Source organism: Acinetobacter sp. YH16040_T, from assembly GCF_024605785.1.
GTDB classification, from domain to species: domain Bacteria; phylum Pseudomonadota; class Gammaproteobacteria; order Pseudomonadales; family Moraxellaceae; genus Acinetobacter; species Acinetobacter amyesii.
The window spans coordinates 1,441,790-1,498,879 of sequence record NZ_CP094541.1 but is presented as its reverse complement, the minus strand read 5'-3'; the positions used below and the strand labels follow the sequence as shown (position 1 = coordinate 1,498,879).

63 protein-coding genes, 2 tRNA genes, 3 rRNA genes, 2 pseudogenes and 1 riboswitch (2 of these 71 only partly in view) are annotated in these 57,090 nt (G+C 39.6%); of the genes and pseudogenes, 32 read left to right on the top strand and 38 right to left on the bottom strand.

The genetic code is table 11. The annotated features are described in order from the left end of the window. On the bottom strand, positions 1–19 hold the 5' portion of the coding sequence (gene lpxB / locus MST16_RS07305) for a lipid-A-disaccharide synthase (protein WP_180011888.1). 1,154 nt of this gene lie to the left of the window's left edge; the window shows 19 of its 1,173 coding nt (coding positions 1–19); it begins with the start codon at positions 17–19; its stop codon lies beyond the left edge, outside the window. Positions 20–125: 106 nt separating this feature from the next. Next, entirely contained in the window at positions 126–386 is a 261-nt protein-coding gene (locus MST16_RS17515) for a helix-turn-helix domain-containing protein (RefSeq protein ID WP_180011890.1), read from the bottom strand. A gap of 387 nt (positions 387–773) precedes the next feature. Here MST16_RS17515 and MST16_RS07300 point away from each other — a divergent pair, with 387 nt between their 5' ends. The 3 genes from MST16_RS07300 to MST16_RS07290 all read left to right on the top strand — a co-directional run bounded on the left by MST16_RS07300 (position 774) and on the right by MST16_RS07290 (position 3,471). Next, entirely contained in the window at positions 774–1,670 is an 897-nt protein-coding gene (locus tag MST16_RS07300; protein ID WP_078193863.1) for a sulfite exporter TauE/SafE family protein, read from the top strand. A 127-nt stretch (positions 1,671–1,797) separates the two neighbouring features. After that, on the top strand, positions 1,798–2,889 hold the full coding sequence (locus tag MST16_RS07295; protein WP_143221612.1) for a 3-deoxy-7-phosphoheptulonate synthase: 1,092 nt from the start codon (positions 1,798–1,800) through the stop codon (positions 2,887–2,889). A 57-nt stretch (positions 2,890–2,946) separates the two neighbouring features. Next, entirely contained in the window at positions 2,947–3,471 is a 525-nt protein-coding gene (locus MST16_RS07290; RefSeq protein ID WP_180011892.1) for a protein tyrosine phosphatase family protein, read from the top strand. On the opposite strand, the gene ispF is transcribed toward MST16_RS07290, so the two are convergent. Next, positions 3,459–3,947 carry a 2-C-methyl-D-erythritol 2,4-cyclodiphosphate synthase gene (gene ispF / locus MST16_RS07285; protein ID WP_168378679.1) on the bottom strand — a complete coding sequence of 163 codons (489 nt, stop codon included), beginning with the start codon at positions 3,945–3,947 and terminating at the stop codon, positions 3,459–3,461. The two genes, MST16_RS07290 and ispF, sit on opposite strands and share 13 nt — an antisense overlap. Before the next feature lie 100 nt (positions 3,948–4,047). On the opposite strand from ispF, the gene MST16_RS07280 reads away from it, so the two are divergent. After that, positions 4,048–4,698: a hypothetical protein gene (locus MST16_RS07280; protein ID WP_180011894.1), complete on the top strand. Its 651-nt coding sequence runs from the start codon at positions 4,048–4,050 to the stop codon at positions 4,696–4,698. Positions 4,699–4,767: 69 nt separating this feature from the next. On the opposite strand, the gene MST16_RS07275 is transcribed toward MST16_RS07280, so the two are convergent. Then, positions 4,768–6,009, bottom strand: coding sequence for a D-amino acid dehydrogenase (locus MST16_RS07275; protein ID WP_180011897.1), 1,242 nt, complete (start codon positions 6,007–6,009; stop codon positions 4,768–4,770). A 134-nt stretch (positions 6,010–6,143) separates the two neighbouring features. Further along, positions 6,144–6,234, bottom strand: a riboswitch (glycine riboswitch). A 231-nt stretch (positions 6,235–6,465) separates the two neighbouring features. On the opposite strand from MST16_RS07275, the gene MST16_RS07270 reads away from it, so the two are divergent. The 3 genes from MST16_RS07270 (at position 6,466) to MST16_RS07260 (ending at position 7,942) form a co-directional block, all read left to right on the top strand. Then, entirely contained in the window at positions 6,466–7,239 is a 774-nt protein-coding gene (locus MST16_RS07270) for a hypothetical protein (protein ID WP_180011899.1), read from the top strand. A gap of 175 nt (positions 7,240–7,414) precedes the next feature. Then, complete coding sequence (locus tag MST16_RS07265) at positions 7,415–7,618, top strand: hypothetical protein (RefSeq protein WP_257222271.1); 204 nt, start codon at positions 7,415–7,417, stop codon at positions 7,616–7,618. Positions 7,619–7,678: 60 nt separating this feature from the next. Continuing rightward, positions 7,679–7,942 carry a hypothetical protein gene (locus tag MST16_RS07260; protein ID WP_257222623.1) on the top strand — a complete coding sequence of 88 codons (264 nt, stop codon included), beginning with the start codon at positions 7,679–7,681 and terminating at the stop codon, positions 7,940–7,942. 104 nt (positions 7,943–8,046) lie between these two features. On the opposite strand, the gene MST16_RS07255 is transcribed toward MST16_RS07260, so the two are convergent. The 3 genes from MST16_RS07255 to prmB all read right to left on the bottom strand — a co-directional run bounded on the left by MST16_RS07255 (position 8,047) and on the right by prmB (position 11,155). Next, entirely contained in the window at positions 8,047–8,382 is a 336-nt protein-coding gene (locus tag MST16_RS07255) for an N-acetyltransferase (RefSeq protein WP_257245705.1), read from the bottom strand. A 654-nt stretch (positions 8,383–9,036) separates the two neighbouring features. After that, positions 9,037–10,131 (bottom strand): chorismate synthase, encoded by a 1,095-nt coding sequence (gene aroC, locus MST16_RS07250; RefSeq protein WP_180011903.1) that lies wholly within the window; start codon positions 10,129–10,131, stop codon positions 9,037–9,039. 13 nt (positions 10,132–10,144) lie between these two features. Next, positions 10,145–11,155 carry a 50S ribosomal protein L3 N(5)-glutamine methyltransferase gene (gene prmB, locus MST16_RS07245; RefSeq protein ID WP_180011905.1) on the bottom strand — a complete coding sequence of 337 codons (1,011 nt, stop codon included), beginning with the start codon at positions 11,153–11,155 and terminating at the stop codon, positions 10,145–10,147. 311 nt (positions 11,156–11,466) lie between these two features. On the opposite strand from prmB, the gene MST16_RS07240 reads away from it, so the two are divergent. The 6 genes from MST16_RS07240 (at position 11,467) to MST16_RS07215 (ending at position 17,553) form a co-directional block, all read left to right on the top strand. Beyond that, positions 11,467–11,772, top strand: coding sequence for a hypothetical protein (locus MST16_RS07240; protein WP_078191029.1), 306 nt, complete (start codon positions 11,467–11,469; stop codon positions 11,770–11,772). Between the two features lie 157 nt (positions 11,773–11,929). Beyond that, on the top strand, positions 11,930–13,303 hold the full coding sequence (locus MST16_RS07235; RefSeq protein WP_180005577.1) for an AarF/ABC1/UbiB kinase family protein: 1,374 nt from the start codon (positions 11,930–11,932) through the stop codon (positions 13,301–13,303). 241 nt (positions 13,304–13,544) lie between these two features. Next, positions 13,545–14,831 carry an acyl-CoA dehydrogenase family protein gene (locus MST16_RS07230; protein ID WP_180011911.1) on the top strand — a complete coding sequence of 429 codons (1,287 nt, stop codon included), beginning with the start codon at positions 13,545–13,547 and terminating at the stop codon, positions 14,829–14,831. Positions 14,832–14,860: 29 nt separating this feature from the next. Next, positions 14,861–16,060, top strand: coding sequence for an acyl-CoA dehydrogenase family protein (locus MST16_RS07225; RefSeq protein WP_180009497.1), 1,200 nt, complete (start codon positions 14,861–14,863; stop codon positions 16,058–16,060). A gap of 88 nt (positions 16,061–16,148) precedes the next feature. Then, positions 16,149–16,634: a GNAT family N-acetyltransferase gene (locus MST16_RS07220; protein ID WP_180009505.1), complete on the top strand. Its 486-nt coding sequence runs from the start codon at positions 16,149–16,151 to the stop codon at positions 16,632–16,634. Between the two features lie 334 nt (positions 16,635–16,968). After that, on the top strand, positions 16,969–17,553 hold the full coding sequence (locus tag MST16_RS07215; RefSeq protein WP_180011907.1) for a lytic transglycosylase domain-containing protein: 585 nt from the start codon (positions 16,969–16,971) through the stop codon (positions 17,551–17,553). A 470-nt stretch (positions 17,554–18,023) separates the two neighbouring features. On the opposite strand, the gene MST16_RS07210 is transcribed toward MST16_RS07215, so the two are convergent. The 6 genes from MST16_RS07210 to MST16_RS07185 all read right to left on the bottom strand — a co-directional run bounded on the left by MST16_RS07210 (position 18,024) and on the right by MST16_RS07185 (position 21,128). After that, positions 18,024–18,563, bottom strand: coding sequence for an IS630 family transposase (locus MST16_RS07210; RefSeq protein ID WP_257245703.1), 540 nt, complete (start codon positions 18,561–18,563; stop codon positions 18,024–18,026). A 16-nt stretch (positions 18,564–18,579) separates the two neighbouring features. After that, the gene (locus tag MST16_RS07205) at positions 18,580–19,035 is read right to left on the bottom strand and encodes a helix-turn-helix domain-containing protein (RefSeq protein ID WP_004973749.1); all 456 of its coding nucleotides are present in this window, start codon (positions 19,033–19,035) and stop codon (positions 18,580–18,582) included. Between the two features lie 174 nt (positions 19,036–19,209). Continuing rightward, positions 19,210–19,746 carry an ATP/GTP-binding protein gene (locus MST16_RS07200; RefSeq protein ID WP_180012489.1) on the bottom strand — a complete coding sequence of 179 codons (537 nt, stop codon included), beginning with the start codon at positions 19,744–19,746 and terminating at the stop codon, positions 19,210–19,212. 9 nt (positions 19,747–19,755) lie between these two features. Next, on the bottom strand, positions 19,756–20,367 hold the full coding sequence (locus tag MST16_RS07195) for a hypothetical protein (RefSeq protein WP_180012491.1): 612 nt from the start codon (positions 20,365–20,367) through the stop codon (positions 19,756–19,758). A gap of 105 nt (positions 20,368–20,472) precedes the next feature. Then, a complete protein-coding gene (locus tag MST16_RS07190; RefSeq protein ID WP_180012493.1) occupies positions 20,473–20,715 on the bottom strand; it encodes a hypothetical protein in 243 nt (80 codons plus the stop codon). Positions 20,716–20,768: 53 nt separating this feature from the next. Further along, on the bottom strand, positions 20,769–21,128 hold the full coding sequence (locus MST16_RS07185) for a roadblock/LC7 domain-containing protein (RefSeq protein ID WP_078191034.1): 360 nt from the start codon (positions 21,126–21,128) through the stop codon (positions 20,769–20,771). A 77-nt stretch (positions 21,129–21,205) separates the two neighbouring features. Here MST16_RS07185 and MST16_RS07180 point away from each other — a divergent pair, with 77 nt between their 5' ends. The 3 genes and pseudogenes from MST16_RS07180 to MST16_RS07170 form a co-directional block, all read left to right on the top strand. Continuing rightward, a complete protein-coding gene (locus MST16_RS07180) occupies positions 21,206–21,661 on the top strand; it encodes a helix-turn-helix domain-containing protein (RefSeq protein ID WP_004973749.1) in 456 nt (151 codons plus the stop codon). Then, the gene (locus MST16_RS07175) at positions 21,651–22,217 is read left to right on the top strand and encodes an IS630 family transposase (RefSeq protein ID WP_111886146.1); all 567 of its coding nucleotides are present in this window, start codon (positions 21,651–21,653) and stop codon (positions 22,215–22,217) included. The genes MST16_RS07180 and MST16_RS07175 overlap by 11 nt, the downstream gene beginning before the upstream one ends. 9 nt (positions 22,218–22,226) lie before the next feature. Beyond that, positions 22,227–22,553, top strand: a pseudogene (locus MST16_RS07170) (roadblock/LC7 domain-containing protein); the annotation flags it as partial. Between the two features lie 11 nt (positions 22,554–22,564). Here the strand turns inward: MST16_RS07170 and MST16_RS07165 are convergent. From MST16_RS07165 to ftsY, 10 genes are all read right to left on the bottom strand, one after another. Continuing rightward, positions 22,565–23,005 carry a hypothetical protein gene (locus MST16_RS07165; RefSeq protein ID WP_078191038.1) on the bottom strand — a complete coding sequence of 147 codons (441 nt, stop codon included), beginning with the start codon at positions 23,003–23,005 and terminating at the stop codon, positions 22,565–22,567. A 251-nt stretch (positions 23,006–23,256) separates the two neighbouring features. Next, positions 23,257–23,371 (bottom strand): 5S ribosomal RNA (rrf, locus tag MST16_RS07160). Positions 23,372–23,547: 176 nt separating this feature from the next. Beyond that, a 23S ribosomal RNA gene (locus MST16_RS07155) occupies positions 23,548–26,441 on the bottom strand. Between the two features lie 441 nt (positions 26,442–26,882). Next, positions 26,883–26,958: transfer RNA gene (locus MST16_RS07150), tRNA-Ala, on the bottom strand. 74 nt (positions 26,959–27,032) lie between these two features. Further along, positions 27,033–27,109, bottom strand: a tRNA-Ile gene (locus MST16_RS07145). Positions 27,110–27,170: 61 nt separating this feature from the next. Beyond that, positions 27,171–28,708, bottom strand: a 16S ribosomal RNA gene (locus MST16_RS07140). Together the 16S, 23S and 5S rRNA genes with 2 tRNA genes alongside form the textbook arrangement of a ribosomal RNA operon. Positions 28,709–29,218: 510 nt before the next feature. After that, positions 29,219–29,896: a DUF2057 domain-containing protein gene (locus tag MST16_RS07135; RefSeq protein ID WP_180011294.1), complete on the bottom strand. Its 678-nt coding sequence runs from the start codon at positions 29,894–29,896 to the stop codon at positions 29,219–29,221. 182 nt (positions 29,897–30,078) lie between these two features. After that, positions 30,079–30,672, bottom strand: a complete 594-nt coding sequence (locus MST16_RS07130) for a nitroreductase family protein (RefSeq protein WP_180011229.1) — start codon at positions 30,670–30,672, stop codon at positions 30,079–30,081. 214 nt (positions 30,673–30,886) lie between these two features. After that, complete coding sequence (locus MST16_RS07125) at positions 30,887–31,573, bottom strand: nitroreductase family protein (RefSeq protein WP_180011231.1); 687 nt, start codon at positions 31,571–31,573, stop codon at positions 30,887–30,889. A gap of 174 nt (positions 31,574–31,747) precedes the next feature. Further along, positions 31,748–32,854 (bottom strand): signal recognition particle-docking protein FtsY, encoded by a 1,107-nt coding sequence (ftsY, locus tag MST16_RS07120; protein WP_180011233.1) that lies wholly within the window; start codon positions 32,852–32,854, stop codon positions 31,748–31,750. Positions 32,855–33,104: 250 nt separating this feature from the next. On the opposite strand from ftsY, the pseudogene MST16_RS07115 reads away from it, so the two are divergent. Further along, positions 33,105–34,418, top strand: a pseudogene (locus MST16_RS07115) (M16 family metallopeptidase); the annotation flags it as partial. Positions 34,419–34,544: 126 nt separating this feature from the next. Further along, positions 34,545–36,113 (top strand): pitrilysin family protein, encoded by a 1,569-nt coding sequence (locus tag MST16_RS07110; RefSeq protein WP_180011237.1) that lies wholly within the window; start codon positions 34,545–34,547, stop codon positions 36,111–36,113. Here the strand turns inward: MST16_RS07110 and MST16_RS07105 are convergent. Both MST16_RS07105 and MST16_RS07100 read right to left on the bottom strand, forming a co-directional pair. Further along, the gene (locus MST16_RS07105) at positions 36,037–36,360 is read right to left on the bottom strand and encodes a hypothetical protein (RefSeq protein ID WP_180011239.1); all 324 of its coding nucleotides are present in this window, start codon (positions 36,358–36,360) and stop codon (positions 36,037–36,039) included. The two genes, MST16_RS07110 and MST16_RS07105, sit on opposite strands and share 77 nt — an antisense overlap. Before the next feature lie 109 nt (positions 36,361–36,469). Continuing rightward, complete coding sequence (locus tag MST16_RS07100; RefSeq protein WP_180011241.1) at positions 36,470–36,829, bottom strand: hypothetical protein; 360 nt, start codon at positions 36,827–36,829, stop codon at positions 36,470–36,472. A 222-nt stretch (positions 36,830–37,051) separates the two neighbouring features. On the opposite strand from MST16_RS07100, the gene MST16_RS07095 reads away from it, so the two are divergent. The 4 genes from MST16_RS07095 to MST16_RS07080 all read left to right on the top strand — a co-directional run bounded on the left by MST16_RS07095 (position 37,052) and on the right by MST16_RS07080 (position 38,745). Further along, positions 37,052–37,285, top strand: a complete 234-nt coding sequence (locus tag MST16_RS07095) for a hypothetical protein (protein ID WP_078188494.1) — start codon at positions 37,052–37,054, stop codon at positions 37,283–37,285. Positions 37,286–37,425: 140 nt separating this feature from the next. Then, positions 37,426–37,803, top strand: coding sequence for a DUF2750 domain-containing protein (locus MST16_RS07090; protein ID WP_180007275.1), 378 nt, complete (start codon positions 37,426–37,428; stop codon positions 37,801–37,803). 106 nt (positions 37,804–37,909) lie between these two features. After that, positions 37,910–38,341 carry a CBS domain-containing protein gene (locus MST16_RS07085; protein WP_078193901.1) on the top strand — a complete coding sequence of 144 codons (432 nt, stop codon included), beginning with the start codon at positions 37,910–37,912 and terminating at the stop codon, positions 38,339–38,341. A 125-nt stretch (positions 38,342–38,466) separates the two neighbouring features. Further along, positions 38,467–38,745: a hypothetical protein gene (locus MST16_RS07080; RefSeq protein ID WP_180007276.1), complete on the top strand. Its 279-nt coding sequence runs from the start codon at positions 38,467–38,469 to the stop codon at positions 38,743–38,745. Positions 38,746–38,822: 77 nt separating this feature from the next. On the opposite strand, the gene trpB is transcribed toward MST16_RS07080, so the two are convergent. The 10 genes from trpB to MST16_RS07030 form a co-directional block, all read right to left on the bottom strand. Further along, on the bottom strand, positions 38,823–40,031 hold the full coding sequence (trpB, locus tag MST16_RS07075; RefSeq protein ID WP_180007277.1) for a tryptophan synthase subunit beta: 1,209 nt from the start codon (positions 40,029–40,031) through the stop codon (positions 38,823–38,825). A gap of 131 nt (positions 40,032–40,162) precedes the next feature. Beyond that, positions 40,163–41,350: a VWA domain-containing protein gene (locus MST16_RS07070; RefSeq protein WP_180011244.1), complete on the bottom strand. Its 1,188-nt coding sequence runs from the start codon at positions 41,348–41,350 to the stop codon at positions 40,163–40,165. 203 nt (positions 41,351–41,553) lie between these two features. Continuing rightward, on the bottom strand, positions 41,554–42,006 hold the full coding sequence (locus tag MST16_RS07065) for a hypothetical protein (protein WP_180011246.1): 453 nt from the start codon (positions 42,004–42,006) through the stop codon (positions 41,554–41,556). Between the two features lie 79 nt (positions 42,007–42,085). Next, positions 42,086–42,937, bottom strand: a complete 852-nt coding sequence (locus MST16_RS07060; RefSeq protein ID WP_180011248.1) for a MoxR family ATPase — start codon at positions 42,935–42,937, stop codon at positions 42,086–42,088. A gap of 21 nt (positions 42,938–42,958) precedes the next feature. Continuing rightward, complete coding sequence (locus MST16_RS07055) at positions 42,959–43,342, bottom strand: hypothetical protein (RefSeq protein ID WP_078193907.1); 384 nt, start codon at positions 43,340–43,342, stop codon at positions 42,959–42,961. A gap of 21 nt (positions 43,343–43,363) precedes the next feature. Further along, complete coding sequence (locus tag MST16_RS07050; RefSeq protein WP_180011296.1) at positions 43,364–43,672, bottom strand: YcgL domain-containing protein; 309 nt, start codon at positions 43,670–43,672, stop codon at positions 43,364–43,366. 124 nt (positions 43,673–43,796) lie between these two features. Beyond that, positions 43,797–44,939 (bottom strand): HRDC domain-containing protein, encoded by a 1,143-nt coding sequence (locus MST16_RS07045; RefSeq protein WP_180011250.1) that lies wholly within the window; start codon positions 44,937–44,939, stop codon positions 43,797–43,799. Positions 44,940–45,140: 201 nt separating this feature from the next. Beyond that, complete coding sequence (recR, locus tag MST16_RS07040; protein WP_180005090.1) at positions 45,141–45,737, bottom strand: recombination mediator RecR; 597 nt, start codon at positions 45,735–45,737, stop codon at positions 45,141–45,143. A 12-nt stretch (positions 45,738–45,749) separates the two neighbouring features. Further along, the gene (locus tag MST16_RS07035; RefSeq protein ID WP_078188506.1) at positions 45,750–46,079 is read right to left on the bottom strand and encodes a YbaB/EbfC family nucleoid-associated protein; all 330 of its coding nucleotides are present in this window, start codon (positions 46,077–46,079) and stop codon (positions 45,750–45,752) included. A gap of 32 nt (positions 46,080–46,111) precedes the next feature. Next, on the bottom strand, positions 46,112–47,299 hold the full coding sequence (locus MST16_RS07030) for an O-succinylhomoserine sulfhydrylase (protein ID WP_180005091.1): 1,188 nt from the start codon (positions 47,297–47,299) through the stop codon (positions 46,112–46,114). Positions 47,300–47,441: 142 nt separating this feature from the next. Between MST16_RS07030 and MST16_RS07025 the strand changes: the two genes are divergently transcribed. From MST16_RS07025 to MST16_RS06980, 10 genes are all read left to right on the top strand, one after another. Further along, the gene (locus MST16_RS07025) at positions 47,442–48,536 is read left to right on the top strand and encodes an alpha/beta fold hydrolase (RefSeq protein WP_180011252.1); all 1,095 of its coding nucleotides are present in this window, start codon (positions 47,442–47,444) and stop codon (positions 48,534–48,536) included. 22 nt (positions 48,537–48,558) lie between these two features. Beyond that, positions 48,559–49,431 (top strand): NAD(P)-dependent oxidoreductase, encoded by an 873-nt coding sequence (locus tag MST16_RS07020; RefSeq protein ID WP_180011254.1) that lies wholly within the window; start codon positions 48,559–48,561, stop codon positions 49,429–49,431. Positions 49,432–49,519: 88 nt separating this feature from the next. After that, positions 49,520–49,789 carry a YARHG domain-containing protein gene (locus MST16_RS07015; protein WP_078188510.1) on the top strand — a complete coding sequence of 90 codons (270 nt, stop codon included), beginning with the start codon at positions 49,520–49,522 and terminating at the stop codon, positions 49,787–49,789. A gap of 31 nt (positions 49,790–49,820) precedes the next feature. Then, positions 49,821–50,234, top strand: a complete 414-nt coding sequence (locus tag MST16_RS07010) for an HIT family protein (protein ID WP_180011256.1) — start codon at positions 49,821–49,823, stop codon at positions 50,232–50,234. A 312-nt stretch (positions 50,235–50,546) separates the two neighbouring features. Then, positions 50,547–51,626 (top strand): porin, encoded by a 1,080-nt coding sequence (locus MST16_RS07005; protein ID WP_180011258.1) that lies wholly within the window; start codon positions 50,547–50,549, stop codon positions 51,624–51,626. Between the two features lie 524 nt (positions 51,627–52,150). Next, positions 52,151–52,342: a cytochrome oxidase putative small subunit CydP gene (cydP, locus tag MST16_RS07000; RefSeq protein ID WP_078188513.1), complete on the top strand. Its 192-nt coding sequence runs from the start codon at positions 52,151–52,153 to the stop codon at positions 52,340–52,342. Next, positions 52,342–53,928 (top strand): cytochrome ubiquinol oxidase subunit I, encoded by a 1,587-nt coding sequence (locus MST16_RS06995; protein ID WP_168378621.1) that lies wholly within the window; start codon positions 52,342–52,344, stop codon positions 53,926–53,928. Before cydP ends, MST16_RS06995 begins: the two co-directional genes overlap by 1 nt. Continuing rightward, positions 53,925–55,070 (top strand): cytochrome d ubiquinol oxidase subunit II, encoded by a 1,146-nt coding sequence (gene cydB, locus MST16_RS06990; RefSeq protein WP_180005097.1) that lies wholly within the window; start codon positions 53,925–53,927, stop codon positions 55,068–55,070. Before MST16_RS06995 ends, cydB begins: the two co-directional genes overlap by 4 nt. Positions 55,071–55,094: 24 nt before the next feature. Beyond that, on the top strand, positions 55,095–55,196 hold the full coding sequence (gene cydX / locus MST16_RS06985; protein ID WP_002120988.1) for a cytochrome bd-I oxidase subunit CydX: 102 nt from the start codon (positions 55,095–55,097) through the stop codon (positions 55,194–55,196). Between the two features lie 3 nt (positions 55,197–55,199). After that, a complete protein-coding gene (locus MST16_RS06980) occupies positions 55,200–55,502 on the top strand; it encodes a cyd operon YbgE family protein (protein WP_078188516.1) in 303 nt (100 codons plus the stop codon). A 7-nt stretch (positions 55,503–55,509) separates the two neighbouring features. On the opposite strand, the gene MST16_RS06975 is transcribed toward MST16_RS06980, so the two are convergent. From MST16_RS06975 to rodA, 3 genes are all read right to left on the bottom strand, one after another. Then, positions 55,510–55,674: a hypothetical protein gene (locus tag MST16_RS06975; protein WP_257224638.1), complete on the bottom strand. Its 165-nt coding sequence runs from the start codon at positions 55,672–55,674 to the stop codon at positions 55,510–55,512. Between the two features lie 247 nt (positions 55,675–55,921). Then, entirely contained in the window at positions 55,922–56,182 is a 261-nt protein-coding gene (locus tag MST16_RS06970) for a hypothetical protein (protein ID WP_257224639.1), read from the bottom strand. Positions 56,183–56,251: 69 nt separating this feature from the next. Next, positions 56,252–57,090 carry the 3' portion of a rod shape-determining protein RodA gene (rodA, locus tag MST16_RS06965; protein WP_111884954.1) on the bottom strand. It continues 298 nt past the right edge of the window, so the window shows 839 of its 1,137 coding nt (coding positions 299–1,137); its start codon lies beyond the right edge, outside the window; the stop codon is at positions 56,252–56,254.

Below are 57,090 nucleotides of genomic sequence, written 5' to 3'. Positions count from 1 at the left end.
TAAGTTTCCGATTTTGCAAAAGTCTGTCCTTTTAACTCAATGTTCTTTAGCTATAGATTCTATACGAGTCCTTCGCAAAGTTAATAGATTTCCAAAAAAAAGCTGCACGTCTTTAATTCAACATTTTAAGAATAATCTTCACTGCTACTTAGCTGCTGATTAAAATTTTTCCGCCAATGGTTCGGATTTGTGCCGTATTTATTCTTAAACATTTTACGAAATAGTACTGCGGTTTTAAAACCCGTGCTTTCCGCAAGTTTATCAACTGAATAATCTGTCAATTCGAGCAATTCAGCCCCACATCGCAGTCTTTCATTATTTGACCAAGTGACAATAGGTAGTTCTGACGCATGTTTAAAATGTCTAGTTAGTGTCCTTCTACTCATATTCGAATAATGGCGAAACCTTATCTTTTTAAGGAGTATAGATTTTGCAGGAATGGACTTTAAGTTCACAGTCGCATATATCGATAAATAACTAATTAAAGACTAGGAAAATAAACCTACGGTGCGTTTTTTGGTATTAGAGATGCATTTCAGATAGTCATCACCTTATATTCTAAATACATGATTTCACTGCAGCATAATCTCCATTTGAGCTATCAACCACTTGCAAAAACTACAATCAATAACTTAGCTTATTTAAAATCCATTATTTTCCAAATTAAAACCACTCTTTATCTATTTTTTTCACAAGCAAATCACTAATCGAGACAACGACTTATATCAATTAGTCATAAGATATGCACGTTTTTTGATATTTGGCATTCAGCGATGGTCGGTCCTTTAGAGTTCATTCTGGCAGGTGTAATTGTAGGTTTCTGCGTAGGTATTACCGGCGTTGGCGGTGGTTCATTGATGACCCCGATCCTGATCAGCCTGTATAAAATTGAACCCCATATTGCGATCGGCACAGACCTACTATATGCCGCAATTTCAAAATTTTGTGGTTCTTTAGTTCATGCACGTAAAATGAATATTGTATGGACCATTGTTATTTGGCTTGCAGTCGGCAGTATCCCTGCGTCTTTTGCGACCCATTGGGTACTGGAAAACTATCTGAGCCAATCGACACATTACAAAACGGTATTAACCATGTTTTTGGGTTTTATGCTGACGATTACTGGGATCTCAATTATTTTCCGTGGTCATATCGAAAAATTCTTTAATAAATTTCGAAAAACTGATCAGTTGGATGATATGAGTGCGGATCTTGAACGTATCAATTTCCAAGCTAAAAATAAGCGTGCATATATCATCATCATGGGGATTATTTTAGGCGTATTCGTTACCCTATCGTCTGTTGGTGCAGGTGCCTTCGGTATTATGGCTTTGGTGCTTATGTTCCCGAACTTACCGATGATTCGTATTATCGGCTCTGACGTCGTACATGCCGTGCTTCTTACACTGGTTGCAGGCTTGGGTCATATGAGCTCAGGTAATGTCGATTTTCATTTATTGGGTTGGTTATTGGTTGGTTCTATTCCCGCGATTGTTGTCGGAACTTTGATCAGCTCACGTTTACCAGAAAAAGTGATTCGTAAAGTCTTAGGCATTACCTTGTTTGTTTTAGGCATGAATTTCATCATTAATCCAGTAAAATCAAAACCTGTTGAAAAACCAACAACTGCAATGTTGATCGCACCGACGGTGAATAGTCAGCAGGTTTAAATTAACTGCCCGATTCATCACTTTTTTTTCAGAGACTTATTGATCTTTTTTATAACATTTGAATGCTATATTCATGTTATATTCGGCTCACGAAACAACCTTTTGTATAATCAAACCAGTGACGGCAATGAATACTTTACAGTCAAATTCTATTACCCAAAACGACATTGATGACGTGAATGTAAAAAGCATTCAGCCTCTTGTTACTCCTGCAGAACTAAAAAAAGAGCTACCTCTGACTGAAACTGCCTATCAAACAGTCCTTAAGGGCCGTGAAACTGTACGTAATATTTTAGATGGAAATGACAAACGTCTTTTTGTTGTCATTGGTCCATGTTCAATTCACGACACAGTCGCTGCACATGATTATGCTGACCGTTTAAAAGTTTTAAGCGACAAAATCCAAGATACGATTTATGTCGTGATGCGTGTGTATTTTGAAAAACCACGTACCACTGTGGGTTGGAAAGGTCTAATTAATGACCCTGACATGAACGATTCTTTCAACATCGAAAAAGGCTTACGTATTGGTCGTAAACTTTTACTTGAATTGAATGAAAAAGGTTTGCCTTGTGCAACCGAAGCACTCGATCCAAACTCACCACAGTACTACCAAGATCTTATCTCTTGGTCAGCAATTGGTGCGCGCACCACTGAAAGCCAAACACATCGTGAAATGTCTTCTGGCCTGTCTTCACCTGTGGGCTTTAAAAATGGTACAGATGGCGGTTTAACCGTTGCGACCAATGCCATGCAATCTGTTAAACATGGTCATAGCTTCTTGGGCTTAAGCGACCAAGGTCAAGTTTCTGTTATTCGTACCAGTGGTAACCCATATGCACACGTTGTACTTCGTGGCGGTAACGGTAAACCAAACTACGACGCAGGTTCAGTTGCAGATGCCGAAGCGGCATTAGCCAAAGCAAAAGTTAGTGGCAAAATCATGATTGATACCAGTCATGCAAACTCAAACAAAGACCCGTACCTACAACCCCTTGTTCTGAAAAATATTACTGAACAAATCCTTGACGGAAACAAGTCAATCGTGGGTATTATGGTAGAAAGTCACTTAAAAGGTGGTCGTCAGGATATTCCTGCCAACCTATGTGACCTCGAATATGGTAAATCAGTGACTGATGGCTGTATCGATTGGGATACGACTGAAAAAGTCTTGTTAGAGATGCATGAAGCACTTAAAGACGTGTTACCGACACGCTAAGTGAATGAAAAACGCCATCTTCGAGATGGCGTTTTACTTTGAAGGATTATTTGTCAGATGAATGAAATCGAAAATGCGTTAAGTCACATTGAAAACTTCCAATATATACATGAACACTTATTAACGTCAGGACAACCATCTCCTTCTGAGCTTCAAACGATTAAAGAATATGGTGTTTCAACAGTTATCAATTTAGCATTGACTGATGCATCCAATCATATCGAGCATGAAGACCGCATTTGCCTAGATCTAGGCCTGAACTACATCCAAGTTCCGATCTCTTGGGATACCCCTTCAGATGATCAATGCCTTTTAGTACTCGATATGATTGACCATTTGGTTCAAGGTCAAACTGTTTGGCTACACTGTGCGAAAAACTTCCGTGTCAGCAGTTTGATGTATTTATATCGTCAATACTATATGGATGTTGATGTGCCAAAGGCTCAAGATTTGATGCATCAAATTTGGGAACCCAATGAAACATGGACAGGTTTAATCCATGCGGTTGCCTTACAACTCCAAGGCCGTAAAGCAACTCAAGATTTACAACATGCGCTGATCCATCCAGATCATTTTGCGTGAGAAATCAGTACTGTTGCAGTAGAAAGAATACCTTCTTGGCGACCAGTAAACCCTAATTTTTCGGTGGTGGTCGCTTTGATGCTAATTTGTGTGACTTCAACATCCATAACATCTGCGATGCTTTGACGCATTTCTAAATTATGTTTTGCTAGTTTAGGACGCTCACAAGCCACAGTAATATCAGCATTATTAAGTACGTATCCACGGTCTAAAATCAGTTGATAAACGTGTTTTAAAAGTACTCGACTATCGGCACCTTTAAATTTTGGATCTGTATCTGGAAAATGCTGACCAATATCTCCAAGTGCCAAAGCACCTAATAATGCATCACAAAGCGCATGTAGTACTACATCACCGTCTGAATGTGCTTTGAGTCCATGTGTATGTGGAATTTGAACACCAGCAAGCGTTACAAAGTCACCTTCTTCAAATGCATGCACATCCATGCCCTGACCGATACGAATTTGAGCTATCATGCTTGAGTTCCTTGAGAAAATAATGATTGAAATCTTGTATTCACGCTTTCTATTTCGCTATAGTGTGGGCAAGCGCAACATAGTGAAAGTATAAGCGATCATGCTGTTGAAAACTGAAATAAATATCATCAAAAAATTCGGATTTGTTCTGCTAATAGGTTCTGGCCTAGCGACGTTTACGCATGCAGAAAAGATAGACTGTGATCATGCCAATACTCTGGCAAAAAAAAATTACTGTTCTGACGGTTTTGAAGAACAGCGTGAAAAGCTAGATGGGCTATTTTTAACAGCGCAGTTGATTACTGATGCCCCTGTACGCTTACTGATAGATACACAAAAATTATGGTACAGTCGTGTTCAGCAATGCAAAAATTTGGATTGTTTCAAACAACAATTTGAGCTTCGCCACGAAGATTTGAATATCTACACCTCGATGAACCAAAGTTTAACGCAGCATTATCTGAAATTTGAAAATGGTCATTTTGCGACATCACCTGTACATTTAAAGGTGCATCAACTGGGCAAAGACAGCATCAAAATTGAAGGCATTGCCTATCGTAATCCGAACAATCGAGTTGAAACACAAACCATTCCCTTTTTAGCTTACACAACACCCGAACAAAAAAATCAAATCACCGATAATGAACACGACTGCAAATATCAGTTCAATTACAGTAAAGCCTTACTCTCAGTAAAAACTGAACAAAAAGGCTGTGAACGGTTTGCAGGGATTTATCGTTTATATGATTAAGATCAAATTCGAATGACTTAGAAAAAAAAGCCTCAAGGTTGAGGCTTTTTTATGTCTACAATATGTCTATTAAATTGGATGTGTTTGCCGCACTTGCTGGCTAATCATTGCAGCTGTTGCCGCAGATAAGGTCCATCCAAGATGACCATGCCCTGTATTATAAAAAATATGATCACGCTTACCTGCATGCACCACAGGCATCATATTGGGCATCATTGGTCGTAAACCCGCCCACGGCACCACATATTCTGTTGATAGATTAAAGTTACGATTTGACCAATCAATTAAGGGCTGAATGCGATCTGCACGAATATCTCGGTTATAGCCATTAAACTCTGCCGTGCCTGCAACACGGAGTCGATTTGCACCTAAGCGTGAAGTCACAATTTTGGCACTTTCATCCAACAGACTCACCCAAGGCGCATTGGCCTGACTTTGTTCATCATTTAAATTAATGGTGATTGAATATCCTTTGACTGGATAGACATTTACGCGGTCACCGAGTTTATGTGCAAGTTCATAACTACCTACACCACCACAGACCACCACAGCATCTGCTTCAAGTATGGTATCAGCATCAGGATGTTCCATATTTTCATCACTGGCTTTTAACTGAACATTGACACCTTTTGCATGATGTTCAAAGTCAGTCACCTCAAAACCCCACATATATTTCACATCAAAGCGTTCTGTTGCTTTAGCAAGCTGCGTCGTAAATTTGTGGATGTCGCCCGTGGCATCCCCCGGACAATAAAAGCCACCATAGTATTCACCTCTCAAACTAGGTTCAATATCACGGATTTCAGCTAATGTCACAGGATGACGTTCTAAGCCCCCCTCACAGAGCATATTATTAACTTGAGTCGCCACCTCATAATCATGTTGATTATGAAAAAAATGTAAAATGCCGCGTTTTTCTAAATCAAACTGCAAGTTTTCATGCTCAGCTATTTCAAATAAACGCTGACGTGCCATCAAGGCGAGACGAACGGTCTCGTGAGTATTTTCACGATAATCTTTAATATGCCCCATAAACTCAAAGAGCCATGAATATTTGTGTAGATTAAAACTTGGATTTAATAATAATGGCGCGGTTTTTTGTGACATCCATTTGATGCCTTTCACCACCGTTGCTTTTTGGTTCCAGACTTCAGCATTACACGCTGATAATTGTCCACCATTGGCAAACGACGTTTCCATCGCAGGATAAAGATGTTTATCGACCACAGTGACACGATAACCGAGTAATCCGAGTTCGTAAGCTGTCGTTACCCCAGTAATACCTGCACCAATCACAACAATATGACACATATAGGCTCCTTGGAAATTATATTTCCTATGTTCGCCCCATCTGTCATTGTTACCTGAGAGCTTTGGTTCCTTGCGAAGCAACGTGAACCTTCCCCTTCGGTGAGTAGGTCCAGCCTACTTCTCTCCAGATTTTTTATATGATTACAGTCCTTTTGCCTGAGAGTTTCCTGGGGGAACTTGCTCCTTCGGCGAGCACGATCTGTGCTTCTCTCCTGCAATCATCCATTCGTTTTTTTATTCGGCATTCATCTTGGTATTGCCTTAGTTAGATATGAGCAATATTTGTACCAAATCTCAAGTCCTATTTGGGTCAATATTGTTAAATAATATTTTTATATCGATTTAAGTTGTTAGGTTATAAATTTAAAATCAATTTTTTTATACCTAAATACTTCATCTTTAAAATAAAGGTTTAAAATACTGAATGAAATTTATATCTAGAAAGATTGAAGTTTTATGTCGGATTCTACCCTTTTCTCTTGCTTTGCATCTGTGATCAAAACACATTCTATTGAAGAATTAACTCAAAGTGATTTACTCCGTCTTAAAACTCTGGGAACTATTCAAAGCTTTTATGCACCATTCGAGGCCATAAATCATGATGCAAAAGTGGTCATCGTCGGCATCTGCCCAGGCCAACAACAATGGCGTAATGCATTAATTGCAGCGAAGGACGGCGTAGAGCAGCAATTATCTGAGGAAAACATACTTAAACTTGCCAAGAATAGTGGTGCTTTTAGTGGTCCTATTCGTAAAAATTTAACTCAACTGCTAGATCATATTGGATTACAGAATCAATTAGGCATACAGACCACTGCAGAGCTATTTAGCAATCATCAAGATATGGTGCAAATGTGTTCGGTCTTACAGCAATGTATTTTGGTCAATGGAAAAAATTATGCAGGCTCAATGCCCGCAATGTTGAAAAATGAATTATTAAAACAACATATTGATGATTATTTTATTCCTATGATTCAACAGCTTCCGAACGCAATTTATATTCCGCTAGGCAAAGGTGTAGATGAGGTTTTAAATTATGTAAGCAGCTTAGGCTATTTAAAAGATCAGCAGATTTTAGCAGGACTTCCCCATCCATCGGGTGCGAATGCTGAACGGATCAAATATTTTTTAGGCGAAAAACCACGTGACCAATTGTCTCGACAAACCAATCCCGAGCAGATTGATAGCGCAAAATCACAGATCTTACTTAAGTTATCTAAATTTCAATGAAATAAGATTTACATCACTTAATAATATTTTTTATTTGAATATCGACCACTTATATCAAAGCAGTGCTCAAACAAAACTAGAAAAGTGTGATGTATTTTACTTTTTTGTTTTTTCTGTGTGAATATGCGCCAAAATAAATATTGCTTATAAAAATAACGCTAACATGGAAAAACACATGAAAAATTATTTAGTTCTAGGATTTACACTCCTACTACTCACAGGTTGTATTACCGTACCTAAAAATAAACCTGAAACCAGAACATTAAAGCTGAATGGTGTGAATACCGTTGAAAACAGTAACGTAATCCAACGAACCATTACTCGAGGTCAATTACTGTGTGAAACTGGACAAAAATGTCCTGAACTTGCAATTGATTAGCAAAAGAATAAAGGTGAGTATGCACTTTCACTGCATTCTTATGATCAACAGCAGCTTGATATGAATGAAATATCTTTTGTGATCGACGGCAAAGTATTGTCTTATCCTGCAATAGGTCAAACAAATTATCGTCGCTTAGATAATTCAAATGTGATTGATTCTTCTAATACCGTGATGATCCCAGATGCTGTGCTTAAACAATTTCGGGACGCAAAAAATATTGCTGTGATTATGATTACCAACCAAGGTGAAATCGCACACTATATGTTAAAAAATCAAAAATCTTCAGATGCCTACCGACTATTTTTACGTGCTTACTCTTAAGCCCAAATAGTCTAAAATAAAAATCCCAAATGTTAGTGTATGTTTTCTTTTGGGATTTTTTATTCATCTCGCTTTATAAATTGATCAAATACATCACATGGTCTTTATTTTATTCGTTTAATTAATTGTTTAATTGTGAGTTCACAAATCGGTTGACCCACCTCTAAATGAAGTGGATAAGCTTGATTTTCATCTGTTAGCTTATAGCCACGTCGTTGATAATATTTTATTAATTCTAAACGCTGATCAATCACATACATGACAAATTCTTCAACATTGGGTTCAATCAACATCGCTTGCTGTTCTGCAAATTGCAATAATTTTTTTCCTAAGCCCTGAGCTTGCTCATTTGGATGAATTGCAAAATGACCAATTTCACAGCTCATCCCCTGCATTTGAATACCAATACACCCCTTGATCTGTGTATTTTCTGACTCCATCACATATAGATGAAAATCCTTTTTTTTGTAAGATTTGACTGAGTTGAGATACATTTATTCGATTTCCTCGAACAATATGATGTTCCGTGGTCCAACTCTTGGGATGATTTTCCCGATAGGCTATATTCATTAAGCTTTCAAGCTACTGAATATCGTCAAGTAAAGCTTTTCGTATATTCATATTTTTAGCTATTTATTTTCATGGGTCTATTTTACTGAAATAAAAAAACCAGACAATTGTCTGGTTTTTTTATGCAATTTGCTCATCAGTGTAGCTCGCTAGCGCTATTCACCAACCGCATCGGAACAAAAAGCAGCGCTTTGTTATTTATCCACTGTGACTTGCTAAAGCTATTCACTAACCGCGTTCGAAAAAAAGCAACGCTTTGTTATTTATACACTGTGACTTGCTAAAGCTATTCACTAACCGCGTTCGGAACAAAGCAACGCTTTGTTATTTATCTACTGTGACTCGCTAACGCTACTCACCAACCGCGTTCGGAACAAAGCAGCGCTTTGTTATTTATCTACTGTGACTCGCTAACGCTACTCACCAACCGCGTTCGGAACAAAGCAGCGCTTTGTTATTTATCTACTGTGACTCGCTAACGCTACTCACCAACCGCGTTCGGAACAAAGCAGCGCTTTGTTTCCTCACTTGGGTTCAATTGGGGCAAATGGTGCAACAACCTCTGCATTTTGTGCACGGTTACGCATGAAGTGATCCATGAGCACAATTGCTAACATTGCTTCCGCAATTGGAGTTGCACGAACACCGACACAAGGATCATGGCGACCTTTGGTCAACACATCAGTATCTTCACGATTAATCGTAATGGTTTTACCCGGCGTAGTAATGGATGCTGTTGGTTTTAAAGCAATCGCAACACGAATGTCCTGACCACTCGAAATACCGCCCAAAATGCCGCCAGCATGGTTTGCCAAGAAACCATCCGTAGTTAACTCATCACGTGTTTCATGACCAAACTGCTCAGCAACACCAAAGCCATCACCAATTTCCACACCTTTTACAGCATTGATGGACATCATGGCATGTGCAATATCTGCATCTAAACGATCAAATACAGGCTCGCCCCAACCGACTGGCACTTGCGTCGCAATAATTTCCAGTTTGGCGCCACAGCTCGTTCCTTGTTCACGAAGTGACGTTACGAGAGCTTCGAAACGTGGGACGGCATCTGCATCACCACAGAAAAATGGGTTATTCGGAACTTCATTCCAGTCCAATTTCTCTGCTTTTTCGGTACCAATTTGGGTTACATGACCACGAATTTCTATGCCGAATTTCTCAAACAAGAATTTTTTAGCAATCGCACCCGCAGCAACACGCATCGCAGTTTCACGAGCACTCGAGCGACCACCACCACGATAATCACGGAAACCATACTTATGTGTATACGTATAGTCTGCATGACCCGGACGGAAGGTTTGCGCGATGTTGCCATAATCTTTTGATTTTTGATCTGTGTTACGGATCAATAGACCAATCGATGTACCGGTCGTTTTGCCTTCAAATACGCCTGAAATAATTTCAACTTCATCGGGTTCTTTACGCTGAGTTGCAAACTTAGATGTGCCCGGCTTACGACGATCCAGATCCTTTTGCAAATCGGCTTCAGTCAGTTCAATACCCGGTGGAACCCCATCCACAATGGCCATCAGACCAACGCCATGAGATTCACCACAAGTCGTTACACGGAAGAGTTGCCCTATACTATTACCTGCCATGTCAAACGACTCCTTATGCTTGAACAGATTGAATGAATAAATCTCGGTATTTGCGGCATTGAGCAGCAGTCAATGCAAAGATACCTGTACCGCCTTTTTGGAACTGTAACCAATAAAAATCAACGGTATTGAAGTTTTGACGCATTGCCCATTCAGAGTTACCCACTTCGATCACAATTAAGCCATCTTCAGTCAGGTAATCTGCAGCTTGTGCCAACATTTTACGGACAAGATCCAAACCATCTTGACCCGCAGCAAGCGCCATTTCAGGTTCATGGTGGAATTCTTCTGGTAAATCTGCCATGTCTTCAGCATCCACATACGGTGGATTCGACACGATTAAATCATATTGATTTTCTGCTGGAATTTTGGCGAATAAATCAGACTCAAGTAAAGCCACTTGATATTGTTTATTGTGGTGTTCACAGTTAATTTGCGCCACTTCAAGTGCATCTTTAGATAAATCTGTTGCATCAACTTCAGCATCTGGGAATGCATAAGCTAAAGCAATCGCGATACAACCTGAACCCGTACACATATCTAAAATGCGCTGAGGAGTTTTTGGACTGGCATTTTCAGGTAGATTATTAACCGCAGCACCCATTTCGCCATTTTCACCTAAGCAATATGGCGCAAAACGGTTTTCAATTAACTCTGCAATTGGAGAACGTGGAATCAGTACACGTTCATCGACATAAAATGGCTTACCAAAGAAATATGACAAGTTTAGTAAATAAGACGTCGGAACTTTTTCATTAATACGACGTTCTAACAATGCTAAAAATTCTGCAACTTCACTTGGCAATAATTTTGCATCTAAGATTTCCGCATCTGCATTCCAATCTAGAGATAACGTTTGTAAAACCAATGCTGAGCTTTCAGCAAAATAGTCTTCTGTACCTTGTCCTAAGTGGGCATCATATTGACGTAAAGCTGTTACCCCAAAGCGGATATAATCACGAATTGTTGATAGGTTTTCAGCTGCTTCCTGTAAATGTTCAGGGCTAATAGTCGGTCGATCCACTTAAGGCGTCTCCAGTTCATAATTTTTTAAACGCCCTATGATACCTTGTTTTGATGCTATTTATAATAAAAATACGGCATTATTCACAGCTTGAAAGCATTTCATAACCCGCATATATAGGTCAGATACATTCGCTGAAATGAAATGTATACTTTAGGCTTTTCTTCAGCATGCTATAAAACCTAATACATAAAAATTACGAATAAAAACCAATTCAAGCTCAAATGTTTAGCAATTTGTACTTGATCCCAAGCTTTAATTTTATAAAATCATCCCCATACAAACAGTTAAATTTTAAATGCGGAGCTCCAATGAGCTATAAGCACAATAACCTCATGGCTATGCGTCAAAGCTATTGGGAAGACACTCAGTCTTTAAATGTGCAAACTGAAAAGGCATTTTTTCAGCAACTACTGATCGAACATCAAGTTTTCCCTGATGCGAGTCTAGAAAACGCACGTACCCTATTTTTTAGCTTACCGAGCATTATTATTGTCAAAGGTTATGCTGCCGGATTTAAAGACGAATCTGTCCAACATCTTATTCATCAACATATTGAAGAACATAAAGCTGCATTGATGCAAAATGATACGGTAAAAATCAAATATCGTTTATAGTTTTATTTCCAATGTGCCTGTCTATGTGGCATCTTGCTTAAGTTTGCAAATGCTTACTGCATATTCAGTAAGTTGAACTATTTTAATACGTTAAGAAACGTTAAAATTAGCTACAATGTATTTTTCTGCGAATTGCTGATTAAAGGATTTAATTTACATGTCAGATCAGAACGATAAGCTCAAACACTTGAAAACGTCTTCTATGGATCGACGCTTATCTATCGCAAAGGCATCGCTACTTGCGGGAACTCGTTGGGCAGCATCAAACGCCACTTCTATTTTTTCGAGTGAAGAAGAAAAAGAGAAAAAGCGTAAAAAAGCCATGAAAGATCAGGCTGAATATCTCGTCGCAGAAATTGGTAAATTAAAAGGTTCAATTGTAAAAATCGGGCAAATGATGGCATTGTATGGTGAACATTTTCTGCCTGAAGAAATCACCCAAGCCCTCAACACGCTGAACAATCAAACAGTTGCATTGGCATGGCCAGCCATCAAAGTCCAATTACAAAATCAACTTGGCTCAAAGCTTGATGATCTCGTGATTGATCATGAGCCACTTGGCACAGCATCTCTGGCACAGGTTCACCGTGCAAAACGCAAATCTGATGGTTTAGAACTGGTTTTAAAAATCCAGTATCCGGGTGTGGCAGATGCAATCGATTCAGATATGAATCTATTCAAAAACATGCTCAAACTGACACGAATGGTTCCTCAAACCCGTGAATTTGATCAGTGGTTTGATGAAGTTCGTGAAATGATGCATCGTGAAGTAAATTATAAAATCGAAGCAGATACCACTCGCCGTTTTGCAGCACGCTTAAAAGAAGACCCACGCTATATCGTGCCGCAAATCATTGAAGGTTATTCAACACCTCAAGTGCTGTGTATGACCTTTGAACGTGGTGTGCCGATTAACAGCCCAGTGATGCTGTCACTTCCTCAAGAGCGCCGTAATGCCTTAGGTGAAGCATCACTTGAGATTGCCGTACGTGAAATTTTTGAATGGGGTGAAATGCAAACCGACCCTAACTTCGGAAACTATTTGGTCCGTTTAGGCAATGGTGCGGATGTGCCAGATAAAATTGTTCTCCTCGACTTTGGTGCGATCCGTCAGTTCGATGAGCATCTATTAGGCGTTGCGCGTAATTTGATTACCGCGGGTTACCATCACAGCTCTGAGCAAATGGTCAAAGCGATGACAGGTTATGAGTTCTTTGATGGTATTCCACAAAGTATTAAACCTGATATGGCTAAAGTCTTTTTGTTAGCGACAGAGGCATTTAGTAGCACTGAAAATAACCCAAACATCCCTGCTGGTGTTATGGACGAACAACAACGCTATGACTGGAAAAAAAGCCAATTACATAGCCGTGTGATGCAACAAGCGTCAAAATCGATGGCATCTCGCTATTTCTCAGTTCCACCTAAAGAGTTTATGTTTATTAGCCGTAAATTTATCGGTGCATATACCTTTATGACCGTCATTGAAGCAAAAACCAATGTTCGTCGTATGATTCAAAAATATCAATAATCATTCAATACAGACCTTAAAACTTGGCTGACTCAAATGTCAGCCAAGTCAATTTTAAAATAACAATACTTTTAAGCCTTTTTACTTTTCTATTCTTAATTAATTATTTAGCTATCGAATCCCACCTAATCTCGCCGTTTATCTTTGACAATCATGCATGTCATTTATGACATGGTTTTTCTATCTTTGGCATGTCAGCATTAAATAAGAACAACGCAAATGGAAAACAACAATGACCAATATGGTAAACAAGGCACAAGGATTTGGACTCTCACTTTTAACAAAAATTGCCGGAAGTGATGTACTCGATCAGTTTAAACTGCGCAAATTTGTTGAAAAATCTTTGTATCAGAGCTCAAAAGCTGGTTTTAAAACCCTGAGCCAGACGCAAAAAGCATTTCAGACCAACAAAGATGTGCATAAGCAACGTTTGCCAAATCAACAAAAATCATTATTTGATTTAAACCTGACTGAAGAACAGCAAATGACTGCTGATGCGATGCAGCAGTTTGCCACAGAAGTCTTGTATCCCCTTGCTCATCAAGCCGATCAAGAGGAAAGATTTCCTGAAGCGTTATGGCAACATATCCAAGATCTAGGTCTAAATTATTATGCCTTACCTGAAGGTTTGGGTGGCGTCGCGGCAGAAAAAAATATCATTAGCAATATCTTAATTGCTGAACAATTGGCTGAAGGTGACTTTAGTTTAACAGCAGGTTTACTGTCGACGTTTAGCTGTATCAACGCCATTACCCAATGGGGTTCCGAATCTGTTCAAGCAACCTACTTAGCGGCATTTGCAGATGATTCAGCCCTACGTGCAAGCTTTGCGGTTCAAGAGGCAACAGCGGCATTTAATCCCTATCAACTTAAAACTCACGCGATTGCTGATGGCCAGCAGTATAAAATCAGTGGGGAGAAAACCTTAGTCCTTCTAGGCGAACAGGCAGATGTGCTGTTAGTGAGTGCCATGCTCAATGGACAGCCTGAAGTTTTTATTGTGCAACGCGACCAGAGCATTAGCGCAAAAAAAACACCTGCTATGGGTTTGAAAGCCACTGAAACGGTAACTTTAAAATTTGATCAGACCCCTGCCCAACGCTTAGGAGATCAAGATTTCAATTACACCTCATTTATCGATCTTGGCAACTTAATGTGGTGTGCCATGGCTGTTGGCACCGCAACTGCAGTCAAAAAATATTGCATTCAATATGCAAACGAACGTACAGCTTTTGGAGAGCCAATTTCGCACCGTCAAAGTGTGGCATTTATGATTGCAGATATGGCAATCGAAATTGATGCCATGCATATGCTCATCCTCAATGCAGCAAGCCTAGCCGAAGCCGGCAAGCCTTTTCATCGTGAAGCCTATTTAGCTCGCGTGCTATGTGCTGAAAAATCGATGAAAATTGGGACCGATGGCGTGCAAATATTAGGTGGTCACGGCTTTACCAAAGAACATCCCGTAGAACGTTGGTATCGAGACTTACGTGCCACAGCGATTCTTCAATCTGGCTTGCATGCTTAATTCAGCAAAATAAAAACAAGGAAATGTCCATGAACTTACAAAATCCGAAAAAATTTAAATTGCTGATCGACCAAGCCCATGAAGTCGCATTAAATGTTCTACGTCCTATTTCACGTAAATATGACAAAGCCGAACATGCCTATCCTAAAGAGTTAGACATGTTATCTTCCCTCGTCGACGGTATGAATGATGGCGGAGATGGCATGAATGCAGGTGCTGCCGTCAATAAACGTGGTGACACAGACACTGGTAATAAAAACGGTGTCAATATGTCGACAGCCCTCAGTATCATCGAGATGTGCTATGGAGATACAGGCCTGTTGCTCAGTATGCCTCGACAAGGGCTTGGAAATTCGGCTATTGCAGCAGTAGCCAATGATGAACAACTAGAACGCTTAAAAGGAACTTGGGCCGCTATGGCCATTACAGAACCCAATTGCGGCTCTGATTCTGCTGCTATTCGGACAACAGCGACGAAAGATGGCGATGAATACATTCTCAATGGGGAAAAAATCTTTGTCACCTCGGGTGAGCGTGCTGATTCCGTGGTGGTTTGGGCAACGCTAGATAAAAAATTAGGCCGTGCAGCGATTAAATCCTTTGTTGTTGAAAAAGGTACGCTGGGCATGACTGTAGAACGCCTAGAACATAAATTGGGTATTAAAGCTTCTGATACGGCTGCCATTAGCTTTGTAGATTGTCGTGTCCCTGCTGCAAACTTATTAGGCAATGCTGAAATTGATGTAGCAAAGGGTTTTGCTGGGGTTATGGAAACTTTTGATAATACTCGCCCACTCGTTGCCGCGATGGCTATTGGCTGTGCCAAGGCATCTTTAGAGCGAATTAAAGAAATCTTTAAAGATGAATTAGATGAGCAGTATTCAACACCGATCTTACAAAGCTCGAATATTGCTGCACAAATATATCGAATGGAAGCAGACTGGGAAGCAGCACGTCTCCTCATGCTCAAAGCCGCATGGATGGCCGACAACAAAAAACCAAACTCACGTGAAGCATCCATCGCTAAAGCAAAAGCAGGCCGTGTAGGTAATGAAATCACGTTAAAGTGTGTAGAACTCGCAGCGGCTGTCGGCTATAGCGAAGATGAATTATTAGAAAAATGGGCACGTGATTCAAAAATCCTCGATATATTTGAAGGCACACAGCAAATTCAACAATTAATCGTTGCACGTCGTGAACTGGGTAAAAGTTCAAGCGAATTAAAGTAATTTTTTGCTTGAGTAATTTTAAACTTAGAGATGGATTTTTTTATAGGATCAGTCTATAAAAAATCCATCTTTTTGTTTTTCGATGATTATGTTTCAGATCCGACCACTTCAACTTGAAGACAATGTAAGCATTGCCAATGTCATTCGCACAGTTTCCAAAGAATTTGGATTAGCACCTGAATCAGGATTTGCCGTTGCAGATCCAATTTTAGATGATTTATATCACGTCTATACGCAAGCAAATGCACAATATTGGGTTATTGAAAATCAACACGGTACAATTTTAGGTGGTGGGGGCCTTTCTCCTTTAGTTGGAGACTCAAGCATTTTAGAAATCCAAAAAATGTATTTTATGCCTGAATTACGTGGTCATGGCTTAGCCAAAGATATTTTAGAACTTTGTTTTCAATTCGCCAAAGATCATAATTTTAAAGCGTGTTATTTAGAAACTACACATACACTTGGGCAAGCAGTGAAACTTTATGAAAAAGTAGGATTTCAACACTTACAAGCTCCCAAGGGCAATACAGGTCATAGCCAAGCATGCGAAATTTGGATGCTTAAAACGCTTTAAACTCAGATTCCACTAATACCTCTGAAAAGAGTTATAGCTTTTCCAAATAGGGATATTTAATGAGTGGATATTCTAGTTTTTTATAACTAAAGTTCTCGGGATTTGAATGCCCCACAATCTTAAGTAAGAATGTAAAGAGAGAAATACTGACTCAATTAACACGATCTGTTTTTCTCTCTTCACTTAAAAAATCATGTAATTTGAGTACATTTCCATCAATTCTTACAATTTCACTGTACAGAGCATCTTAAGAAAATATTGACCTCTAAGTCTCCAGTTCATAATATCGCTTTAGAAATTACACTTAGCCATGATTATTTTAAAGTGAATATAAATGCAGAATGTACTGAATAAAACTCGCCTTTCAACTCGTCTTTCGTCGCTCCTAAACGCTCACAGCTTAAAGTTTTCAACTGTTATTATATCTGTAACCCTGATTTCTGGATGTTCATCACTAGGTGGTGGCTCTGTAGAAAAACGTGCAGTTAAACTTTCATCAGGGATCCAAAAGGCCTATTCAGTCAATCCTGAAACTGCAAATCGAGTGTCACCCTACATTGTGCAAACTGCCGATCAATACAACTTAGATCCTTTACTACTGGCTGCCGTTATTCGCCAAGAATCAACTTTCCGCCCTTATGTCAGTTCTCCTGCAGGTGCAGTCGGTTTAACTCAGGTGATGCCACGTTATTGGCAAGCAACATGCCCTGGGGATTTATATGACGAATTAACCAATATTAATTGTGGGTCATTTATTTTAACTAAATATAAAAATGCCGCTGGCAGCATGCCAAAAGCTTTAGCCTACTATAATGTCGGACCTACTGCTTATAACACCAATCGAAAAATGAAAAAACAAGGCAAACGTTATGCAAAACAAGTGAAGCAACATCAAAATAATTTAAAAAGTGCATTATAAAAGTAAAGTTCAATCCTATGACCTAGGATTGAACTTTCAATATATATCACAAATAATTGAATTTAATAGACTTAAATCACAAATATTAATCTAGAAATAATATTATATAATATATTTTAATGATCAGAAAATAAACAAACAGCACAGATATTTAATACTTATTTCGTCTTATGTAATCTTTTTTATATATTAAAATAATGGAATAATACATTAAATCTATTAATAAAAAAACTCTTATAAAACAACAACCCTAATGGAATTTCATATACAACAATTCTATAAAAAGTTTAAATATTCTACACAATACTACAACTATTAGCAGCCAAGAATCGTTTAAAGACCATTTTTACTTTATTTATTATTAACAATAATCAACCAGCTGATTTTTTTTAGCATTGTTTATTCATTATTTTTAGCTAATATCTTATACGTCAGTAAAACTATATTACTGATTAACATATAAGTTGTCATTAAAAAGTAAACATGTATTCTTTTCCGAATTGGTTTGATACTTTCTCCACCCATTGCTCTATTTTATCAGCTGTCATGACTTGAAAATCTCGCCAATAATATTTCATCTGCTTCCATACCATCTCGATTCGATTTAACTCAGGGCTATAAGCTGGAATAAAATACAGATTCGTCGAAAAGTTAGTTTTAAGTAGCTCTCTGTAATCAGCCATCTTTTTACTTCTATGAATCGAGGCATTATCAACAATAAGAACCAATGGAAGGTTATACGTCTGTTTAACTTGTTGAGCTATTCCAGTTAAATAGGCATAAAACCAAGTGCTTGTAACTGACTCTTGTAAACAACTTGTCACCAGTTTCCCCGTTGAAAGCAAACACCCCATGACATTAACTCGTTTTAATCTTATTGCATCAACCGCATGAACATTACCTATCTTTGTCCACGCATAGCGGTTATCAGGTGTAGATGAAAACCCTGTTTCATCAACATAACCTAATATAATTTCACCACGTGCCGCTTGCTCTCGTAATTCTTCAATCTGCTGTGTTGCTTGTTCAAATACAATCGGATCTCTTTTTTTTCAAGCTATGACGGGTACGCTTGAAGACCATACCTGAATCACGTAAAAACTTACGAATGGTTTCAACAGACACGGACACTTCGTATTCTTCATGTAGTTTGACTCGGATTTGTTCTGCATTGAGTGGACTTGTATTGACCCAATCTAAGATTTTCGCCTGATAGTCTGAGATCAATGTATTGGGTCGACCTGAGCGATGACCTTCTTTAATCGATTCAAACTCATACAATTCCCAACGTCGGCGTTGTAGCCTTATGGTTTCTGGGATACGTTCTTGTAGAGTGGCAACTTCTGCAACACTTTTACCTTCGGAAAGCCAGAGAATAGTTTGGGCACGTTGTCTTTCACGCCAATGTTTTGCATGTTTGGCCAGAAAAATGAGTCGTTCTCGCTGTTCTAAACTAAGTGGTACAGAAACAATCCGAGGCATGTGTGAACATCTGTTAACTAAAAAAACCTTTTCGCATGATTAGTTATTTTTGTCAACTTATATTCAACACCGGACACATCAGAAATTAACTCCTTCATGAGTTTATGTGCATGTTCAATAAGCTGTAGTGGTGCTGAACGTGTTGTACGAATTGCTGTATTCATAATATCTTCATTAGATTGAAAGTTGAACTTCAGCTTTTGCAATAAGTGCTTCTAGAATAAAAAGAATGTCTTTTTTATTTCTAGCATCGATATAAAAAATCGGGTGATGTATTTGTTGTGAATCCTGCCATTCTTTATAAAGTTTGGTGGATTTATACTGCGTACTGTCTAAATGCGTAATCGCGATGATGATGTTTTCATTATTTTCAGAAAAATAATTTAAATAATCATTCAGCTGCTGAATTGGATGGTCATGTGTATGATCAATCATAATAATTGTACCAATCGCGCCGTTACAAATGGTATTCCATATAAAGTTAAATCTTTCTTGGCCCGGCGTACCATATAAACCAAGTTTAGTACCATCGGCGAGAGTAAGTTCACCATAATCGATCCCAACTGTAGTCAACATTTTTTGATGTGCATTTTGATCAGTATTCAGCGCTTCTGTACTCAGTACAGGAATATCAGAAATACTTTGAATAGCAGTGGTTTTTCCGGCACCCATCGTTCCGGCAAATACGATCTTGTATTGCTGTAAAATCATAATGAAATTTTAGATTCCTAATTTTTTTCGAAGACTACGGAAAAAACTCTGTAGTGGTTTTGAAGATTCTTGAGCTGCTTTTTGGCTATGATAGACAGTCGCCATGGCCGGTATCTCTTCTATGATTTGAGCTATGTGGGATGCAAATAAATATCGATTAATAAAGTTTTGGCTTAAATGTATTTGTTCAGCAATATATTGAGTAGAACTGCCTTCCATAAAAAAAGCGGATATTTTCAATAGTGATTGTCGCTCAGCACAATGCATAGGCTGTGGCCAATGCAAAAGTTTATAGTGGCTTGTGTAATTGGGGGGAGTATCATCTAGGTAATCCCAAACAAATTGCCATAATCCATGCTGTAAATTTATTGATTCCAACCCATATTTAAAAGTGACTACTGTATTGGTATCTGCTGGAATGAGTGTGAATTCGGAATTTTGTGTGATTTGTATATTTTGTTCTATCCAAAACTCGTTGCTTAAGTTATCAATGAGTGCGATTGGTTTTTGATCTAAAAGCAATAGTTGACGTTGATGTTTATTTAAATCTTTAAAAACCTGTGAGATCTGGAGTGCATTTAATTTAGGTTTTATGTCTTGAACAACTACAGGATTGGACACATTTACAGGATTAATAGCACGGAACCTTAACGCAACTAAATGCTCTAACCAATGCTCAAAATGATTGGTATTTGTTAGGGGTAAAAACAGGGTATCGTGTTCGATTTAATTTGCTTTCAATTCATTTTTTTTAAGTTTAAGTATGATTAAAGCTTCGTGCCTTATATTATTTATATTCGGCAGGTCGATAAAGTCATCATTGATTAATAGGACTTGGAGTTTCGAATCTGCAATGTTTGTCCAATGAATAGTAAAAGTTTCAGATAGCTTATTTGAAATAATAGATTTAATGTCATTGATAACATTTAGATTTAAGCCAAAGACAGAAATATATAATGTGCTATTCATGAAATTGTCCAGAAAAAACTGGGTTATTTCAGGTGAAATAACCCAACTTTAAATTAAGAAAAATCTAATTCTTTTTCGAAATGTTTAAGTTCATGGCGAGCCATAGCTAGGTTTGATTTGCTACGGTCTAAAACGAGGTAAAGAAATAATGCTTCATTTGAGTCGAGTGGACGAATTAAGTGATATTGTTTACCTAGAGTAATTAGAATGTCTTCAATTGAGTCATTTAAATTCAATGCTTTGGCAACTTTACGCTTTGAGCGTACAACTTCGGTATTACCAGCAGCAGCTAATTCTAAGTCGATGTCGTTATTGCCTTGTGTTGCCATAGCAAGGCCACTTTCGCTGTCAACCAAAGCTGCAGCAATAAAACCGTCAATGTCTGTTAAACCGTTTAAAGATAATTTGGCCATTATTAACCCCAATAAATTAAGTTGACAAAAATAACTAATCATGCGAAAAGGTTTTTTTAGTTAACAGATGTTCACACATGCCTCGGATTGTTTCTGTACCACTTAGTTTAGAACAGCGAGAACGACTCATTTTTCTGGCCAAACATGCAAAACATTGGCGTGAAAGACAACGTGCCCAAACTATTCTCTGGCTTTCCGAAGGTAAAAGTGTTGCAGAAGTTGCCACTCTACAAGAACGTATCCCAGAAACCATAAGGCTACAACGCCGACGTTGGGAATTGTATGAGTTTGAATCGATTAAAGAAGGTCATCGCTCAGGTCGACCCAATACATTGATCTCAGACTATCAGGCGAAAATCTTAGATTGGGTCAATACAAGTCCACTCAATGCAGAACAAATCCGAGTCAAACTACATGAAGAATACGAAGTGTCCGTGTCTGTTGAAACCATTCGTAAGTTTTTACGTGATTCAGGTATGGTCTTCAAGCGTACCCGTCATAGCTTGAAAAAAAAGAGATCCGATTGTATTTGAACAAGCAACACAGCAGATTGAAGAATTACGAGAGCAAGCGGCACGTGGTGAAATTATATTAGGTTATGTTGATGAAACAGGGTTTTCATCTACACCTGATAACCGCTATGCGTGGACAAAGATAGGTAATGTTCATGCGGTTGATGCAATAAGATTAAAACGAGTTAATGTCATGGGGTGTTTGCTTTCAACGGGGAAACTGGTGACAAGTTGTTTACAAGAGTCAGTTACAAGCACTTGGTTTTATGCCTATTTAACTGGAATAGCTCAACAAGTTAAACAGACGTATAACCTTCCATTGGTTCTTATTGTTGATAATGCCTCGATTCATAGAAGTAAAAAGATGGCTGATTACAGAGAGCTACTTAAAACTAACTTTTCGACGAATCTGTATTTTATTCCAGCTTATAGCCCTGAGTTAAATCGAATCGAGATGGTATGGAAGCAGATGAAATATTATTGGCGAGATTTTCAAGTCATGACAGCTGATAAAATAGAGCAATGGGTGGAGAAAGTATCAAACCAATTCGGAAAAGAATACATGTTTACTTTTTAATGACAACTTATGATGTTATGTTCAACTGATGGTTTTGAATTAAAATCTATAGAAAAGAAAAATATTGAAAATTCTGGAAAACTTGCAGCTGTAAGCAGTTCAATCTTAGCAATGGTTCAAGCTTTTACTAATGAAATTAATTTAGTCGGTTGTCAAACCATTACATTAGATGCAGAAAATGGTAAAGCATTACTCACAGCGATCTCTCACCCTCAGCACCCTATGATATTAGTTGTCTTGACATCAAAAAATGTATTATTAGGGCAATTATTATATTCTTTAAAAAGAGTGAGTAATGAACTAAGCGAATATCAACTGTCAAATACATTCGCCTAGTCCGATTCAAATTATTTCATCGATTCACGCATTTTATCTTCATCAAAATATTGTGCAAATGATGCAATACGTTTTTCAACAACTGGATTTTTCATCAGGTTCTCAGCTGCACGATTCCCCAATAGTTCAAATGCTTTACCCAAAGCATTTGTTCCTTCATTTTCTGTAACAGCTTTGATTTCAGCATTACAACGTTTAGTAAATAAATCTTGAAATAAATTTGCCATATTTTTATCAATTTTTTGCATCTCAGCGGACGTCACTTTACTATATTTAGAAATTTCTGGATGTGCTGAAAATGCCAAATAAATCCAAGCCGTTAAGTTCTGACTCTCTTCTGCTGAAATTTTATTTACCAAACATTCACTTAGTTTATCCTGATACACACCAGCTGTAGTATTGAAAGAAACAAATGCAAATAAAACTGTAGCTAATAATTTTTTTAAAAACATCTTAAATACCCTATATATTATTAATGAGACAAACGATTTTATTATATTGATTTATTACACATTTTCATTAGCAAAAGATTTTAAAATGATATAAATGGATTGAGCATTTTAGTTTTATTTTCTTTAAATATCTCTCGTTTTCCTATTTTTTGAATTTGCTTCTCTTATTATTTTTCTATTTTGATAACTTTCTCTTTTTCCCCGCATAAAAAAAACACCCCCTGAGATATCAGGGGGTGTTTCGAATAATGAGCTGGCGATGACTTACTCTCACATGGGTAACCCCACACTACCATCAGCGCTAAGAGGTTTCACTTCTGAGTTCGGGAAGGGATCAGGTGGTTCACTCTTGCTATTGTCGCCAGCACAACTGTTATGACTTTGCGTTTGGTCTTATCTTCTCAGTGCCGTTGCTTGGTCAAATGAGTTATTAACAGATCATATCTAAGTTGCATATTTTGTTCTTAAGCGTTAACTAAATCAAGTTATTTTGCTTAATATCGAATCAATTGATGCTTTACATACAACTGTTTGGGTGTTGTATAGTCAAGCCTCACGAGCAATTAGTATTGGTCAGCTTCATGCGTCACCGCACTTCCACATCCAACCTATCAACGTCGTAGTCTTCAACGGCTCTTTAGTGGACATAAAGTCCAAGGGAAATCTTATCTTGAGGTAGGCTTCCCGCTTAGATGCTTTCAGCGGTTATCCCTTCCGAACATAGCTACCCGGCGATGCGACTGGCGTCACAACCGGTACACCAGAGGTTCGTCCACTCTGGTCCTCTCGTACTAGGAGCAGATCCTCTCAAATTTCCAGCGCCCACGGTAGATAGGGACCGAACTGTCTCACGACGTTCTAAACCCAGCTCGCGTACCTCTTTAAATGGCGAACAGCCATACCCTTGGGACCTGCTTCAGCCCCAGGATGAGATGAGCCGACATCGAGGTGCCAAACACCGCCGTCGATATGAACTCTTGGGCGGTATCAGCCTGTTATCCCCAGAGTACCTTTTATCCGTTGAGCGATGGCCCTTCCATACAGAACCACCGGATCACTAAGACCTACTTTCGTACCTGCTCGACTTGTGGGTCTCGCAGTTAAGCGCGCTTTTGCCTTTATACTCTACGCGTGATTTCCGACCACGCTGAGCGCACCTTCGTACTCCTCCGTTACTCTTTAGGAGGAGACCGCCCCAGTCAAACTACCCACCAGACATGGTCCTCGTCCCGGATAACGGGACAGAGTTAGAACCTCAATATTACCAGGGTGGTATTTCAAGATTGGCTCCACCGAAACTAGCGTCTCGGTTTCAAAGCCTCCCACCTATCCTACACAAGTAAGATCAAAGTTCAATGTCAAGCTGCAGTAAAGGTTCACGGGGTCTTTCCGTCTAGCCGCGGGTACACCGCATCTTCACGGCGATTTCGATTTCACTGAGCCTCTGCTGGAGACAGCGCCCCCATCATTATGCCATTCGTGCAGGTCGGAACTTACCCGACAAGGAATTTCGCTACCTTAGGACCGTTATAGTTACGGCCGCCGTTTACTGGGGCTTCGATCAAGAGCTTCGCTTACGCTAACCCCATCAATTAACCTTCCAGCACCGGGCAGGCATCACACCCTATACGTCCACTTTCGTGTTTGCAGAGTGCTATGTTTTTAATAAACAGTTGCAGGGGCCTGGTTTCTGTGGCTGCTCTCAGCTCAGGAAGCAAGTTCCATCACCAAAAGCAGCGTACCTTCTCCCGAAGTTACGGTACCATTTTGCCTAGTTCCTTCAGCAGAGTTCTCTCAAGCGCTTTGGTCTACTCGACCTGACCACCTGTGTCGGTTTCGGGTACGATTCCAGTGTAACTGAAGCTTAGAGACTTTTCCTGGAAGTATGGTATCAGCCACTTCACTGTACAAGTACAGCTTGCTGTCAGATCTCAGCATAGAGTACCCCGGATTTGCCTAAGATACATGCCTACTTCCTTTCACCTGGACAACCAACGCCAGGCTGACTTAACCTTCTCCGTCCTCTCATCGCATTACACTGAAGTATTGGAATATTAACCAATTTCCCATCGACTACGCCTCTCGGCCTCGCCTTAGGGGTCGACTCACCCAGCCCCGATTAACGTTGGACTGGAACCCTTGGTCTTTCAGCGAACGGGTTTTTCACCCGTTTTGTCGTTACTCACGTCAGCATTCGCACTTCTGATACCTCCAGCGGACTTCTCAATCCACCTTCATCGGCTTACAGAACGCTCCCCTACCACTTACACTAATGTGTAAATCCGCAGCTTCGGCATATAGTTTTAGCCCCGTTACATCTTCCGCGCAGGCCGACTCGACTAGTGAGCTATTACGCTTTCTTTAAAGGGTGGCTGCTTCTAAGCCAACCTCCTAGCTGTCTATGCCTTCCCACATCGTTTCCCACTTAACTATAATTTTGGGGCCTTAGCTGGCGGTCTGGATTGTTTTCCTCTTGACTACGGACGTTAGCACCCGCAGTCTGTCTCCCGGATAGTACTCATTGGTATTCGGAGTTTGCATCGGTTTGGTAAGTCGGGATGACCCCCTAGCCGAAACAGTGCTCTACCCCCAATGGTATTCGTCCGAGGCGCTACCTAAATAGCTTTCGGGGAGAACCAGCTATCACCGAGTTTGATTAGCCTTTCACCCCTATCCACAAGTCATCCCCTGGCTTTTCAACGACAGTGGGTTCGGTCCTCCAGTTAGTGTTACCCAACCTTCAACCTGCTCATGGATAGATCACCCGGTTTCGGGTCTACACCCAGCAACTAAACGCCCTATTAAGACTCGATTTCTCTACGGCTCCCCTAATCGGTTAACCTTGCTACTGAATGTAAGTCGCTGACCCATTATACAAAAGGTACGCAGTCACCAAACAAGTTGGCTCCCACTGCTTGTATGCATGCGGTTTCAGGATCTATTTCACTCCCCTCACAGGGGTTCTTTTCGCCTTTCCCTCACGGTACTGGTTCACTATCGGTCAGTCAGGAGTATTTAGCCTTGGAGGATGGTCCCCCCATATTCAGACAAGGTTTCACGTGCCTCGCCCTACTCGACATCATTATCTAAGCCCTTTCGCGTACAGGACTATCACCTACTATGGTCGCACTTCCCAGAGCGTTCCACTAAAGCTTAGATAACTTAATGGGCTTTTCCCCGTTCGCTCGCCGCTACTGAGGGAATCTCAATTGATTTCTTTTCCTAAGGGTACTGAGATGTTTCACTTCCCCTCGTTCGCCTCATAAACCTATGTATTCAGTTTATGATACCCGCCTTATAGCGGGTGGGTTTCCCCATTCAGAAATCTCCGGATCACAGGATATTTGCCGCCTCCCCGGAGCTTATCGCAGGCTATTACGTCTTTCATCGCCTCTGACTGCCAAGGCATCCACCACATGCACTTAATTACTTGACTATACAACCCCAAACAGTCGCCCATCTCCTACAAGTGAAGATGTTGCGTTGCGAACTTAATCGCCACAGTTAGAGTCTCGTGAACTTAATCACTGTACAGCTTCAATTAGATTCATATACCAAAACGCTTGATTCAGTTAATTTCGCTAGTAACTCATAGCTTTTATCTTCACATCACAGTAATAAATCACTGTTAGTGTTAATGTCAGTTATGAGTATGAACAAATTATTTCAACTCAAATATATTCTGTTAATGATTTTTCCAGCCTTCGTCAGGTCAGGAAACTGTGATAAATCACAGAGCTTAATAACAATGGAGCGAATCATACGCCACTTTGTTGCTAAGCTCTATAACCTAAACACTTGATCGCTTAAGGACTAAGCTAACAATCGTTTGATTGTTTATTTTAGCTTCGTTCTCTATACATTGCGTAGCAATGTATGGTGGAGACTAGGAGAGTCGAACTCCTGACCTCCTGCGTGCAAAGCAGGCGCTCTACCAACTAAGCTAAGTCCCCAGCTTATCAATAAGTCAATGTCTCTGATTTTCTGTTTGCTTCCGTATTTTATTCAAATACTTCGTTAGTCAGAATGGTGGGTCTGACAAGACTTGAACTTGTGACCCCACGCTTATCAAGCGTGTGCTCTAACCAACTGAGCTACAGACCCTCAGATACATCGTCATGAAGAACAACTTGTTGTGGATTCTTACCAATCGTCAATCTTTCGTTAAGGAGGTGATCCAGCCGCAGGTTCCCCTACGGCTACCTTGTTACGACTTCACCCCAGTCATCGGCCACACCGTGGTAAGCGTCCTCCTTACGGTTAGACTACCTACTTCTGGTGCAACAAACTCCCATGGTGTGACGGGCGGTGTGTACAAGGCCCGGGAACGTATTCACCGCGGCATTCTGATCCGCGATTACTAGCGATTCCGACTTCATGGAGTCGAGTTGCAGACTCCAATCCGGACTACGATCGGCTTTTTGAGATTAGCATCTCCTCGCGGAGTAGCAACCCTTTGTACCGACCATTGTAGCACGTGTGTAGCCCTGGTCGTAAGGGCCATGATGACTTGACGTCGTCCCCGCCTTCCTCCAGTTTGTCACTGGCAGTATCCTTAAAGTTCCCGGCTTAACCCGATGGCAAATAAGGAAAAGGGTTGCGCTCGTTGCGGGACTTAACCCAACATCTCACGACACGAGCTGACGACAGCCATGCAGCACCTGTATGTAAGTTCCCGAAGGCACCAATCCATCTCTGGAAAGTTCTTACTATGTCAAGACCAGGTAAGGTTCTTCGCGTTGCATCGAATTAAACCACATGCTCCACCGCTTGTGCGGGCCCCCGTCAATTCATTTGAGTTTTAGTCTTGCGACCGTACTCCCCAGGCGGTCTACTTATCGCGTTAGCTGCGCCACTAAAGCCTCAAAGGCCCCAACGGCTAGTAGACATCGTTTACGGCATGGACTACCAGGGTATCTAATCCTGTTTGCTCCCCATGCTTTCGTGCCTCAGCGTCAGTATTAGGCCAGATGGCTGCCTTCGCCATCGGTATTCCTCCAGATCTCTACGCATTTCACCGCTACACCTGGAATTCTACCATCCTCTCCCATACTCTAGCTTCCCAGTATCGAATGCAATTCCCAAGTTAAGCTCGGGGATTTCACATCCGACTTAAAAAGCCGCCTACGCACGCTTTACGCCCAGTAAATCCGATTAACGCTCGCACCCTCTGTATTACCGCGGCTGCTGGCACAGAGTTAGCCGGTGCTTATTCTGCGAGTAACGTCCACTATCTTTAGGTATTAACCAAAGTAGCCTCCTCCTCGCTTAAAGTGCTTTACAACCAAAAGGCCTTCTTCACACACGCGGCATGGCTGGATCAGGGTTCCCCCCATTGTCCAATATTCCCCACTGCTGCCTCCCGTAGGAGTCTGGGCCGTGTCTCAGTCCCAGTGTGGCGGATCATCCTCTCAGACCCGCTACAGATCGTCGCCTTGGTAGGCCTTTACCCCACCAACTAGCTAATCCGACTTAGGCTCATCTATTAGCGCAAGGTCCGAAGATCCCCTGCTTTCTCCCGTAGGACGTATGCGGTATTAGCATCCCTTTCGAAATGTTGTCCCCCACTAATAGGCAGATTCCTAAGCATTACTCACCCGTCCGCCGCTAGGTCCAGTAGCAAGCTACCTTCCCCCGCTCGACTTGCATGTGTTAAGCCTGCCGCCAGCGTTCAATCTGAGCCATGATCAAACTCTTCAGTTTAAAATCAATAGTACATATAGTGTACCAATCTTGGCTCATCAATTACTGACAAAAATTTGCTCAAATAAACTTCGAGTAATTTCTACCATTAATCAATGAAAATAATTTCGATCGATCAATCAGTAAAAATCCACACAAGTTGTTCTTCATAATCTCTTAATGATCTTCTTAATGCTTCGTCAGCAAATAAGAGAACAACATCAAACAACTCAAAACCTTATGTTTATCACTGTCTGCGTTGGTATGCAGCGTATTCTATAGAGTTTCAAAACAAACACAAGCCCCTATCATAGAAATTTCTATAATATTTTGCTTGAATGTATATTTTTTAAACTAAATGCAATTTATTGCTTATTTAAAGATCAATATATCCACATATTTTGCTTTATGAAAGACGAATTTTATAATTCTTGGTGATTTTTATATTCTTCAATCTAAAAAGCCCGTAATTCAACGGACTTTTCAAATAACGCGGATTTCAAGAAAACTAATAAAGTTACGAAAGTAACTTTAGTTTGCTTGCTCAGCCAACCAACTCATGAATTTTTGTCGTTCAGCTTTATTGGCCTTTTGCCAAAGCTGAATTAATTGTTGATCTGCCCCATTTTCATTAATAATCACATTTTTTGAAGCTACTACAGGAGATACTACGTTCGTTGGTTTTACTGTTACGGATTGTGCATAAACAGGTGCCGGTTGATTTTCTGGTACAGCTTCTTTCTTCGTAAAATCTACAGCATTACCTAAAACACCATTGGAGAAAATCGATTTTTGTTCTTTCTTCGCCCCAGCTTGCTGCACAAGTAATTGATTAGATCTGTCATACAAACCAAATATCGGTTGGTCTTTATATTTTTGCGCAGCATCAAAATCTTTTGGTGCATTGACTAGACCCAAACGATACTCTTGACCATCAATCAGTGCTGGAGTACGAATAGCGGCCACACCTGACTTTAAAATATCGTGAGAATTATCAGCATGTTGAAAAAATTCGCTATAACGTACCATTAATAGGTTTTCACCTGCATCAAGCTTATATTTCTCGGTAGATCGAAATAAACCACCAGTAACTTCTTGATCATTAACTGCAACTATTTTAATTTCTTCCGGAACAGTCAAAGTTACAGCTGCAAATCCGGCACTACTTAACATCAGCGCTGCAGCAGCAACAGTTAATCTTAAAGTCATCATTATCACTCTTTATCAATTATTTAGTTTCGAATGCACTATGCAATTCATATATGACAATCTTATGACATCTAACAATCACTGTATATTTTGTTTCAAGACATTATTTTGATATTCATTCAAGAATTTTGCATATAAAAAAAGGATGCTTAATGCATCCTTTTTAATTCATCACACCATCATTACTTGAATGTTTTGAATCGTTCTTCATCTGCAATAAAGGTTTTTTCGCCTGCAGGCGCTTCAATCGAACCAAAAACAAGTTGTGCACGTAGTTTCCATTGATCTGGCACATCAAATGCCGCAGCTGTTTCAGCATCAACAATTGGATTGTAATGTTGCAATGATGCACCGATATTTTTTTCAGCCAAAGCCGTCCAAGTAGCAAATTGAGCAATCGCTGTTGAGTGTTCAGACCATACTGGGAAATTATCTGCATAAAGTGCAAATTGTTCTTGGAGAGCTTTTACTACAGCCTGATCTTCATAAAATAATGCTGTACCAAAACCTGCTGCAAAACTATTAATCTTGCCATTGGTTCCTTCAAATGCATCTGCAGGTACAATTTTACGTAACGTTTCACGTACGATATTCCAGAATTTTTGATGTGCATCATCAAACAGAATAACGACACGAGACGTTTGAGAGTTAAATGATGACGGACTTAAACGTACAGCATCTTTAATGGTTTGCTCAATTTCATCTTGCGATAAACTCACGTTATTACCAATAGAATAGATTGTGCGACGTTGTTCGATTTGATTCAAGAATGACATTACAAGACCTCTTTTTATTTTCAATTAGCTTACTAAGTTGTGATTTATAATAGGTGATGTTTTTAACAGTTGCATGACTATATTTACAACATTGTGTCTTATTTCTAGAACAATCAGTTATAAGCATCTAAATACCTACAACCCACTTACATTCAAATATTGGTTCACAGTCTTTAGGACAGCAGAAATCAAAGCAACCTACAGAACATAGAAATTACTCATAAATTCTAAACTGATCTTGATCTTCGAGTTCTAAACGTTCAGGCGCTTGACCTTCAATTGAACCAAAGACTAACTGCGCACGAAGCAGCCATTGTTTTGAAATATCAAAGTGTTCGGCAACGGCATAATCAATGTGTGGATTATAGTGTTGTAAACATGCGCCTAAACCTGCATCTGCGATCGAAGTCCATACTGCGAATTGCGCCATGCCAGACGTTTGCTCCGACCACACTGGAAAATCTTCTGCACTTAATGGCACTTTCTTTTGTAATTGTTGAATCACAACTTGATCTTCATAGAAAAGTACAGTTCCCAGGCCAGCTGCACACTGATCTATTTTGAGCGCCACACCTTCAAAAATATAACTCGCAACATTCTTGCGTTGTACGTCTTTTACAATGTCCCAAAATTTTTGATGAGATTCGCCAAATAAAACTACAATACGTGTGCTTTGCGAATTATATGCAGATGGACAACTTCTTACGGATTCTTGAATCAGTTCCGCCAAATAAGCCTGACTGTAATGCACCTTCTTTCCAAGCTCGTAAATACTGCGACGTTTCTTTAATTGATCAACAAAGGACGCTTCTATTTCTTGGTCGGTATTTTTCTTTTTTAATTTAAAATCTTTAGTGATATCCGCAGTCAATACATGACCAATTTTATCGAGTAACGCCACCCTAAACACCCCAAAGCAATTTTTATATATAACAATAATTCCTTACTTATTCTAAGGGTTTATTAGGCTGAATTTTGATTATGATTTATTCACATGTTGCTTTTTAAATCAATCAATAAACCCTAAAACAAAAAACTCCGCATTTTGCGGAGTTTATGTGACATTTAACGCATTTTATTTATCAGTTTCAAATAATGCTGCGACAAATGATTTAGCTGAGAATGGACGTAAGTCATCAATTTTCTCACCTACACCAATAAAACGAATTGGCACATGGGTACGGCTTGCAATATTAAATAACACACCACCTTTCGCAGTACCATCCAGTTTAGTAATGGTTAGACCTGTAAGCCCTACTGCCTCGTCAAACATTTCAACTTGGTTAATGGCATTTTGACCTGTACCTGCATCAACAACCAACATCACTTCATGTGGAGCTGTAGCGTCAATTTTTTGCATTACACGTTTTACTTTAGACAACTCTTGCATGAGGTGTCCTTTGTTGTGTAAACGACCTGCGGTGTCTGCAATCAGCACGTCTACGCCTTTTGCACGAGCACTTTCGAATGCATCAAAAATAACTGAAGCAGAATCTGCACCATGACCTTGCGCCACAACTGTAATATTATTGCGTTCGCCCCAAATTTGTAATTGTTCTGTCGCTGCTGCACGGAATGTATCACCAGCAGCCAACATTACTTTTTTACCTTCACCTTGTAAGCGTTTTGCTAATTTACCAATCGTGGTGGTTTTACCCACACCATTTACACCAACAACCAAAATCACATACGGATTTTTATTGCTGTCGATATGTAGCGGTTTAACACGTGGTGCAAGTAATGCCACAAGTTCTTCTTGAAGCGCTTTATATAAAGAATGTGAATAGATTAAATCGCCACGTTCAGTACGTTCAGTTAAGTTCGCAATAATCGTTTTGGTTGCATCGACACCAATATCAGCAACCAAAAGTTGCTCTTCAACTTCCTCTAAAAGCTCATCGTCAATTTCCTTCCCACCGATCAGGATATTCACCATGCCGTCTGCCAAGTTCTTACGTGACTTTGCTAGACCTTCTTTCATTCGACTAAAGAAGCCGCCTTTCGCCTTCGAGTCTTCAGTTTCTGACTCTGTTTCTTGTAATGGTGCAGCAACGTCTTGCTGTACTTTCGGTGTCTCGATAATCGGCACATTTACCGCAGGTAAACTCGGTAGCGTGACATCGTCATCACCGATATCAGCATCAATCAAAAATTTATTCTGCCCATGAGATTGCTGTTGCATGCCGAATCCTTGAAAAGCACTGCGTTAAAAAAACCGATTCTATCATAAGTTATCTTAAATTGAGTCGATACACGCCTGTCAGAGCGAAGCACACTAAAAAACAACATGTTGAACTTGCAATCAAAATTAACTTTAGGAAAACTAGATAGCTATAAAATGCATTTTAATGGATTCCTTTGTGTCCCATAAAAACAGATTTTCTCCTTGTTTTTTTAAAACTTTATTTCGCTCTGCGCTTCCTATCTGTGTCATCAGCAGTTGCCTTTGGTCAGCAACTCATCTACATGCAGACACACGAACCCAATTAACGCGTAGCACCTTTGAAACCACGCTTAAAAATGGTTTAAAGGTCATTATCCGTGAAGACCACCGTGCGCCGATGGTAATGACTCATATTTGGTACCGTGTGGGTAGTAGTGATGAGTCTGGCAATCTATTAGGGATCTCTCATGCGCTCGAACATATGATGTTTAAAGGAACCACAAAAGTTCCTAATGATGAATTTACACGTCTCAGCCGTATCTATGGCGGCAGCATCAACGCCGCAACCTTTACCAATTACACCAATTATTATCAGTTGTATCCAAAAGCCTATTTTCCTATGGCGTTGGAGCTCGAAGCGGATCGTATGAGTAATTTACGATTGCAACAACAAGATTTCGACCCTGAAATTAAAGTGGTTATGGAAGAACGCCGACAGCGCACAGATGATAACCCTCGTTCTTTGGCTTATGAACGTTTCAAATGGATCTCTTATCCAACCAGTCATTATCGCCAACCCGTCATTGGGCATATGAAAAATCTGCAAAACATCAAATTGGCAGATTTAAAACAATGGTATAAAGATTGGTATACCCCGAATAACGCCATTTTGGTGATTGTTGGTGATGTCGATGCCGAAGCAGCCATTCGTCAAGTTCAAAAATACTTTGGTGATATTCCATCACGCAAAACACCTGATCGTAATGATGTGATGGAATTCGAACGTGTGGGCTATCGTCACATGGAACTAAATTTGCCCGTACAAGTGCCTAATTTGTATATGGCGTGGAATGTACGCTCACTGGCTACCGCAAAAAACCCACAAGATGCATATGCTCTCAATATTATTCGCAACATTTTAGATAGTGGTATTTCATCGCGCCTACAAGACAAACTGGTACGCGATAAAAAATTACTCACCGCTGTAAGTGTTTCTTATGATCCATACAATCGTGGTGATAGCTTGTTTACCATTTCAGCACTCCCTGCCGATGGCGTCAAAATGGAACAAGCTCAAAAAGCCATACAAGATGAAATCGAAATATTAAAAACAGAATTAGTCAAAACACCTGAAGTTGAACGTATCACCACACGTTTTGTCTCCAATTTAGTCTATAACCAAGATGACATCAGCAGCCAAGCCAAGACTATCGGTAACTTAGAAGTCAATGGGCTCAGTTTCAGGCTAATGGACGAATTACCAAAATTATATGAAAACGTCAGCGCACAGGATATTCAACGTGTCGCCAATGCGTATTTTGTCCGAGAAAATTTAAGCACCATGTATCTACTTCCAGAACAGACGGAGGTTCCAACAACCTCAAATAAAGCAGATCAAACAGTAAAATCCGCTCAAACGGAAGTTGTTATTCCAGAGCAACAAATCAGCTCAACCCAAAACACAGATAGCGTCTTGTAAGGATTAGTGATGACTATTACGAAAATTTTATCCCTAAGCTTACTCACTGCGTTTGGCTCAATCCTCCATGCAGAAACATATACGGAAAATGTTCCTGACCTCAACGATAATCCGAGCCAATTACAATCTATCCCCATGCTGCAAAGTTTAAAGAATTTACAGATTGATAAAGACTACCGTGCTCCACTTGTTCAAGTGCTGAAAAACCGAAATGGTGTGAATAGCCTGTTTGTTGAATCGCAAGATCTACCCATGGTGGATATTCAACTGACCTTTAATGCAGGTTCTGCTCGTGATGAAGAAGTCGGAAAAGGCTTGTATGGTGTTGCCAACATGGCTGCACGTTTAATCGATGAAGGCACAGAAAAATACAATGCAACGCAAATTGCCTCGGTTTTTGACCAAACAGGTGCTCAATTTAGCGTGCAAGCACATCGAGATATGTTTGTCGTTCGGTTACGCGTATTGTCAGACCCTAAAAAATTAGAACCTGCTTTAAGTATGATGATGGACGTGATTAAAAATGCGACTTTTAAAACCTCTAGTCTAAACTTAGCTCTCAGTAATAACCAAGCTGGTCAGAAGCAACTCCAAGAAAGCCCAAGTCGCTTAATGAATATTCGTTTCTATCGGGCTGTATACGGCACACATCCTTATGCAGAACCGATTACGGGAACCAATGGCAGTATCAAAAAAATAACACCAGACATTTTAAAGAAGTTTCGTGATCAATTTTTAGTTGCTCAAAACATGAATATTGCCATTACAGGTAAACTCAGCAAAAAAGAAGCGCAAAACCTAGCAGAACGTATTTCTGGAAACTTAAACCAAGGTGAAAAAGCCAAAGCGCTTGCACAACCAGAAGAAAAACAAGGCTTTGATATTATCCATCTTCCCTACAATTCCACCCAAGCCAACGTCATATTTGGACATTTAGGCACCACACGCGATAACAAAGATCGATTAGCCTTAGAAGTAGCCAATCGAATGTTTGGCGGTGGTGGTTTTAACTCGGTCCTCATGCAAGAGCTTCGTGTTAAACGTGGTTATACTTATGGTGCCTATAGTGCATTTAGCTTTAGCCAAGCACCCGGTATCTTTAGTTTTAGCTATGGAACACGTCAAGATCAGCTTATAGATAGTATTCAAGTGGCACATAAGGCTTTTAATGATTTTGTCAAAATGCCTATTGATCAAAGACAAACGGAAGAAACCAAAGCAGGCATGCTGCGTGCTTTTCCAAATAATTACAGCAGTAATGCAACGATCAATGCACAGCTTGGTCTATTGGGCTTTTATCATCAAGACCCAGATTATTTGACACAGTACCCTAAATTATTGGAAAAAATAACTGTAGCTGATGTACAAAATGCGGTTCGTACCTACATGCACCCTGAAAATATGACGGTGATTGTGGTCAGTAAAACCTTAGATAAAAATGAAGTACAGCAGATATTGGAGGAGAATGTACAAGCAGCTCCAACCAAGATAATCCCTGCGACTAAGGCTGTTCCTCTGCCAAAGCCGGAAGTTGATGTGCTCGTACAGACTCCATCTGATAAGCATGCATCAATTTAAGATAAGCACCCACACGGATGCGATCTTGCTGTCTCAGCAACATCGCCATTTCCTGAGTTTCAGGATAACTTTGCTGAAACGCAAGTCGTGATACGTTTTGGTATTGCTGTACAGAAATAGGACGATATAAGGCAATCACAGCCAATACCAAAATCACCACGATCATGACTGAAACAAAGATATTATAAATTTGCTCTAGCTGTATTTTAGATTTGAATTGAATAATTTTTTCTAAATCAATAGTCATACACTACCTCAGGTTCAAAGTAGTGTATGGCTGACGTTCAAGAAGTTCAAGTCACAGCGCTTAAAACTGCATCAGTCCACTGTTTCAGTCTGTGAGTTAGCTAAACAATTTACTGAATAATGGTACGTATCACCGCAAAATAAAGAATCAATGCAATAATCGCCAAAACGATAAATACTGCAAAAATACTCATTCCACCCTCTGCATGCGCAGGATGTAAATCATCATCATCGGCGATTTTGAGTAATTCACCATTGTATGCATTGTAAAATTCTAAGCGCTGTCCCTTATCTAAATCCCGTGTGAAATCATATACACGTTTGCGCTGTGCTAAACCAAAATCCCCTAAATGAATCTCCTGATGAAAAATTGCGTCATCAAGATTGCGACGATGTAGATGTGCCAATTCCACAATTTGCGCTAATGTCGGAGGATAATCTAAAGTTAAACCGTCTAAAACTTTTGTCATTTTACTTCTCCTTATTATCTACAACTTCTTATGTTAGTATTTTACCCATGAAAACAATTGTTCATTGTTTAATCATGTAAACTATAGCAAATTAGAAATACTTACGTGAATAGTTGACAATTCAAGATAATTGTAATATTAGTTTAATAATACTTAGTTATATTAGTTAATAGGGCTAAAGAATGGGCCCTTAATGATCATAATTAGAATAAGGAGTTAAATATGATTCAACAATTCTCTCAACATGAACTCGAACATGTATACGCAAATGCGGTGAACACAATTCAGTCTCAAATGAACTTCAGCGATGCAGTTCACGAATTGGAAGATGCAGCTCGTGCTGGACATGGTAAAGCAGCGTTATTTTTGGCTGAACTTTATTATCAAGGCTTCCGCGTAGAACGTGACTCACTCAAAGCGCAATATTGGCAGAACATGGCCACCTTGCAAGCATAACAAAACGTCACTAAGGTGGCGTTTTTTTACACCCTTCAACTTTTGACTACATAAATTCTTACAATCCAGTTCAAAGCTTACACAGCTTTTTCATAAGAATTTCCTACAATAGGAGCAACATCAACAACACGCTGCATATGATGTCTAAATTAAAGCAATATAAGCCTATTCCAAAAGATTTATTTTTCAAAATTAGTATTTTAAAAACCATGATGTACTGTGGAGTCCTTTGGGGTCTCTACCACCAACAAGGTTGGGCAATGACCAGCGATCAAGATCATATTATCTTCCCGTTTTGGTTAAATGGCATTCAAGCGCATAAATATGCCAAAAAGCATTGGCCCAACTACACTCCACGACGCATTACACCACAAGATTTTGAGGCATCGCTATTACCGACATTAACACGCCTTAAAGTCATCCCTGCGTTGCATAGCTCAAGTCACATCCGTCTCAAGCTCACAACCTCGCAAATGCGTTTATTCTTTTTTAACCAAAATAAGATTCAAATGGCATAAAACCCTCAGTGCATGTTTGACCCCAACATGCACTGAAAAGTATTTGCTTTTTTCGAATTTCGCGCTAATTTAAATTAAACAAAAACTACTATAAAGGAATGAAAATATGACTACAGTTGCCCAAGTACTTAAAGACAAAGCTTATCAAGAAATCTACACCATCACTCCAGATGCGACTGTACTCGAAGCCATTTCCCTGATGGCACAAAAAGGCATTGGTGCCCTCGTTGTGACCCATGAAGGCACAGTCGTTGGTATTTTGTCTGAGCGTGATTACACACGTAAAATCGCCCTGATGGAAAGAACATCTTTCGATACCTCTGTCAGCGAAATTATGACTGGGAGCGTAATCACCGTGACAAGTGCAGCGACTGTCGAAGAATGTTTAGAGCTTATGACAGATCGCCATTTACGTCATTTACCTGTCGTTGAGGAACAGAAATTAACTGGCTTAATCTCCATCGGCGACCTTGTAAAAGCAGCAATGGATGATCAACGCAAACTGATCGAACAACTTCAACAATATATTTCAGGCTAAACTCAATAACTCCCCCCTTAATAAAGTTTAAGGGGGGAATCTAGAAATCAAAATTTTTCATATAATTCACCAAATGTAATGACATACACAATACAAATTAATTACTTTTCTCAATTTCATTTATTATGTTGAAACCTGCTTTAGATAAATTAGCCCACCTTGATGCCATCATTTTAGAATTGGAACGCTTGATGGTTTCTATGAAAGACGATGAACTGCTGCAATACCACCGACGTACGATTAATTTGGAGATTGCTTCTGCTGTCGCTGAAATTTTAGATGCAAAGGCAATTATTTATGCACTACATCCTGAGTTAATTCTAATTACATCAAGCTTTGACCACACTTTTTATAAAAAGTCAAAAAAAATATCCCAGTTAAAAACTGGGATACTTCGAATATAGATCAGGCTATACAACTGCAAAAGATTTTTGCACCATCAACAGATGATGAGCAACTTAGTCTTTTTTAATGGCAATAATTAATTTAAACCTAATTTTTCAGCCACATAGTCTGAGTCTTTATCGCCACGGCCTGAAACGTTAACAACAATCTTCACATCTTTAGCAAGTTTTGGCGCTTCACGAATTGCCCATGCAACAGCATGTGAACTTTCTAGTGCAGGAACAATACCTTCCACACGTGAAAGCGTCATGAATGCATCTAAACATTCTTGATCTGTCGCTGTTGTATATTCAACACGACCTAGGTCTTTTAACAAGCTATGTTGTGGTCCCACTCCAGGATAATCCAAACCTGATGCAATTGAATGCACTGGTAATGGTTCACCCTGTTCATCTTCAAGGACATAACATGCCATGCCATGAATTTGACTTGGCTTACCCAATGTCAACGTCGCAGAGTGCATATTGGTATCTAAGCCATGACCAGCCGGCTCTACACCCACAAGTTTAACATCGGTGTCATTGAGGAATGCTGTAAATGCACCAACGGCATTGGATCCACCACCCACACATGCAACCACATAGTCAGGATTTGCACCAAAACGCTCGTTGGTCTGAACTTTAATTTCATCACCAATAATTGACTGGAAGTCACGAACCATTTTCGGGAATGGATGTGGACCAACCACTGAACCAATCGCATAAATAAAATTGGTTGGATCTTTTAAATATTCTTCAAATGCGCTATCTACTGCATCTTTGAGCGTAGCTGTACCACGAGTAACAGAGATTAGGTTGGCACCTAAAATCTTCATTTTCACCACGTTTGGATGTTCTTTTTCAATATCCACTTGCCCCATGTGAATTTCACATGGAATACCCACCAAGGCACAAGCCGTTGCTAATGCCACACCATGCTGACCTGCACCAGTTTCTGCGATCACTTTGGTTTTACCCATGTATTTTGCTAACAAAGCTTCGCCAAGGCAGTGGTTAATTTTATGTGCGCCAGTATGGTTGAGATCTTCACGTTTCAGGTAGATTTGTGCTCCACCTAATTTTTCAGACAAGCGCTTTGCATAAAACAATGGACTAGGACGTCCAACATAGTGTGCAAACAACTCTTTCAATTCATTTTGAAATTCTTCTGTATGACGAATTTGCTCATAAGCAACATTAATGTCATCCATTGCCTGTTTTAAATCTGGTGGAATGAACTGCCCACCGTATTCACCGAAGAAACCTTCTTCATTAGGTAATGCGATACCATTAATTTGATGATCCATCATATTTCCTTCATGTTGTATGCAGAACAAAGACTTTTAAATACTATCCAATTTTGAAAATAAGAAACAATGCAAAATTGGAGTAAGTAATATAAACATCATTGATAAGAAAAAGTATCGTTTTTAACGCTTTAGCGCGCTAAATATTTCGTCATATCTTCCACACCTTTTAGGGTCATTGGGAACATATGATCTTCAAAGATTTGTTTAATCGCAGCAATGGTTTGGGTGTAATGCCAATAACTTTCTTCTTCTGGGTTTAACCACGCTGTTTTATCAAAATGATTACGTAAACGCTGTAACCACACCTGACCCGCTTCATCATTCATATATTCCACAGATCCACCTACCGAGTTCAACTCATACGGTGCCATACTTGCATCACCGACAACGATAACACGGTAATCTCGCCCATAGGTATTGAATAGATCCCATGTATTCATACGCGTGCTTGAACGGCGAATATTATCTTTCCACACATAGTCATATAAACAGTTATGGAAATAGAAATACTCCAATGTTTTAAATTCAGTTTTTGCAGCGGAAAAGAGCTTCTCACATTGGGCAATATGTGAATCCATCGAGCCCCCAACATCAAAAAGCATCAAGACTTTAATACGGTTACGTCGTTCTGGAACCAACTGCACATCCAAAATACCCTGTTTGGCAGTTTCACGAATGGTTCCGTCGATATCCAGCTCTTCTGCTGCACCTTGACGGGCAAATTTACGCAAACGACGCAAAGCCATCTGCATCTGACGACTGCCGAGAATCTGCTCATCATCTAGGTTTCGGTATTGACGTTGTTCCCACACTTTCACCGCAGATCGTTTACGACCAGGCCCACCAATACGCACGCCTTCAGGATGGTCGCCATAGGCACCAAACGGGGACGTACCACCCGTCCCAATCATCCGATTACCACCTTGATGCTTTTTATGCTGCTCGCGCAAACGCTCTTCAAGCATTTTCATCAGTTCTTCTAATGATCCAGCTTTTTTTAGTTCTTCTCGTTGTTCAGGTGTCAAATGCTTTTCGATGAGCTCTAGATCAAACCAATCCTTTGGCAGTTTATGCACCTGATTTAATAGCTCATCCAAATCAAAGGTGGCAATACCGTCAAAATAGTCCTTCATTGCACGGTCGAACTTATCAAAGTAACGTTCATCTTTGACCATGACGGTTTTTGCAAGCTGATAAAATTCATTTTGATCTGCAAAGACCAGCCCTGCTGCCACTGCTTGGTTCAAGTCAATCAATTCACGAGTTGAAACAGGAACACCGTATTTTCGAAGGGTATAAAACAATCGCACAAACATAGGCGAATAAAATCCAATAAAAATTAAATATCAGGAGGTCAAATCCAGTGTGAATGCATGTGATCTTGTTATTTCATCTGCAACTGAGTCTTGCCTTTACGCATACCATTATGAAAAATTGATCTCTACAAGTAAAGCCAAAAGCTTTTACTGCGTGTTCATATACATTGCCCTACTACCCAAAGAAAAGTAAATGACATGATTTAATCGCAAGTTGCATTTCTTTCTTTAAGTGATTTTTTAAGAGTTTCATATTTGCGCTGAACATCGAGACGATCTTGCTGCAACTTTTCAATAGACACGATTTTATGAAAACCTTGATGGTTTCTATAGCGGTTAAAATCGCTTAGGTTCAAGATCACAAAATCATAGTATTTCAGCTCGAGTACAGTTGCAGCACAGGCCTTTTGTTGAATAGCCGTTTGAGCTACAAGATGACCTGATTGATCGATGAGCTTTTCTTTAAGTTGATGTTCTGCAACTTGCGCCCAATACGCATCTTGGAGTAGCTGTTGATGCTGCTGTTCAAACTGAGCATCATCCATCGCATAGCTATAACTAGATAAATACAAGCTCGCAGCCAACAAAAGTACAGTCGGTTTTAATCTCCTAGGTACAGCTATGTGTACACGAGATACGTATGCACTTGTCTGCATAATTCACCTTTATATTTTTTAATGCTCAAAATAAAAGCCGGATAACCGGCTTTTAAATCTTTTATAGAATTGATATCAATTAACGACGTGACATAAATGCTAGACGTTCAAGCAATTGCACATCTTGTTCGTTCTTAATCAAGGCACCATAAAGCGGTGGAATTGATTTTGATTTATCTGTGTTGCGTAAAATATCTTCTGGCATATCATCCGCCATCAGCAAACTCAACCAATCAATCAACTCAGAAGTTGAAGGCGGTTTCTTTAAACCCGGAATTTGACGTAATTTAAAGAAAATTTGTAGTGCTTCAGAGACCAAGGTATTTGAAATATTTTCAAAATGTACATCGATGATTTCACGCATGGTTGCTTCGTCAGGGAATTCAATATAATGAAAGAAACAACGACGCAAGAAGGCATCTGGAAGTTCTTTTTCATTATTTGAAGTAATGATCACGATTGGACGTTGTGTTGCCGTAATTGTCTCACCCGTCTCATACACAAAGAAGGACATTTTATCGAGTTCATGCAGCAAATCATTAGGGAATTCGATATCTGCTTTATCAATCTCGTCAATTAGAAGTACACAACGTTCTTCACTAGTGAATGCTTCCCAAAGTTTACCCGGCTTAATATAGTTTTTGATGTCATAAACACGGTCATCACCCAACTGACTATCACGCAGACGAGATACGGCGTCGTACTCATACAAACCTTGTTGAGCCTTGGTCGTCGATTTGATATGCCAAGTAATGAGCTTAAGGCCTAAACTTTCAGCCACTTGTTCGGCTAAAAGTGTTTTACCTGTCCCCGGCTCACCTTTAACCAAAAGTGGCTTTTGCAATGAACGTGCAGCTTTTACTGCAAGTTTTAAGCTATCGGTCGCAATATATTGATCTGTACCAGTAAATTGTTGAGTTTCAACAGACATGACATAACCTTATTTTTTTATTTAAAGCGGTGAAATTTTCTTGTTTACAACGTGCTGTGGTTTCGCTGCATTGTATTTGGTCCAAAAATATCCAAGGACTAAACCAATACCCACCACAAAGAGAATCAGCGATAGATTCAACCAAACCAATGGCTGATCTTTTGTTAATACACCAAAAATCAAACCAAAAATCGCAGGTGCGATTGCTGCATTTGAACCTTCAGAAACGGTTGGTGTTAATAAAATAGCAAATACGATAAGCCAACCAATGGCACCGATCGTTTTGGGTAAGCGCTTCATCAGCCCATACCAACACAACAAAGCAATTACAGCCCCACCTAGATAAACCGTAATTGCAATACTGCTTTCAGGAATTGAGTCCAATACCGATACTACACCATTCATTTTCACAACTCCTGAATTAACTTAAGCGCCGCGCAAGCCTTCTGGCTCAACCGCATTTGGGTCAATTAAACCTTCTGGAGGCATTTGAATAAAGAACCCTTTTGTTTCAATTGAATCTATGACATGCAATACGTTCACACGTGCAAGTTTGCGTGATTCACTAAGTTCTAGATCCATGACAAATGTGGCACGACCAAACGCTGTACGTAATGCATCAGGCATTACTGCAAGCGGATCTGTCGCTTCAGTTTCGTTTTCATTAACTTCAGGACGAGCAATATAAAGATACATTTCATCTTTTTTGCTCGATTTGTAGATAGAACAGTACATAATTGAATCAATACTCATTAAACGCAAGGCAAAGGATACATCAAAAAAAAGACTGATACATTAGTGTTTATTAACGCATCAGTCGTGAATTTGTATAAGTGATAGTTCTTTAATCAATCAGAACTTATTCCATCACTTTCATTTGACCAGAAAGATAGCTTTCATCGGCATGCAGCACTTCAATTAAAGGCTTCGTCAGCAAATCATAGCGCCAGCCCAACAAATAACTCGGTAAATCCTGTTCATCATTATGAAAAACCACATGCTGATATAAGGCATTTAACCATTTTTTACGCATTAAAACTTCTTTAGGCACAGTGGTTTCTTGTACTGCACGCTGAATAAGGGTATCGACGCGCGAACCAATATCCTGAGACGAATGACGAATTGGACGTGCCATACGCAGCGGCCATTCAGCTTGTTCTGGTAAAAACTTCAACAAATCTAAAATAATTTTACCATGCTCACGCACAATGTTCGGACGAATGTCTTTTACTGCACTCAATTGAAAATTATTTTTTGGATTTTTTTCAACCATATCAATGATGGTTAAGTTTTTAAGAATAAAGCTACGTGGCTGATTTAAGGCTTTCACCATTTGCTCACGCCAAACGGCCAATTGCTGAATTTGCATGAGCTGACGACGTGAATGTCGATAATTACCAATATCGTGATACAGCATATGGATCGGCGTTTCAGTGCCAATTTCATAAGTTAAATTTTTGCAGTCCTCAAGCACACAATTTAATAAACTTTTCGCAGCCAATTCATTCTGAATCGTATGGCTTAAATTCATTAAATAATGTACATCATTCGCTGCATAGTTCAATTGCTCGGCACTGAGTGGACGAGCCAACCAATCTGAACGTGTCTGATCTTTATCTATATCTACATTGAGCATAGTTTTTAAGGCATTTTGATAGCTGACTTGTAAGCCATGCCCTAAAAATGACATCCCAACTTGGGTATCAAAGACATTTTCTAAAGACTTATGCTGTGCATAGTGATAAATCAGGTCGATATCTTCACTACAAGCATGAAAAATGTTTTGCTGAGCCGCAAATAATTTTTGCCAGAATTGGCTTAAATCGAGGGTTGTACCATCAAGTAAATACACCTGATTTTGTACATTAATTTGGAAAAGTCCAAGTTTGGGCCACAGGGTATCTACTTTTATAAACTCGGTGTCGAGTCCGTAAATCGAGCTTTGGTCCATAAGATTTAAAACAGAATTTAAATCTGGCTGATTTTGAATGAATTGATACATAAGTTGCTGAGTCTAATTTTAGATGCTCTATGAGCTTATATTAACTGATATATATTATTTATCTATAAGGAAAAACGTTATTTTAGTGACTTATTTTCTTTATTTGGCTTTTTTATTGATTATAAATAAAAACTTTAATCGTTATTAAGTATAAATACTTAGGTGAAAATTATACAAAGCGAAACGAGTTTCGCTCTATAGTTACTTCATTCGCATTCGGTTATGCACGGCCTGACTTAAGGTATGACTATCCACATATTCAAGCTCACCACCCTGTGGTACACCCTGTGCAATACGGGTCATTTGTATTGGTAAATGTTTGGTCGCTTCAACCAAATAATGTGCTGTCGCTTGACCTTCAACCGTTGCATTGGTCGCCAAGATCACTTCCTGCACTTTACCATCACTTAGTCGTTGAATTAAATATGGGATACCAATTTCGTCTGGGCCAATACCATCGAGTGGCGACAAATGTCCACCCAATACATGATATTTCCCTCTAAAACTGCCACTTTGCTCGATTGCCATGACATCTGCGGGAGATTCAACCACACAAAGCAGTTGATCATCACGTTCTGACGAGACGCATATGTTGCACACTTCATCTTCAGTCAATGAATGGCAAATTGTACATTCATGAATATAGTTGGTTGCTTCAGTCAAGGCATGTGCCAAACCAACAGCGCCTTCCCTATTTTTCATGATTAAGTGCAGTGCCATACGTTGAGCCGACTTTGGCCCAACGCTTGGCAAAATACGCAATGCCTGTACAAGTTGATCAAAACGATCACTAAACATTCAACGTATTCCTTAGAATAAACCTGAAAGACCTGGTGGAAGACCCATACCAGAGTTTGCAGATTTCAGTTTTTCTTCTGAAATTACTTCAGCTTGACGTGAAGCATCATTCATTGCTGCTGCAATTAAGTCTTCAATCATATCTGCATCATCTTGAAGTAGTTCAGGATTGATTTCGATACGTTTCACTACATGACGTGCAGTCATAGTAACTTTAACCAGACCACCACCTGCTTCAGCGTGAACTTCAACTTGTGCAAGCTCTTCCTTGGCTTTTTTAATGTTGCTCTCAACTTCTTTTTGCATGCGTTGAGCTTGCTGCATGAGCATATTAATGTTCATAAAAATCTCCGAACAAAACTGATGAATTCACTTTAGATAAGATCTAAACCGCGTGAAAGATCGCGAATAATATCATTAATATCTTCTAAACCAACAGATACGCGAATTAAACCTTCGCTAATCCCTGCTGCTTTTTTCGCTTCTGCTGACATTCTGCCATGAGAAGTCGTTGCAGGATGGGTAATTGTTGACTTTACATCACCCAAGTTACTTGTAATAGAAAGGAACTTAGTATTATCAATCACTGTCCAAGCGCCTTCACGTTCGCCTTTCACAACAAACGATACAACTCCGCCAAAGCCTTTTTGTTGCTTTTTCGCCAACTCATGACCTTCGTGATTTGGAAGTCCCGCATAGTACACTTTTTCAACTTTCGGGTGTGAATCTAACCATTCAGCTAAAGTTTGAGCACTTGCACAGTGGGCTTTCATACGTAAGCTTAAAGTTTCTAGGCCTTTCAGGAAGATCCATGCATTGAATGGACTCATCGAGTTACCCAGTGTACGAATAACACCTGTAATCTCTTCCATCAATTTTGCACTACCAACAACTGCACCACCGAGCGCACGACCTTGACCATCAATATATTTTGTTGATGAATAGATCACGAGGTCCGCACCAAATTTAATCGGTTGCTGTAACACTGGTGTACAGAAGGTATTATCGACTGCAAATAATGCCCCATGCGCATGTGCAATATCAGCAATGGCTTGTAAATCACCTACTTGAGCTAATGGGTTTGACGGTGTTTCAATAAACAATAGGCGTGTAGTTGGACGAATCGCTTGTTTCCAAGCATCTAAATCTTCCAAATCAACAAAAGTAACGTCAACACCAAATTTGATGACATATTTTTCAAACAGAGAAATGATCGAACCAAAGACAGCACGTGAACACACCACATGATCGCCAGCTTTCAAATACGCCAAAGTGATCGCGTGTACGCCCGCCATACCTGAACTTGTCGCAACCGCGGCTTCAGCACCATCCAAAACAGCTAAACGTTTTTCGAAAGCTTGTACAGTTGGGTTGGTATAACGTGAATAGGTATTGCCTTCAATTTGACCTGAAAATTTTGCTGCGGCATCTGCTGCACTTTCACAAACAAATGATGAAGTCAGGAAAATTGGCTCGCTATGTTCACCCTCAAAAGTACGAGTATGACCTGTACGAATCGCTAAAGTCTCTAATTGGTATTCGATGTCGTCTTGTTGGCTCATCTGTATTACTCAGTCGCGAAGAACTGCCTTTGTGAAGAATTGCCAATATTTTGAGCGTCTAAGCTATTTAAGGTCAAGGTAAAATACGAAATTATCGCTTAGACTTCGACCAATCCTACAAGGACTTAGGCAATTGACAGTTATGCACCCTTTCAAACAGAAATTTCTAGCGCAGCAAAAGAAAATTAAACACCTGTCTACACGTGTGTTTAATGCAAAATCGCTGGTCCTTTCTCAATCAACCCCCTATGAAGTAATTACTGAATATAAACATGCAAAAGTTCGGTATTACGCTTCGCCTGATCGTAAATACAAAGAACCCTTAGTGTTTGTTGCTCCACTGGCCATCAATATGGCGATTTATGATTTGTATCCATATCGCTCATTGGTGAAACATTTTCAACATAGTGGATTTGATGTCTATTTGTTGGAATGGGGAAAATTAAACTATCAAGATCGTTTCTTAAATTTTCTATCGTTTATTGATGATGTGATTCCACATTGTATTGATCAAATTTGTGAGCATGCAGATAGTCAATACATCTCGCTACACGGTTGGAGCATGGCTGGAGTCTTTGTAACGCTATATACCGCATTACACCAACCTGAACATGTTAAAAATCTAATGGTGATGGGCGCACCGATTGATAGCTATGCTTCAGGTCGTATCGGAAAGTTATTTCAAAAAACCAATCGCTTGCTTTCACGTAGTAAGAATTTACAAGAAAAGGTCTACACAGGGAAAATTCCTAAACATTTTATCCATACACCGGGCGTACTCAATGCGATTGGATTTAAAATCGTTGATCCAATGGGTTGGTTCAAAAGCCAAAAACAATTTTTATCTAACTTAGACAATCTACATGACCTGTATGAACATGCAACCATGGGCGATTTTCTCAATCACATGATTGACTATCCGGGTGGTATTAACCAAGACATGGTGTTCAATGTTTGGCTACAAAATCCACTTAAAAACGGCATTATTCAATTGAAAGATAAAGTTATTCAATTAAAAAATATCCACTGCTCTTTGTTGATTGGCGCGGGTTCTACCGATCAAATCGTTACTGCCGATGCAGCAAGTCCTTTAGGCGAATTGACAAGTAGTCAAGATGTCACGTTTACTCTCATTCCCGGTGGTCACCTCGGCCTGATGTCGAGTCAAAAAAGTGCCAATCAATTTTGGCCAACTTTGACCCAGTGGCTTACACAAAGATCCAGTTTATTGAAATAAAAATTTAGAGGGTAAAGTAAAGATGATTCAGTCAGTTGCATTTATCGGATTGGGCGCAATGGGTTCCCGTATGGCAGCGCACCTACCAAAACAGTTCGACACGGTTTATGTCTGGAATCGAAACTTTACCAAGGCAGAGCAACATGCTGCTGAATTTGGTACGCAAGCGGTTGCTTTAGAACAAGCAGTACAAGCGGACATTATTTTTTCTTGCCTACCCATCAGCCAAGATGTTGAAAATTTAATTGCGAGTGTAACGCTGAAATCAGGCTCGATTTGGGTCGACTGTACCAGCGGTGTGCCAGAATCTGCAAAAAAACTCGCTTCAGCCTTAAAGCAACAAAACGTTTCGTTCTTAGACGCCCCTGTGAGTGGACAAACCATTGGCGCTGAAACGGGAACATTAACCGTCATGATTGGTGGTGACGCAGCAGCCTTTGAACGTGCATTACCTGCGATCCAAACATTTGGCAAACTGATTAAACATGTGGGTGAACCGGGTGCGGGTTTTGCCGTTAAAGCTGTAAACAACATGTTAATGGCTGTAAATCTTTGTGCAGTTGCTGAAGGATTCACCACCTTAAAAGCGCATGGCGTAGACTTACATGAAGCACTCGATTGTATTAATGCGTCGAGCGGTAAAAGTAATGTGACTGAAACTGTTTTACCGCAGCGCGTACTGAATCGTAGCTTCCCATTAACCTTTGCACTTCCATTACTTGCAAAAGATACGGGAATTGCTGTTGATCTGGTACGACAAGCAAAACTTTCAGCCCCTGTGCTCTCTTTGACGCAAAATTTAATCCAAGCAGCAAGCGATCAAGCTGAAGAAAACAGTGATTTTTCAAGCGCTATGATTATGTATGAAAAATGGAGTAAAATTACAATTGAGTAATAACTCGCCATTGAATAACGATAAATAACCATCATATTGTACTCTAGTGTCATAACACACATTGTTACAAATGACAGAGGAAACTCGCATGAACAAATTTACCCTCGCAACTTTGCTAGGTGCTGTAACTTTAATCGGGGCTTCTACTGCTGTTTTAGCATCTGAGCAAGAATGCCAAAAGTTGAAAAATGACCATGACGTGATTTATGCATCGAAAGGTTTCTGCTTTAAAGATCCTGACGCTAAAGCGAAGTTTGGCAATGACAATTGCTACACAACTAAGCCTAAATTTTCAGAAAAAGAGCAACAACGACTTGACGCGATCAAAGATCGTCAGAAAGAATTGAACTGTAAATAATTACGATTCAATTCGCTCAAGGAATTTAGCAATGACTTATGATGATCAAAATATTTTTGCTCGGATTTTACGTGGAGAACTTCCTGCGTTTAAAGTCTATGAAGATGATCAAGTACTCGCTTTTATGGATGTCATGCCACAGGCCGAAGGTCATACGCTCGTAATTACTAAAACCCCTGCTATTACGCTACTTGATTTAGATCCTGAAGCGGCTGCTTATACCATTCAGATTGTCCAAAAAGTTGCGAAAGCAATGGAGAAAGCCTTAGACGTGAAAGGTATCGTATTGATGCAGTTGTCTGGTGCTGCTGCGGGTCAAACTGTTCCGCATGTGCATTTCCACCTAATTCCGACTTCAGTCCATGAATTAGGTAAACATGCCGCACAAATGGGCGACATGGAAAAAATTAAAGCTATTGGCGAAAAAATCAAAGCAGCACTTTAAGTCCAATTGAGTTTAAAGTGATGATCAATGGAGCTTCGGCTCCATTTTTTTATGTTTAGAATATTGTGCCAAGTCATTTTAACTGCAAAATTTAATATTTAAAAATAACTATAAATATTTAATAAATATCAATCTTTATAAATAAAAATACAATTTAAACCAAAAATCACCTTTCACCGTTTTGAAATATTTCCTTAATAGAACTGTCTTATTTGTAATGAATACTTAGCGCCATTAGATAGCGAAATTACTTCTAGCCAAGCTACTGATAAAACATATTGATATGACTGGAAAAGTCTTCTGGAGCTTCAAATGAAAAAAACTCTATGTGCATTAGCAATCGGGGCAACAATTCTTACACCAATGATGGCATCTGCTGCAGATGTAAAAATTTATGGCCGTGCACATGTCTCTCTTGACTATCTAGATGATGGTAAAGATTACAACGAAGTTGGTCTTTCTTCTAATGCTTCACGCTTAGGCTTCAAAGTAGATCAAAAAATTAATGATGACCTCAACGTATTCGCTCAAATTGAGCAAGAAGTAAACTTTGCAAGCGGTAGCCAAGACAGCAAAGGCGTAGATTTTTCAACACGTGACACCTTCGTGGGTTTAAAAAGTTCAACTTATGGTCAAGCACGTGTAGGTCGTTTTGACAGCCCATTTAAAGTCGCTCGTAGCCCTGTGAACTTCTTCGGTGACATGGTTGGTGACGTTCGTAACGTAACACGTGTAGGCAACTTAAAATTTGATGAACGTAATGAAAACACCATTGAATATAAATCTCCAAAATTTGGCGGTGGTTTCAATGTATTAGCTGCAATGTCTATGCATTCAGGTACACAAATTGACCGTGACGCAGATGGCGAAGGCAAAGATGATAACAAAGCCTATGACCTTGCTCTAACTTATAAAGAAGGCCCAATTGATTTTGCAGCAGCATACGAAAAGTATGATGAAAATGCAGCAAACGCAGCAGGTGGCGCAAGTCGAGATGCATTCCGTATTGCCGGTGCATATAAGTTAACTGAAGAATTTAACTTGGGTGCTTTATACCAAATTGCGAAACACGACAACGATACAGCCAACCCAGATGCTCAAGTTTTTGGTGTAGCTGGCGAATATAAAGTAACGCCTAAAACCTCAGTACGCGGTGAATACTTCTACCGTGACGTAGATGCTGATGATGCCAATGCAAGCTTGATCGGTGTGGGTGTAGAACATAAGTTGGATAGCACATTACGCGTATACGGCAACTTAGCAACTGTGCTTAACGACAAAAACTCTAAACTCAATCCTTGGAAAGAAGGTCGTAGCTTCGGTAACGATATCTCAGGTATCGGTGATGAAAATGCAACTGCACTTTCTCTTGGTCTACGTTACGACTTCTAAGCTGCAATATCTCCCCCAAAAGACATACTCCGGTATGTCTTTTTTTTACTCAAATAAAATGTCTCAGAACTAAAATAAGCTAATTTCATCATTTATCAGTGGTTTATAAAAACAATTAAAAAAAACTAGACACGCCTATTCAATATCATCCGTATAACGATCGTTTACTAGCACCACATCAACAACGGATTTATTTAGCCAAACTTAAAAATAATAAATACAAATCTTATTCATTCAATAAAGATTCTCATTATTAACAATATAACTTTTAGTAAATATAGTAAATTAGTCAGAATTTAAAACATAAATATAAGCGTTTTAGTCGGATTTAAAATAATTAAACACAAGTGTTTTAGTCAAGTATTTAAAATAAAAAATTAGTTTATTTTTTAACTAATAAGTAATATAAGTAATTGTATTTAAATTACTTAATAATATATTTTTATTTTAACTGTTCAACCTATTTGCTTTTTGTATATATTTGTTAATAATATAGTACAAGTTTAAAGAATAGGCTTATCTCCATGAGCTTAAAATTCAAAGATTTAAATCGTCGTGTGGTCAGAGAAATAACCGCAATACTAATAATTAAAGTGATTATTTTAATGATCATTAAGAACATCTGGTTCGACGCCCCTACTATCCCTAAAAACTTTGACAATCAAGTTGCCGAGCATATTGCTGGCAGTCCTTCCCAAATCAAGGAGACACGTTGATGATTTCTGAAAGCGTGGTCGATCTTTCGCGGTTCCAATTTGCAATGACCGCGATGTATCACTTTATTTTTGTTCCACTGACTTTAGGTCTGGCTTTTATTCTTGCCATTATGGAAACCACCTATGTGATTTCTGGCAAAGAAATTTATAAAGACATGACTAAATTCTGGGGAAAACTCTTCGGTATTAACTTCGCTTTAGGTGTTACTACTGGTTTGACCATGGAGTTTCAGTTCGGTACTAACTGGGCGTATTACTCACACTATGTCGGTGATATTTTCGGTGCACCATTAGCCATTGAAGGTCTGATGGCATTCTTCCTTGAATCAACATTTATTGGTTTATTCTTCTTCGGCTGGGATCGCCTATCTAAAGTTCAGCATTTGGCTGTCACTTGGTTGGTTGCACTTGGCTCGAACATGTCCGCACTATGGATTTTAGTGGCCAATGGTTGGATGCAAAACCCTGTCGGTTCCGCATTTAACTATGAAACTATGCGTATGGAAATGGTGGACTTCGGTGCATTGATTTTCAACCCTGTGGCTCAGGTTAAATTCGTACATACCGTATCTGCAGGTTATGTGACTGGTGCTATTTTCGTACTGGCAATTTCAAGTTACTACTTATTGAAAAAGCGTGACTTGCCATTTGCGCGTCGTTCATTCGCTATCGCTGCTATCTTTGGTTTAGCTTCTACACTTTCAGTGATCTTACTAGGTGATGAATCTGGTTATGAAATTGGTGATGTACAAAAAACTAAACTTGCTGCAATTGAAGCGGAATGGGACACTCACCCAGCTCCAGCGCCATTTACTTTGTTTGGTATTCCAAATAAAGAAACCATGTCTACTGACTACGCGATCAAAATTCCTTATGTCATGGGGATTATTGCAACACGTTCAACTGACAAAGAAGTAACAGGTATTAAAGACCTAATCGTTCAACACGAAGCACGTATTCGTAACGGTATGGTGGCTTACTCACAGTTAGAACAACTTCGTGCAGGCGATACTTCTCCTGAACTTAAAGCAGCATTTGCTGAGTCTCAAAAAGACTTGGGTTATGGTTTGCTTCTGAAAAAATACACAGACAAAGTTGTCGATGCTTCTGATGATCAAATCAAAGCTGCTGCAAAAGACACTATTCCACATGTTCCAAGCTTGTTCTGGGCATTCCGTGCAATGGTTGCTTCTGGTTTCTTAATGCTCCTTCTGTTCGTACTTGCTACCTTTGCTGTCGGTAAACGTAATGCAGAAAACAAACCTTGGTTATTAAAATTTGCTTTGTTTGCTCTACCATTACCTTGGATTGCTGCACAAACAGGTTGGTATGTTGCCGAAGTTGGTCGTCAACCTTGGACTATCGGTGAAGTTCTACCTACACATCTTTCAGCGTCTAGCTTAAGTACAGGTGATGTATGGGGTTCTATCCTTGCATTGGCAGCGTTCTACACTGTACTGCTGATCATTGAAATGTACTTAATGATTAAATTCTCACGCCTTGGCCCAAGTTCTCTACATACTGGTAAATACCACTTCGAGAAACTTGAAGCTGCAAAAAAGGCAAATGAGGAGGCTCAAGCATGATCGAATATGAATTACTCAAAATCATTTGGTGGGTTTTAGTCGGTGTCCTACTGATCGGCTTCGCCCTCACCGATGGCTTCGATATGGGCTCAATGGCGATCATGCCATTCGTAGGTAAAAAAGACGAAGAACGTCGTGCGGCAATCAATACGATTGCCCCACACTGGGACGGTAACCAAGTTTGGTTTATTACTGCCGGTGGTGCACTGTTTGCAGCATGGCCAATGGTATATGCAACTGCATTCTCAGGCATGTATTGGGCACTGTTACTGGTACTCTTCGCCCTCTTCTTACGTCCAGTCGGTTTTGATTACCGTTCTAAACTTGAAAATACCAAGTGGCGTAATTCTTGGGATTGGGGTTTAGCAATTGGTGGTGCAGTTCCTGCCCTCGTATTTGGTGTTGCGTTTGGTAATATGTTCCTCGGTGTTCCATTCACTATGGACGAAACTGTTCGCTCGACTTATACAGGTAGTTTCTTTGCGCTGCTTAACCCATTCGCTTTAGTTTGCGGTATTGTGAGTTTATCTATGCTTTGCGCTCATGGTGGTGCATGGCTCATGCTTCGTACAGATGGCGACCTACGTGCACGCTCTGCAAAAGCGACTCAACTTATGGGTATCGTATTCTTGGTTTGCTTCTTACTTGCAGGCGCATGGTTATACTTCGGTAATATCCAAGGCTACACATTAGCGCAACCATTTGACACAAATGGCGTTGCTAACCCATTGGCTAAAGAAGTGATCACCAATGCCAATCCAGGTTGGATGAACAATTATAGTATTTATCCAATTACTATGATTGCGCCAATCATGGCAATTTTAGGTGCTTTGATCATTATCCTTGCCGCAGGTAAAGGTAAAGCCGGTTTCAGCTTCCTTGGTTCAAGCTTGACAGTCATTGGTGCAATCTTAACCGCTGGTTTTGCATTGTTCCCTTTCCTTATGCCATCGAGCATCAACCCAACTGTAAGCTTGACTATGTGGGATGCGGTATCAAGTAAAAATACACTGACTGTGATGACTGTTGCCGCGTGTATTTTTGTCCCAATTATCCTGTGCTACACAACTTGGTGTTACTACAAGATGTGGGGTGTAGTGACTAACAAACATATTGAAGAGAATTCACACAGCCTATACTAAGGCTGTGTCTAAGGAGAAAAGACGATGTGGTATTTTGCTTGGATTCTCGGTATCTTGATGGCATGTTTTGCAGGTGTACTTAGTGCGCTTTACATCGAACATCATCAAGATCTAGATGAGGAATAACAAATGACTGATGCTGCTGTAGAAAAATCACTTGTAGAAAAGAAGCCAAATAAATTTGCAATGGTCATTTCCTGCCTGTTAGCTTTTCCTTTGGCAGCCGTGTTACTTGTACATCCTGCTGCCATGCTGGATGACAATGGTGGATATAGCCATCGAGCGCTGATGTTCATCATGATAGGTATTTCAGGTGGTTTTGTGCATGGTGTGGGTTTTACGCCACACCATTGGTTCTGGAAATGGCTTTTTAGCCCCTTTCTCGCTTGGCCACTGATGTTATGGGGCTACTACACATGGTTCCTACATTAATTAATATCTAAATAAAGCCCTCAATTGAGGGCTTTATTATATTTGCGATCAATTTCGGCTTTTTTTCTGCTGTAATATCGTCTTGCATTTGAAAACAGTCTCTAAATTTTTCATGGATATGATGAATATATTTTTCTTTAGCGGCATGCTTTAGCAAAATTTGAGCTGCCATTATGATAAATCCATTGACTTGCTTCACTATTATTATGCGATGAGCATCCGCCAACCCAGCTTTTCGCTGAATTAATGAGTTTAGACCAGTATGCACAATTTAATGCAAATGCTTTAACGAATAAAACTTAAACGCTTTAAACATTTGAACAATATGCTTAATTTCTACAACATTTTCTAACTTTGCAATCATTTCAGCTGCGGTAGGAATTTTCACATTCTGAAGTAACTCTTCTTCTCGTTGAATTTCAAATTTCTATATTAGGGGCGACCATTAGTAGCCAATATGCCCTCACCACAGCTTCAAATTGAATTCGAAATAATGCGATTGCAGATATATCTTGGCGTGATTCTAAAAGTTGTAAAATGGCTTCACCATGCTCCATGGATAATTCACAACATTCATAGACCAAATCAAGTCGCTGCACGCCACCAATAAATGCTGAATGATTTAACTCGTTATATAGCTCATCCAACATCGATTCAGAATCACGAAAAATATCTATCAAAATCACCTTCCATTTCTTAAGTGCCAAAATTTAAAATAAAAAAAGCTGGATTAATTCCAGCTTTAAAATTTAACGATGCGTATGAATCGACATCACAATCCCCATCCCTGCGAGCATCGCAATTACGGCTGTACCACCATAACTCATCAACGGTAGTGGATCACCTGTTACCGGTAAAATCCCACTGACCATACCCGAGTTTAAAAATACAAAAAAGAAAAAAGTTAATCCTATCGCTCCTGCATAGAGTCGTCCAAAATTATGGAAGCAATTTAGTCCAATAATCAAACAGCGAACAATAATTGCTGTAAATAAACTAAATAAAAGAAATACACCAATAAAGCCAAATTCTTCTGCATAGGTCGACATAATAAAGTCAGTATGATGCTCTGGTAGATAACCCAAGTGCGACTGCGTCCCTTCGGTATAACCCTTACCCATTAACCCGCCTGAACCAATGGCAATTTTAGACTGAATAATGTTCCAACCTGCACCAAGCGCGTCAGACTCAGGATCGAATAACGTCAGTACACGTTTTTTCTGATATTCCTGCAAAAAGAACATCCAGAGTACAGGTGCTGCAATCGCAAAGGCTGTTAAAGCAGCTGCAATTAAACGCCAAGACATTCCACTTAAAAATAAAACAAAAATACCCGGAATAATCAAACCGATATTCAAGTCAGGCTGTAAAGCGACCAATGCAAATGGAATCAATAATAAAATTAATGCCCCGACGATTTGTAAAAATTTCGGTGGAAATGGTTTTCGCGCAAAATACCACGCCATCATGAGTGGCATGGCAAATTTCATAAATTCACTCGGCTGCATACTACCGATACCCGGCAAGCTAATCCAGCGTTTCGCCCCCATCCTTTTTTCACCAATGACCAAAACCAACAACAGTAAAA

Excerpts from the sequence above, each read along its gene's own strand:
- MST16_RS07045 (WP_180011250.1), bottom strand. The coding sequence starts at position 44,939 with ATGTATCAATTCATTCAAAATCAGCCAGATTTAAATTCTGTTTTAAAT.
- MST16_RS07190 (WP_180012493.1), bottom strand. The coding sequence starts at position 20,715 with ATGAATAGCACATTATATATTTCTGTCTTTGGCTTAAATCTAAATGTT.
- MST16_RS07130 (WP_180011229.1), bottom strand. The coding sequence starts at position 30,672 with ATGTCATTCTTGAATCAAATCGAACAACGTCGCACAATCTATTCTATT.
- ftsY (WP_180011233.1), bottom strand. The coding sequence starts at position 32,854 with ATGCAACAGCAATCTCATGGGCAGAATAAATTTTTGATTGATGCTGAT.
- MST16_RS07240 (WP_078191029.1), top strand. The coding sequence starts at position 11,467 with ATGAGCTATAAGCACAATAACCTCATGGCTATGCGTCAAAGCTATTGG.
- MST16_RS07205 (WP_004973749.1), bottom strand. The coding sequence starts at position 19,035 with ATGCCTCGGATTGTTTCTGTACCACTTAGTTTAGAACAGCGAGAACGA.
- trpB (WP_180007277.1), bottom strand. The coding sequence starts at position 40,031 with ATGGATCATCAAATTAATGGTATCGCATTACCTAATGAAGAAGGTTTC.
- MST16_RS06975 (WP_257224638.1), bottom strand. The coding sequence starts at position 55,674 with ATGGCAGCTCAAATTTTGCTAAAGCATGCCGCTAAAGAAAAATATATT.
- MST16_RS07025 (WP_180011252.1), top strand. The coding sequence starts at position 47,442 with ATGCACCCTTTCAAACAGAAATTTCTAGCGCAGCAAAAGAAAATTAAA.
- MST16_RS07260 (WP_257222623.1), top strand. The coding sequence starts at position 7,679 with ATGAATGAAATATCTTTTGTGATCGACGGCAAAGTATTGTCTTATCCT.
- MST16_RS07015 (WP_078188510.1), top strand. The coding sequence starts at position 49,520 with ATGAACAAATTTACCCTCGCAACTTTGCTAGGTGCTGTAACTTTAATC.
- cydB (WP_180005097.1), top strand. The coding sequence starts at position 53,925 with ATGATCGAATATGAATTACTCAAAATCATTTGGTGGGTTTTAGTCGGT.
- MST16_RS07230 (WP_180011911.1), top strand. The coding sequence starts at position 13,545 with ATGGTAAACAAGGCACAAGGATTTGGACTCTCACTTTTAACAAAAATT.
- MST16_RS07185 (WP_078191034.1), bottom strand. The coding sequence starts at position 21,128 with ATGGCCAAATTATCTTTAAACGGTTTAACAGACATTGACGGTTTTATT.
- MST16_RS07100 (WP_180011241.1), bottom strand. The coding sequence starts at position 36,829 with ATGACAAAAGTTTTAGACGGTTTAACTTTAGATTATCCTCCGACATTA.
- cydP (WP_078188513.1), top strand. The coding sequence starts at position 52,151 with ATGAGCTTAAAATTCAAAGATTTAAATCGTCGTGTGGTCAGAGAAATA.
- MST16_RS07020 (WP_180011254.1), top strand. The coding sequence starts at position 48,559 with ATGATTCAGTCAGTTGCATTTATCGGATTGGGCGCAATGGGTTCCCGT.
- MST16_RS07265 (WP_257222271.1), top strand. The coding sequence starts at position 7,415 with ATGAAAAATTATTTAGTTCTAGGATTTACACTCCTACTACTCACAGGT.
- MST16_RS07060 (WP_180011248.1), bottom strand. The coding sequence starts at position 42,937 with ATGTCTGTTGAAACTCAACAATTTACTGGTACAGATCAATATATTGCG.
- MST16_RS07035 (WP_078188506.1), bottom strand. The coding sequence starts at position 46,079 with ATGAACATTAATATGCTCATGCAGCAAGCTCAACGCATGCAAAAAGAA.
- MST16_RS07225 (WP_180009497.1), top strand. The coding sequence starts at position 14,861 with ATGAACTTACAAAATCCGAAAAAATTTAAATTGCTGATCGACCAAGCC.
- recR (WP_180005090.1), bottom strand. The coding sequence starts at position 45,737 with ATGTTTAGTGATCGTTTTGATCAACTTGTACAGGCATTGCGTATTTTG.
- aroC (WP_180011903.1), bottom strand. The coding sequence starts at position 10,131 with ATGGCAGGTAATAGTATAGGGCAACTCTTCCGTGTAACGACTTGTGGT.
- MST16_RS07280 (WP_180011894.1), top strand. The coding sequence starts at position 4,048 with ATGCTGTTGAAAACTGAAATAAATATCATCAAAAAATTCGGATTTGTT.
- ispF (WP_168378679.1), bottom strand. The coding sequence starts at position 3,947 with ATGATAGCTCAAATTCGTATCGGTCAGGGCATGGATGTGCATGCATTT.
- MST16_RS06995 (WP_168378621.1), top strand. The coding sequence starts at position 52,342 with ATGATTTCTGAAAGCGTGGTCGATCTTTCGCGGTTCCAATTTGCAATG.
- MST16_RS07220 (WP_180009505.1), top strand. The coding sequence starts at position 16,149 with ATGTTTCAGATCCGACCACTTCAACTTGAAGACAATGTAAGCATTGCC.
- MST16_RS07005 (WP_180011258.1), top strand. The coding sequence starts at position 50,547 with ATGAAAAAAACTCTATGTGCATTAGCAATCGGGGCAACAATTCTTACA.
- MST16_RS07010 (WP_180011256.1), top strand. The coding sequence starts at position 49,821 with ATGACTTATGATGATCAAAATATTTTTGCTCGGATTTTACGTGGAGAA.
- MST16_RS07105 (WP_180011239.1), bottom strand. The coding sequence starts at position 36,360 with ATGACTATTGATTTAGAAAAAATTATTCAATTCAAATCTAAAATACAG.
- MST16_RS17515 (WP_180011890.1), bottom strand. The coding sequence starts at position 386 with ATGAGTAGAAGGACACTAACTAGACATTTTAAACATGCGTCAGAACTA.
- MST16_RS06980 (WP_078188516.1), top strand. The coding sequence starts at position 55,200 with ATGACTGATGCTGCTGTAGAAAAATCACTTGTAGAAAAGAAGCCAAAT.
- MST16_RS07180 (WP_004973749.1), top strand. The coding sequence starts at position 21,206 with ATGCCTCGGATTGTTTCTGTACCACTTAGTTTAGAACAGCGAGAACGA.
- MST16_RS07065 (WP_180011246.1), bottom strand. The coding sequence starts at position 42,006 with ATGCAGACAAGTGCATACGTATCTCGTGTACACATAGCTGTACCTAGG.
- MST16_RS07050 (WP_180011296.1), bottom strand. The coding sequence starts at position 43,672 with ATGTACTGTTCTATCTACAAATCGAGCAAAAAAGATGAAATGTATCTT.
- MST16_RS07255 (WP_257245705.1), bottom strand. The coding sequence starts at position 8,382 with ATGGAGTCAGAAAATACACAGATCAAGGGGTGTATTGGTATTCAAATG.
- MST16_RS07215 (WP_180011907.1), top strand. The coding sequence starts at position 16,969 with ATGCAGAATGTACTGAATAAAACTCGCCTTTCAACTCGTCTTTCGTCG.
- MST16_RS07200 (WP_180012489.1), bottom strand. The coding sequence starts at position 19,746 with ATGATTTTACAGCAATACAAGATCGTATTTGCCGGAACGATGGGTGCC.
- MST16_RS07300 (WP_078193863.1), top strand. The coding sequence starts at position 774 with ATGGTCGGTCCTTTAGAGTTCATTCTGGCAGGTGTAATTGTAGGTTTC.
- MST16_RS07235 (WP_180005577.1), top strand. The coding sequence starts at position 11,930 with ATGTCAGATCAGAACGATAAGCTCAAACACTTGAAAACGTCTTCTATG.
- MST16_RS07290 (WP_180011892.1), top strand. The coding sequence starts at position 2,947 with ATGAATGAAATCGAAAATGCGTTAAGTCACATTGAAAACTTCCAATAT.
- MST16_RS07165 (WP_078191038.1), bottom strand. The coding sequence starts at position 23,005 with ATGTTTTTAAAAAAATTATTAGCTACAGTTTTATTTGCATTTGTTTCT.
- MST16_RS07070 (WP_180011244.1), bottom strand. The coding sequence starts at position 41,350 with ATGTTTGTGCGATTGTTTTATACCCTTCGAAAATACGGTGTTCCTGTT.
- MST16_RS07270 (WP_180011899.1), top strand. The coding sequence starts at position 6,466 with ATGTCGGATTCTACCCTTTTCTCTTGCTTTGCATCTGTGATCAAAACA.
- MST16_RS07090 (WP_180007275.1), top strand. The coding sequence starts at position 37,426 with ATGTCTAAATTAAAGCAATATAAGCCTATTCCAAAAGATTTATTTTTC.
- MST16_RS07085 (WP_078193901.1), top strand. The coding sequence starts at position 37,910 with ATGACTACAGTTGCCCAAGTACTTAAAGACAAAGCTTATCAAGAAATC.
- MST16_RS07135 (WP_180011294.1), bottom strand. The coding sequence starts at position 29,896 with ATGACTTTAAGATTAACTGTTGCTGCTGCAGCGCTGATGTTAAGTAGT.
- MST16_RS07095 (WP_078188494.1), top strand. The coding sequence starts at position 37,052 with ATGATTCAACAATTCTCTCAACATGAACTCGAACATGTATACGCAAAT.
- MST16_RS07275 (WP_180011897.1), bottom strand. The coding sequence starts at position 6,009 with ATGTGTCATATTGTTGTGATTGGTGCAGGTATTACTGGGGTAACGACA.
- MST16_RS07110 (WP_180011237.1), top strand. The coding sequence starts at position 34,545 with ATGACTATTACGAAAATTTTATCCCTAAGCTTACTCACTGCGTTTGGC.
- cydX (WP_002120988.1), top strand. The coding sequence starts at position 55,095 with ATGTGGTATTTTGCTTGGATTCTCGGTATCTTGATGGCATGTTTTGCA.
- MST16_RS07030 (WP_180005091.1), bottom strand. The coding sequence starts at position 47,299 with ATGAGCCAACAAGACGACATCGAATACCAATTAGAGACTTTAGCGATT.
- MST16_RS07080 (WP_180007276.1), top strand. The coding sequence starts at position 38,467 with ATGTTGAAACCTGCTTTAGATAAATTAGCCCACCTTGATGCCATCATT.
- MST16_RS07055 (WP_078193907.1), bottom strand. The coding sequence starts at position 43,342 with ATGAATGGTGTAGTATCGGTATTGGACTCAATTCCTGAAAGCAGTATT.
- MST16_RS07295 (WP_143221612.1), top strand. The coding sequence starts at position 1,798 with ATGAATACTTTACAGTCAAATTCTATTACCCAAAACGACATTGATGAC.